Here is a 57,671-nt window from a genome sequence, read left to right on the forward strand (position 1 = left end):
TCCGCGCGTAGGCCGACGTCTCGATGTGCTGATCGCGCACGAGTTGCTCGCCCTGCAGCTCGGCCAGCGTGACCGTGATGCCGCGCTCGGTCTCGCAGTCGGTCTCGCGAACGATGACGTCCTGGCTCACGTCGACCAGGCGACGGGTCAGGTAACCCGAGTCGGCGGTACGAAGCGCCGTGTCGGCCAGACCCTTACGGGCACCGTGGGTGTTGATGAAGTACTCCAGCACCGTCAGGCCCTCGCGGAACGAGGACTTGATCGGACGCGGGATGAACTCACCCTTCGGGTTGGTCACCAGACCCTTCATGCCGGCCAGCGTCCGCGTCTGCGTGAAGTTACCCGTCGCGCCCGAATCCACGATCGTGATGATCGGGTTGTCCTTCGGGTAGTGCGACCGCAACGCCTGACCGACCTCTTCGGTCGCGTCCTGCCAGATTTTCACCAACGCTTCGTTGCGCTCGTCGTGGTTGAGCTTGCCGCGCTGGTACTGCTTCTCGATGCCGTCGGCTTCCGCCTCGTAGCGCTCGAGGATCTCGGTCTTCTCCGGCGGCACCAGAACGTCGGCCATGGACACCGTGACACCCGAACGGGTGGCCCAGTGGAAGCCGGCGTCCTTGAGCTTGTCGACGGTCTGCGCGACGACGATCATCGGGTAGCGCTCGGCCAGATCGTTGATGATCGCGGCCTGCACCTTCTTGTGCATCTGCTTGTTGACGAACGGATAGCCCCGCGGCAGCAGCTCGTTGAAGAGCACACGGCCCAGGGTGGTCTCCGCCGTCCACGCATCACCCATCGACCAGCCGTCCGGGAATAGCTCCGCCTCGACCTCGGCAGACGGACGCAGCTGCGTCAGCCGCACCCGGATCTTGGCCCGGACGCTCAGCGCGCCGCGGTCCATCGCCATGATGGCCTCGGCCGGTGAGCTGTAGACACCCGACTCCGGCTGATCCTTGGACGCAGGCGTGTACTCGCCGGTGTCGCCCTCGATCTCGGTGGTCAGGTAGTACAGCCCGGTCACCATGTCCAGACGGGGCATGGCCAGCGGGCGGCCCGACGCGGGCGACAGGATGTTGTTCGAGGACAGCATCAGGATGCGGGCCTCGGCCTGCGCCTCCGCCGACAGCGGAAGATGCACGGCCATCTGGTCGCCGTCGAAGTCGGCGTTGAACGCCTCACAGACCAGCGGGTGCAGCTGGATGGCCTTGCCCTCCACCAGCTGCGGCTCGAAGGCCTGAATACCGAGGCGGTGCAGCGTCGGTGCCCGGTTGAGCAGCACCGGATGCTCGGCGATGACCTCTTCGAGGACATCCCACACCTGGGGACGCTGACGCTCCACCATGCGCTTGGCGCTCTTGATGTTCTGCGCATGGTTCAGGTCGACCAGACGCTTCATCACGAACGGCTTGAACAGCTCCAGGGCCATCAGCTTCGGCAGACCACACTGGTGCAGCTTGAGCTGCGGGCCGACCACAATGACCGAACGGCCCGAGTAATCCACGCGCTTACCGAGCAGGTTCTGACGGAACCGGCCCTGCTTGCCCTTGAGCAGATCGGACAGCGACTTCAGCGGACGGTTGCCCGGCCCGGTGACGGGACGGCCGCGGCGGCCGTTGTCGAACAGCGCGTCCACCGACTCCTGAAGCATGCGCTTCTCGTTGTTGACGATGATCTCGGGCGCACCCAGATCGATCAGTCGCTTGAGCCGGTTGTTGCGGTTGATGACGCGGCGGTACAGATCGTTGAGGTCAGAGGTCGCGAAGCGGCCGCCGTCGAGCTGAACCATCGGGCGCAGCTCCGGCGGGATCACCGGGACGGCGTCGAGCACCATGCCCATCGGCGAGTTCGACGACTGCTGGAACGCCGCGACGACCTTCAGCCGCTTGAGCGCGCGCAGCTTCTTCTGGCCCTTGCCGTTCTTGATGGTGTCGCGCAGCGACTCCGCCTCGGCGTCGATGTCGAAGTTCTCGATGAGCTTCTTGATCGACTCGGCACCCATGGCGCCCTCGAAGTACTCGCCGTAGCGGTCCTGCAGCTCGCGGTAGAGCAGCTCGTCGACGATCAGCTGCTTGGGAGCCAGCTTGGTGAACGTCGTCCAGATCTCCTCGAGCCGGTCCAGCTCACGCTGGGCCCGGTCGCGCAGCTGGCGCATCTCGCGCTCGCCGCCGTCGCGCACCTTGCGGCGCACGTCGGACTTGGCGCCCTCCTCCTCGAGCTCCTTCATGTCGGCTTCGAGCTTCTGAGCCCGCGCCTCCAGGTCGGCGTCGCGCTGATCCTCGATCGCCTTGCGCTCGACGGCCATCTCGGCCTCGAGGGTGGACAGCTCGTTGTGACGCATCTCGTCATCGACGGCGGTGATCACGTAGGCCGCGAAGTAGATGATCTTCTCGAGATCCTTCGGAGCCAGGTCGAGCAGGTAGCCCAGCCGCGACGGGACGCCCTTGAAGTACCAGATGTGCGTGACGGGTGCGGCCAGTTCGATGTGGCCCATCCGCTCACGGCGCACCTTGGCGCGGGTCACCTCGACGCCGCAGCGCTCACAGATGATGCCCTTGAACCGGACGCGCTTGTACTTGCCGCAGTAGCACTCCCAGTCGCGAGTCGGTCCGAAGATCTTCTCGCAGAACAGGCCGTCCTTTTCCGGCTTGAGCGTGCGGTAGTTGATGGTCTCCGGCTTCTTGACCTCGCCGAAGGACCAATTGCGGATGTCGTCCGCGGTCGCCAGACCGATACGGAGTTCATCGAAGAAGTTGACGTCGAGCACGTAACTCCCTTTCCCCTTGCGGGTGTTGAAACTTTGATGAAGGACGAGGTCTAAGCAAGATCCTCAACGGATGCGGATTCGTTGCGGGACAGGTTGATACCGAGGTTGGCCGCAGCGCGCTCCAGGTCCTCGTCGTCACCGTCACGCATCTCGATCGCCGCGCCGTCCGAGGACAGCACCTCGACATTCAGGCAGAGCGACTGCAGCTCCTTGAGAAGCACCTTGAACGACTCCGGGATGCCCGGTTCGGGGATGTTCTCGCCCTTGACGATGGCCTCGTACACCTTGACGCGCCCGACGGTGTCGTCGGACTTGATCGTCAGCAGCTCCTGCAGCGTGTAGGCCGCGCCGTAGGCCTGCATGGCCCAGCACTCCATCTCGCCGAAACGCTGACCACCGAACTGCGCCTTACCACCCAGCGGCTGCTGCGTGATCATCGAGTACGGACCCGTCGAACGCGCGTGGATCTTGTCGTCGACGAGGTGGTGCAGCTTCAGGATGTACATGTAGCCGACCGTCACCGGGTACGGGAACGGCTCACCACTGCGTCCGTCGAACAGCACCGCCTTGCCGTCGGCGTTGACCATCGTCTCGCCGTCACGGTTCGGCAGCGTCGCACCGAGCAGACCCTGCAGTTCGCCTTCCTGGGCACCGTCGAACACCGGGGTCGCGACGATGCTGTCGGGCGGAGCCGAGAGCATCTGCTCGGGCAGTTTCGCCGCCCATTCCGGTGTCGCAGCCACGTCGATGTTCCAACCGGCCTTGGCGACCCACCCGAGGTGGGTTTCCAGGATCTGGCCGATGTTCATACGACGCGGCACGCCGTGGGTGTTCAGGATGATGTCCACCGGGGTGCCGTCCGGAAGGAACGGCATGTCCTCGACGGGCAGGATCTTGCCGATGACGCCCTTGTTGCCGTGGCGTCCGGCGAGCTTGTCGCCGTCGGAGATCTTGCGCTTCTGGGCCACGTAGACGCGGACCAGCTCGTTGACGCCGGCGGGCAGCTCGTCGTCGTCCTCGCGGGAGAAGACGCGGATGCCGATGACCTTGCCGGACTCGCCGTGGGGCACCTTGAGCGACGTGTCGCGGACCTCGCGGGCCTTCTCGCCGAAGATGGCACGCAGCAGGCGCTCCTCGGGGGTCAGCTCGGTCTCGCCCTTGGGAGTGACCTTGCCGACCAGGATGTCGCCGTCGCGGACCTCGGCGCCGATGCGGATGATTCCGCGCTCGTCGAGATCGGCAAGCACCTCGTCGGAGACGTTCGGGATGTCCCGGGTGATCTCCTCGGCGCCCAGCTTGGTGTCGCGGGCATCGATCTCGTGCTCTTCGATGTGGATCGAGGTGAGCACGTCCTCTTCGACCAGACGGTTGGAGAGGATGATCGCGTCCTCGTAGTTGTGGCCCTCCCACGGCATGATCGCCACGAGCAGGTTCTTGCCCAGGGCCATCTCGCCGTTCTCGGTGCACGGACCGTCGGCGAGGACCTGACCGACCTCGACACGCTGCCCGGCGTCCACGATCGGGCGCTGGTTGGCGCACGTGCCGTGGTTCGAGCGGGCGAACTTGCGCATCCGGTAGGTGTGCCGGGTGCCGTCGTCGGCCATCACGGTGATGTAGTCGGCGGAGACCTCCTCGACCACACCGGCCTTGTCGGTGACGACAACGTCGCCGGCGTCGATTGCGGCGCGCAGCTCCATGCCGGTACCGACCAGCGGGGCCTCGCTACGCACCAGCGGAACGGCCTGGCGCTGCATGTTGGCACCCATCAGGGCACGGTTGGCGTCGTCGTGCTCGAGGAACGGGATCATGGCCGTCGCGACCGACACCATCTGGCGCGGCGAGACGTCCATGTAGTCGACCTCGGTCGCGGAGACGAACTCCACCTCGCCGCCCTTACGACGGACCAGGACGCGCTCCTCGGCGAAGCGGCCCTCGGCGTCGAGCGGCGAGTTGGCCTGCGCCACGACGTGGCGGTCCTCCTCGTCGGCGGTCAGGTAGTCGATCTGGTCGCTGACCTTGCCGTCGATGACCTTGCGGTACGGCGTCTCGATGAAGCCGAACGGGTTGACCCTCGCGTACACCGACAGCGACCCGATCAGACCGATGTTCGGACCCTCAGGGGTCTCGATCGGGCACATGCGGCCGTAGTGCGACGAGTGCACGTCGCGGACCTCGAGGCCGGCGCGCTCACGGGACAGACCGCCGGGGCCCAGCGCCGACAGGCGGCGCTTGTGGGTCAGACCCGAGAGCGGGTTGTTCTGGTCCATGAACTGCGACAGCTGCGACGTTCCGAAGAACTCCTTGATCGCCGCCACGACGGGACGGATGTTGATCAGGGTCTGCGGGGTGATCGCCTCGACGTCCTGGGTGGTCATGCGCTCACGCACGACGCGCTCCATGCGGGACAGGCCGACCCGGATCTGATTCTGGATCAGCTCGCCGACGGTGCGCAGGCGACGGTTGCCGAAGTGGTCGATGTCGTCCACCTCGACGGGCACCTCGGAGCCGCCGGGCGCCGTCATCGTCTGGTCGCCCTGGTGCAGGCGCACCAGGTACTCGATGGTCGCGACGACGTCCTCTTCGGTCAGCGTCGAGCTGGTGATCGGCTGGCCGACGTTGAGCCCGAGCTTCTTGTTGACCTTGTAGCGGCCGACGCGGGCCAGGTCGTAGCGCTTCTCCTTGAAGAACAGGTTCTCCAGCAGGGTCTGCGCGGACTCCTTGGTGGGCGGCTCGCCCGGGCGCAGCTTGCGGTAGATATCCAGCAGCGCCTCGTCGGTGCCTGCGGTGTTGTCCTTCTCCAGCGTGCTCATCATGATCTCGGAGAAGCCGAAGCGCTCGGTGATCTGCTCGTTGGTCCAACCGAGCGCCTTGAGCAGCACGGTGACGGGCTGACGACGCTTGCGGTCGATGCGCACACCGACGGTGTCGCGCTTGTCGACGTCGAACTCCAGCCACGCACCGCGACCGGGGATCACCTTGACGCTGTGCAGCGTCTTCTCGGTGGACTTGTCGATGCTCTCGTCGAAGTACACACCCGGCGAACGGACGAGCTGGCTCACGACGACGCGCTCGGTGCCGTTGATGATGAAGGTGCCCTTTTCGGTCATCATCGGGAAGTCGCCCATGAAGACCGTCTGGCTCTTGATCTCACCGGTGTTGTTGTTGATGAACTCGGCCGTGACGAACAGCGGGGCCGCGTACGTCATGTCCTTGTCTTTGCACTCGTCGACCGGCGCCTTGACTTCGTCGAAGCGCGGGTCCGAGAAGCTCAGCGACATGGAGCCGGAGAAGTCCTCGATCGGGGAGAGCTCCTCGAGGACTTCCTGCAGACCACCCTTGGGGTCGACGTCACCGCGGTCGACGGCACGCTGGAACCAATCCTCGGCGCCGATCAGCCATTCGAATGACTCGGTCTGCACGTCGAGAAGCCCCGGAACCTCGAGAGGCTCGCGGAGCTTTGCGAAAGAAATTCTGTTTGGTGCTCCGGGAACGGAGTTATTAGTGGTTGACTCGATCTGGCGGGACCCTGCCAAGATGCATCCTTCCAGCACCTCACGCGGCTGTTGGAGACCCGGGGAGCCGGTTCCGCATGCCGCTTATCTGCGTCGGTTTGGCCGGCTTCACCAGCCTCCCGAACGCACGGCACGCGTCTAGATCGCTGAGCAGGGCTCAGGCTAGAACTACGGCGTCAAGTGCGAGTGAAGGGTGGGCAGGATGCAGCCAGCGCAACGTCCAACGATAGCGCAGGACGGCCTATTCCTCAACCCTCGAGGCAGCACCGTGTGCAACGGAACTCTGGGCGCTGGCTGGCAGCCCTAACCCGTGCAAACATGCTGGCCAATAGATTGGCCCGCTTTCGCCCTTCCGTCAAGAGATAACGCGGTGTTTGGCGCAACCATTTCTTCGGTGACTTCGTCGGGGTCGGCCGCACATGTGGCGAAGTCGATGCCGAACAGGATCTGCGCGCCGAACGAGAAGAGGTAGTCGATCAGCGTCAACGTGTCCGTGCGCCCGGGCAAAACATCGGCGGTCGCGGTGCCGCTGGTCGTCTCGATCTCGATGGTCTGGTTGGGGGTGCCGTAGTAACCCGAGTCTTTGGTTCCCGCGAACATGTCGTTCAACCATCCCGCGCTGATCATCTCAGCGGCTTTGACGTTGGCGGGCTTCGGCCATCCGGTGACCAGGTTCATCGCGACCTGGACGAACAGGTTGCCGCCGGTCATCGCGTCGCCGTGGGAGCTGCGGGTGAGCTTGACGCCGTTGAACTCGCCGGGCCGCCAGGTCTCCATCGCGGTGTTGGTGACCCCGGACAGGTTCCAGAAGTAGGCGCGTGCGGCAAGGTTGTAGATCGGAAAGTCGTGCGGGAGCTTGGCCAGCGCTTCGGGGGTCACGTCGCCGAAGCCCACCCCGTCGAGCATCACGACGCCGGCGAGCTTGTCGAGCGTGCCGTTGCCCGCCATGTAACCGGCCGCTCCCGCGGACAGTCCACCGCCTGCCGAATGCCCGATCAGCGCGACTTTTTCGACGCCGGTCAGCAGGGTGGCGCCGTAGCCCGCAGCCAGTGCGCTCTCCGCGAGCGCGGTGTTTCCGTCGACGAAGAGATCAGCGACCGCTTTGTGCATCGGGGAGCCACCGACCCAGCAGCCGTCGCAGGAGAGAAAGTTCGACGTCAGCGAGGTGGCGACGACGATGCTGTGGGTTGCCTCGGCGAGTCGGGCGGCGGTGTAGCTGTAGAACGGGCCGGCCGCCATGAAGCCGTGCTGGAAATAGATGAGCCGGGTGGGTGTGACACCTTCGGGGACGTACCAGTCGGCGGGCACCTCGTAACCGTCCCCGCAGTCGATCAGCAGCTTCGAACTCTTCACCGTGACGGTGCTGTTGGGCGGCAGGATCGGCGGGCCGCCGAGAACACGGATCGCGACCGAATAGATGTTGAAGATGACCGTGCCGATGAGGCTGAGCAACGTCTGATGTGGCGGTGTGGCCGCCGCTTCCGACGCTGTGTCGAGCGCGCGCAAGCTCGCCACCGGTTGAGTAATCCGCGACGGTTCGGTCGCCTCCGTCGCCTGGGCCGGCTCAGACGGGGCGTCGGCCTCGGACTCCGGTGCTGCGACGTCGACCGTCACGGGGATTACGGCGTCGCGCACTTCTTCGACGGGAACGTCCTCGATGACCTCGTCGACGACCATCGGCACTTCGACGGGCGTCTCATCGGCGAGCGGCTCGTCATCGACGGGCACCTGGCCGCTCCCGTCGTCGCCCTCCACGACGTCGTCGTCGGCGTCGGCATCGTCGGACGGTTCCGCTGCGTCGGGGACATCAGGTTCCTCGGCGGTCTCATCGGGGTCGACGTCCTCGGTCGTCTCTGCACGGTGCTCACCTTTGGTGGTGTGCTCGTGCCGATCCGCTTCGGCGTCAGCGGATTCCGCGGGCTCCGACGACTGTGCGGTCGTCGTTCCGGCGCCACTTGCTGTCGAGTCCGGCGAAGCGACAGCCACCCCGGCGCCCGCCAGCATCGCTGCCGACACTCCGGCGGTGATCGCTGCCGCCCCAACGAGAACCGATAGCCGGTCGACCATTCACATCCCTCTGTTCGGAAACTGGCAAACCGTACCGCGGGGGCCGAAGACACGGGGCCATTTGCCGAAATTAGACTCCGGAGGCATTTCAGCGTGCCATTTTTCGCTCGGGAGGAGACGGGCAGACCGAGGTGAACGGCTCATCCACGCAAACGCCACCCGACCCGTAGGAGCCGGAGCTTGCTGGGACGGACCGGACTCGGGACAACAGTCCTGCGGCGATCTGAGTGACCGACCCCGACGACGCGTAAAGCCTCGGCGTGTAGGTGCCGCTGAGCATGTCGCCGATCCAGCCCGACGCCAGCGCCTGGTTGATCGCGATGTGCCAGGGCGTCGAGAAGCCGGTGGCGAAGTATGCGGCCATCTGAACCAGCGGGCTGCTGCTCTGCATGGCATCCGAGTGTCGACCGCCGTCGATGACGATGCCGTTGAATGTGTCCGGCCGCGCCCCGTGGAGGCGACGGGAAGCGTCCCCGTAGTTGTTCCAGGTGTCGGGGTCTGCGGCAAGGTTGTAAACCGGAATGGATTCCGGGATCTTGGCCAGATCGACGCTCAGTCTTCCCCCGAAACCGGCGCCGTCGAGCATCAGGACGCCGGCCAGGTTTCCACCTGATCCTCGTTCGACCATGTACCGGGCGGTCCCGGCGACCAGCCCGCCTCCCGCGGAGTGGCCTACCAGCACGACCTTGGTGGGAAGATCCTTGTTGTAGCCGGCGCGCTGCGCACTCTCGGTCAGCGCCGCCCGGTCCCCGGCGAAGAGCTCCGCAATCGCCCGGTGGGTGTGCGACAGCATCAGTGGATAGCCGGCAGCGTCAAAGATGTTCCACGTCAGCGTTGGCACCACGACGATGCTGTGGGTTTTCTCCGCCAGGTGCGCCGCGGTGGCACTGTAGAACGCCGACGTCGCCAACATGCCGTGCTGGAGGTAGACGAGGCCTTTGGGCTCGACGCGCCCCGGCGGGAAATACCAGTCAGCGGGCACGACCACCCCGCTACCAATCGTCAGCGAGGAGGTCTCCACTCGGACCCGGCTGCCGAAGGGCGCGCGCGCCGGGCCCGCAAGGAACTGCATCGTGCCGGTGTACAAGTTGTAGAACGCGGTGCCGATGTTGTCGAGCGCTTCGAAAAGGTTCAGCAGACCGGTCACGATGCTGGGCGATTCGACCGCAGCGCGACGCATGACCGCGGCCCCTTCGGGCGACCCGAGATCGGTCTCGATGCCAGTTAGAAACACCGAAGGCACGCCCTCGGCGGCGTCGGGCTCTTCCCACATGTCCGCGGTGTCAACGTTGGTATCCGAGTCGATCTCGGCAGGAGAGTCGGAGGACCCGACGCCCGGCTCCGGAGCTGCCATATCGAGACTGCCGCGGTCTTGGCCGTTTCCGTCGCCGTTAGACGGCCCGGGGTCGGCGACGGGTTCGACCTCGCCAAAGGTGTCTGGCGGATCATTCCCATCGACTTCGTCGGCCTCCGTCTCGTCGGCCTCCGTCTCGTCGGCCTCCGTCTCGTCGGCCTCCGTCTCGTCGGCCTCCGTCTCGTCGGCCTCCTTGTCGTCGGCCTTCGTGTCGTCGGCCTTCGTGTCGTCGGCCTTCGTGTCGTCGGCCTTCGTTTGGTTGACTTTCGCTTCGTCATCGGACCCCGATGACGCACGCGTGTCGGCCGTCGACGGCGCCGTGTCGTCGGCAGACGCCACGCCGGCCCCCGTCAACACAGCCGCCGACATTCCCCCCGCTAGTACGCCTGCCCCCAGCCAGGCTCGATAGCGGTCGATCATGCTTCTCCTGTTCTGCCGCGGAAAGAACTCGCACAGGATTACCGCCCGAGGCTTTCCGCGCGCGCGAGGGATCGATTCTGGCAAACTGTATAGCTAGGCAGAGCGAAGTTCAACAGCGCCACGGACAAAATTGACACTTACGTTGACAAAGGATGAATTAACTGCTCGCAGCGATGTAGCGACCGAACCAAAAGGGTGTTGCGTCGACAGCGCGTAAGTGCATGGCGAACTTCCGTACACGATCAAGCACAGTTAGCAACGCCAGTCACTTCGACCTCAGGCATCACCCGTGGCGCGTTGACCGTGCACGATGTGTGGGTGTCTCCATAAACGACAACACCGCCCGGCAGATGCCGGGCGGTGTCAGGACGTACGGGAGGAACGTCAGCGCTCCTCGGCAACCGGGATGCGGCCGGTGGGCGCGTCGTCCTCGTGGTGGCGCACCCCGCCCTGTCCGGGCTCATGGCTCGAATACTTGTTGGTGCCTTCGAGGTCCTCGCGGATGGCTTCCTGGGCGGCCGGCGGCAGCGTGTGCATGATCTCGCGCACGCGGGCCTGGCGACGGGCCACAGCCTTGCGCTCGGGCATGCCCGGAGTCGCCGACACCTGCGGTGGCACGCCCTCGATCTCCTCGACACCACCGTCGTGGTGGCCGGCGTCGATGAGGGCCTGCTCCTCGGCCATCGTCGACTCGTCCTTCTCCTCCGACATACCGATGGGGCCGATGCGGCGGCCGTTGAGGAACTGCTTGACCACTGGCTCGTCGCTGGTGAGCAGCACTTCGCGCGGTCCGAACATCACCAGGTGCTTGCGGAACAGCATGCCCATGTTGTCGGGCACCGTGCGGGCGATGTTGATGTTGTGCGTGACGATCAGGATCGTGCAGTCGATCTGAGCGTTGATGTCGATGAGCAGCTGCGACAGGTAGGCCGTACGCACCGGATCCAGACCGGAGTCGGGCTCGTCGCAGAGGATGATCTGGGGATCGAGGACCAGGGAGCGGGCAAGGCCGGCACGCTTGCGCATACCGCCGGAGATCTCGCCGGGGAACTTGTTCTCGTCGCCGCCGAGGCCGACGAGGTCCAGCTTCTCCATCACGATCTGACGGATCTCGGATTCCTTCTTCTTCGTGTGCTCACGAAGCGGGAACGCGGTGTTGTCGTAGAGGCTCATCGAGCCGAACAGCGCGCCGTCCTGGAACATGACGCCGAACAGCGTGCGGATCTCGTAGAGCTCCTTGGCCGAGCACTCGATGATGTTGGTGCCGTCGACGATGATCTTGCCGCGCTCGGGGCGCAGCAGACCGATCAGGGACTTCAGGAAGACCGACTTGCCGGTACCCGACGGGCCCAGGAGAACGCTGACTTCACCAGCGGGAAGATCGAAGGTCACGTCTTCCCAGATTCGCTGGGAACCGAAGGACTTCGTCAGCCCCTCAACCTGAATTCCGATGCCCACGCGAAGTCCTCTCGCCAGTACCAAACGTGCACGCCACAGGCTCCTCGCCTGTGGCTTGAGTCACTGTAACCTACCCGCCCACGCCGCCACACACGGTCTGCAAACACTCGCTCGCACACGTGAGCAGAAATGACTGTGGGGCCGGCCTGTTTGCCAGGCCGGCCCCACAGCTGACGTCGCGTGTCACGCCGACGTCAATATGCCGGCACGACGGGTGACGTGATTCTTGTTACTTGACGGACACCGAAGCGCCGGCGGCCTCGAGCTTGGCCTTGGCGTCGTCGGCGGCTTCCTTGTTGACCTTCTCCAGCAGCGGCTTGGGGGCGCTGTCGACGAGGTCCTTGGCTTCCTTGAGGCCCAGGCCGGAGACGATCTCGCGGACGACCTTGATGACGCCGATCTTCTTGTCGCCGGCGGCCTCGAGGATGACGTCGAACTCGCTCTGCTCTTCGGCGGCCTCGGCGGGGGCACCACCGGCGGCGGGGCCGGCAGCGGCGACCGCGACCGGAGCGGCGGCGGTGACGTCGAAGGTCTCCTCGAACTGCTTCACGAACTCGGAGAGCTCCAGCAGGGTCATTTCCTTGAACGCGTCGAGCAGTTCATCGGTGGACAGCTTGGCCATGTGAATGGTCCTTTCCTAATTACTTCTTTGGGGTGGTTTGTCAGCGGCCTCTACGCAGCGTCTTCGCTGCCGGCCTTCTTTTCTTGCAGAGCTGCGGCCAGACGGGCGATCTGGGACGCGGGCGCCACGAACAGCGCCGCGGCCTGGGATTGCTTCGCCTTCATCGCGCCGGCCAGCTTCGACAGCAGCACCTCGCGCGATTCGAGGTCGGCGATCTTTTCGACCTCGGCGACGGACAGCGCTTTGCCGTCCATGTAGCCGCCCTTGACGACCAGCGCCTTGTTGTCCTTGGCGAACTTCTTCAGCGCCTTGGCGGCGTCGACCGGCTCACCCTCTATGAACGCGATGGCGGTCGGACCGGCGAAAAGCTCGTCGAGCCCCTCGATGCCCGCTTCCGCCGCGGCGCGCTTCACCAGGGTGTTCTTGGCGACGGTGTAGGTCGTGGTCGATCCCAGCGACCTACGCAGCTCGGCAAGGTTGGACACCGTCAGGCCGCGGTACTCGGTGACGACGGTGGCCGTCGCCTCCTTGAACTTCTCGGCGATGTCGGCGACCGCCGTGGCCTTGTCAGCCTTGGCCATGCTTGCCTCCTCGTGTTGGTTGGACGTCCACCAACCGACGGAACGAGGGGCCGGAAATCACAAACGCCCCGACGCAGACAGGTCGGGGCGCACTTGAAAAGTAAGTGCAGCACGTGCAACACGTGCCAGCCTCGTCCTCCTGCGTGGGCCGCCGGGAAATCCCGGACCTTCAACCAATCACTTGGTGACCGACGGTCTTCGGTGGAACCGAGCCAGGATAGCGTGCCGCCCCCCGATCAGCCAAAACGCAAAGCGTCCCGACCGTCAGCAGATCCGCGGAAGCTGTTCGCCCAGTTCGCGCTCGACGACGCGGGTGGTGCCGAACGCCGTCCTACCGACGACCATCCCCGGGTGACTGTCGACGACGCGGCCGATCCGGACCGCGGCGGCGCCTTCGGGCCGGGTGCGCATCGCCTCGAGTACCGCGTCGGCATGCGCGGGGTCGACAAACGCCACCAGCTTGCCCTCGTTGGCCACCTGCAGCGGGTCGAGTCCGAGAAACGAGCACGCCGAAGCGACCGCATCGGGAACCGGGATCGCGGCCTCGTCGAGTTCGACGCCGACCGCAGCTGTCCGCGCGATCTCGACGACAGCGGCCACCAGCCCGCCTCGCGTCGGATCCCGCAGCGCATGGACGGCGGGCCCGGCCGTAAACAGCATCGTGGCAACCAGTTCGTGCAGCGGCGCGGAGTCCGTCGTGACGCGGGTGCCGAAGTCGATGCCCTCGCGCACGCTCATGATCGCGACGCCGTGCTCACCAATCGTGCCGGACACCAGAACGTGGTCACCGGGTCGCACGCGTTCGGGGCCGACGTCGACGCCGGCCGGGATCACCCCGACGCCCGAGGTATTGACGAAGAGCTGGTCGGCTCCGCCCTTCTGCACCACCTTGGTGTCTCCGGTGACGATGCGGACGCCGGCGTCGGCTGCGGCCCTGCCCATCGTGTGGGCCACGGTGCCGAGCACCTCGATCTCCAACCCCTCCTCGAGGATGAAGCCTGCAGTCAGCGCCAGCGGCATGGCCCCGCTGCACGCCAGATCGTTGACCGTCCCATTGACCGCGAGGTCGCCGATGTTGCCGCCCGGGAAGAACAGCGGCTGCACGACGTAGGAGTCGGTGCTGATCGCCAGCCGGCCGGTCTGGGACGACAGCACCGCGGAGTCGCGGCCCGCGCTCGAGCCGAACGCCGGGACGAAGAGGTTCTCGATGAGCTCCTCCGACAGCACCCCTCCGCCGCCGTGCCCCAGCACGATCCGTTTGGTCTCCCGCAGCGGCAGCGGACACACCCAGTCGGATGGATCGACGGTCGTGTGTGAATCAGACACCGGCGGGGGTGCCGAGTCGACGGAACTGGTAGTAGGCGGCGCAGGCGCCCTCACTGGAGACCATCGTTGCGCCGAGCGGTGACCGCGGGGTGCACGACGTTCCGAAGGCTGGGCATTCGTTCGGTTTCAGCAGGCCCTGCAACACCTCGCCGCTGTGGCACTCCCGGGACTCCTCGACCGCCACGTGGCCCACGCCGAAGCGGATCTCCGCGTCGAAGTCGGCGTAGCGCGGTGAGAGCGCCCATCCCGACTTCGGAATCATCCCGACACCACGCCACTGCCGGTCGGTGACCGTGAACACGTCGGCCAACGTCTGCTGCGCGACGATGTTGCCTTCGGCGGTGACGGCCCGCGGATAGGCGTTGCGCAGTTCGGCCGTCCCGGACTCCAGCAGTTCGACCAGCTGGCGCACCCCTTCGAGGAGGTCCAGCGGCTCGAAGCCGGTCACCACTATCGGGACACCGAACTCTTCAACGAGGGGGCCGTACTCCCTCGTGCCCATCACCGAGCAGACATGCCCGGCGGCCAGGAACCCCTCGACTCGATTGGTCGGCGAGCTCAGGATCGCCGTCATCGCCGGCGGGACCAGGACATGCGAAACGAGTAACGAGAAGTTTTTCAGGCCGAGTCGTTTCGCGTGCACCACGGCCATCGCGTTGGCCGGAGCCGTCGTCTCGAAACCGACCCCGAAGAACACCACCTCTTTGTCCGGGTTGTCGGCGGCGACCCGGGTGGCGTCAAGCGGCGAGTAGACGATGCGCACGTCTCCCCCACGGGCGCGCACCCCGAACAGGTCCTGTCTGCTGCCGGGCACCCGCAACATGTCGCCGAACGAGCAGAAGATGACGTCGTCGCGGGCCGCGATCTCCAGCGCGCGGTCGATCATCTCCAGAGGTGTGACGCACACCGGGCAGCCGGGCCCGTGGATGAACTCGACCGCGCCCGCGAGCAGCTGGTCGAGACCGTTGCGGATAATCGAATGCGTCTGTCCGCCACAGACTTCCATGATGGTCCACTGGCGTGAAGCGCTGCGCCTGATCGCCTCCACCAGCGTGCGGGCGGCCACCGGATCGCGGAACTCGTCGAGATATTTCATCGCGGCCCTCTCCTGTCCTGGCCCTCCGTACCGGCCAGTTCCTCGTCGAGTACGCCGAGGTCGGCGAACATCCGTAGCGTTTCGTTAGCCGAGGCCTCATCCAGCCGGGTGATCGCGAAGCCGGCGTGCACGATCGTGTACTCGCCCACCTGCATGTCCGGAAGATAGGCCAGGCAAACGGTTTTCGTGGTGCCGCTGAAGTCGACAGTGCACATGCGCGTGCCCGTGTCCTCCCAGATTTCGATGACCCTGCCGGGGATCCCTAGGCACATTCGCCGCTCCCTTCGTGTGCCAGCCGTGCGGCCGCGATCACCGCCTGACCCAACGCCAGTCCGCCGTCGTTGCACGGCACCAGCCGGTGGGTGAGTACGTCATAGCCTCTGTCCGACAGCCTGTTTCGGATGCCGTCGAGAAGCAGGCGGTTGGCGAACACCCCACCCGTGAGACCGATGGTCCCGATGCCTGCCGCACGTGCCGCCGCGTCGGCCGCGACAACGGTCGCCTCGATCACCGCGTGATGGAACGACGCAGCCAGGTCGGCGACCGATACGCTTTCCCGCACACCGTCGACCAGCCCACGGATCACCGGGAGCGGATCCATCACGCCGTCGCGCACCGTGAATCGCAGTTCGCCCGGCCGCCCGTCACGTGCGATCGCCTCCAGCTCGACGGCGGCCTGCCCTTCGTAGGTGACCTCCTGGCACACGCCCAGCAGCGCGGCCACCGCATCGAACAGCCGCCCCATGCTGGTGGTCGGGACGCACCCAACCCCGCGGGGAATCTGCTGCGCGAGGATGTGCAGACCTCGGTCGCCGACCGCTGCGAGCGGTGCCGGCGCGAATTCCCATGGCACAGCGGCCCGATGCAGCAGGTCGAGTGCGATCCGTGCCGGTTGCCGGGCGGCGCCGTCGCCACCCGGCAGTGCGAACACAGCAAGGTGACCCACTCTGCTGAATCGGTCGGGTGAGGGCACTGCAAGCAGCTCGCCACCCCAGATGCTTCCGTCGGTGCCGTAGCCGGTCCCGTCGTAGGCGATGACGAGCGCCGCGGTATCGAGCCGGTCGTGTTCTGTCAGCAGAGCGACGGCGTGCGCGTGGTGGTGCTGGATTCGCATCGTGCGGGCGATCCCATTGCGCGCCACCCACGCGGTGGTCGCGTAGCCGGGGTGCGCATCGCAGGCCACGACGGCCGGGCGGCGACCGGTCATGAACGCGAGATGGTCGAGCGCCGCGGTGAACGTTGTCTGGGTGCGTACATCGGCCATGTCACCCATGTGTGACGACATGTGCGCGCGCCCATCGGATCCCATCAACGCGAACGTCGTCTTCAGGTCTCCCCCGGTGGCAAGGATCACCGGGCCCACCCCGGTGCGGGGCACGTCCACAGGCAGCGGGGCGTAGCCGCGGGAGCGCCGAACCGGCACTGCACCGGATTCGCCGATGCTGACAACAGAGTCCTCGCACGGCACGTGGATCGGCCGGTCGTGGCCCAGCACGCCGTCGGCGATCCCGTCGATCCAGGACAGGTCCGCGTCGCGGTAGACGATGGGCGATCCGCTGACGTTGGCTGACGTCATCACCAGCGGCACCGGGCCCAGACGGTCGAACAGCAGGTGGTGCACCGGCGAGTAGGCCAGCATGACGCCCAGATCTCGCAGCCGCGGCGCGACACCGTCGACGACACCGCGGCCGGTGCGGGGGGCGAGCACGATCGGCGCGGCAGCCGAGGCGAGCGCGGCACCGACGCCTCCGGTCATCTCGACGACACCGCAAGCCGTGTCGAAGTCGGCAACCATCACCGCAAAGGGCTTGGCAGGTCTGCCCTTCCGGCTACGCAGCGTCGCCACGGCGGTAGGGTCGTCGGCTCGGCACGCCAGGTGGTATCCGCCGATTCCTTTCAGCGCGACGATCATTCCGTCGCGCAGTGCCCGCACGGCGGCCTCGAGCGGATCGGGTGCTTCTGCGGGCCCACGCCACCACAGTCGCGGTCCGCAGTTCAGACACGCGATCGTCTGGGCGTGGTAGCGCCGGTCCGCGGGGTCGGCGTACTCGGCGGCGCACGATGCACACATCGGAAACCCGGCCATGGTGGTCACCGGCCGGTCGTAGGGCAGATCCGTGACGACGGTGAAACGCGGCCCGCAGTTGGTGCAGGTGATGAACGGATGCCCGAACCTGCGGTTCGACGGGTCGCGCATCTCGCGCAGGCAGTCGACGCACACCGCGATGTCGGGCGGGACCAGCGTGCGCGCGTCGTCGCCCGCGCGGCTGCCGATTATTCGGAAACCGACGAAGTCCTCCCGCGGCCTGACACCGGTAATACGGATGTCGTCGATGCGCGCCATCGGCGGTCCGTCGCGGCGGATCTCCTCGACGACCGCGTCGACGGCGGCCTGCGTGCCCTGCAGTTCGCAGTGCACCGAACCGGAATCGTTATACACGTTCCCGACGACACCGTGCCGGGCGGCGATCCGCGCGAGAGCCGGGCGGAATCCGACCCCTTGGACCACGCCGGTGATGTCGACTCGCACGCGCACCACCTCGGGCGCGCTCGGACTGCCCTTCATACACCTCCTGGCCAGAGGACCTCTCCCGAGCCACATGGACAGGTGGCGGCGGTCGAGTACAACTAGGTTAGTGCGAGCCCACGGCGTCGACAATCGAGATACGGCACAGAAATTCTGCGTATTTCCGCAGGGATTCCCATGCGGCGAGACCTCATGGCGCGTCAGCATGGAGAGGTGCACGAGTTGTCGCTGTGCCGCGCGATCGCGGGCGTGGTGCAACCGCACGCCGCGGGGCGTCGCGTCGACGTGGTGCATGTGCGGGTCGGGGCGCTGCGCCAGGTCGTCCCGGAATCGCTGGAATTCTGTTGGTCGATGGTCCGAGACCACATGGACATGCCGACGGCACGGTTGGACCTGGAACTCGTTCCCGCCGAGGTGCATTGCGGGGTCTGCGGGCGCCGCAGTGAGATCACGTCCCGCTGGTCGGTGTGCTGTCCGCACTGCCACAGCGGAGACGTCGAGGTGATGTGCGGCAACGAGTTCCTGGTGACGTCAGTGGACATCACCTGAAGAGAGGAATTCCGATGGGCAGGTTCCACCGCCACGAGGACGGCACGCCCGGCCACGACCACGACCACGACCACGAGCACGAGCACGAGCACGGCGGGTACCGCACGGGGCCGGAAAGGGTTCAGGTCCTCGAATCGATCTTCGCCGAGAACGACGCGCGTGCGGCACACAACAGAAATACTTTCGACAGCAACGGTGTTCGCGCCGTCAACCTGATGAGCTCCCCCGGTTCGGGCAAGACCACCATCCTTGCCGCCACCCTGGACGAACTTGCCGACGAGTTCGCGGTCGGCGTCATCGAAGGCGACATCGCCACAGATCTCGACGCCGCCAAACTCGCCGGCCGCGGCGCGCAGGTCTCACTGCTCAACACCAGCAACGGATTCGGCGGCGAATGTCACCTCGATGCGCCGATGGTCACCCGTGCGTTGCAGGATCTCGATCTCGGCGCGCTGGACCTCGTGATCATCGAGAACGTCGGAAACCTGGTGTGTCCCGCCGAGTTCGATGTGGGCGAGCACGCCAAGGTCATGGTCTACTCCGTCACCGAGGGTGAGGACAAACCGTTGAAGTACCCGGTGATGTTCCGATCGGTGGAGGTGGTGCTGCTCAACAAGATCGACCTCGTGCCGTATCTCGACGTCGACGTCGCCCGCTATGAGGCCCACGTCCGCGAGGTCAACCCCACCGCACAGATCATGGCGGTGAGCGCGCGCACCGGCGAAGGCATGGCCGCCTGGTACTCGTGGCTGCGCACCTTTCGGAGCTCAGACGCACCGCGCTCACAGCGAACGCATACCTGACCGCTCTCACGTACCGCAGATGCCCACGAGCCCGGGGTCGAAGGCGGCGCGCGCAGTCACCGACGCGGCAGCCGCGGCGACGAGGACCGTCGCGTCGTCTTCATGGCCCTTGGGAAAGACGATCTCGGCGCTGTCCGGACCGTCGCGATGAGCCATCAACCAGTCGTACATCAACCAGTCCAGTGCACAAGCCACACCGGCGGGCTCGGCGTCCGCCCCCTGCGACGCGTCGACCACGCGCTGCAGCGCATCGATGTGCTCTCTGCGCGCCGCCTGCTTGTTCACGCCCGAGCTGTCGAACATCAGCATCTGGAGGGTCAGCGGAAACCGTTGTCCCCGTTCGGTTCGCACCACCCATCGTCCACCGAGCCACGGCTTGTCCGGATCGACTTCACACATCTCACCGAATCCGCCGACCACGCCGAGCGTCGGCTCGTCGAGTGCACCGTCCAGCGGGGCCGGCCCGAGCAGGCCGAGTGGTTGTCTGGCCAGGATCGAGAAGAGCACGGCGGTCCCGATGATCTTGCCTGCACGCAGATCCGGCTTGGAACCCGTGAGATCGACTGCTGCCGCGTACTCGAAGCAGCAGCGATCCAGCGTGCGATGCAACTCCGCAAGATCGTCCCGCTCGTCCGCCCCTTCGGGTCGCCGCCCACCGCCGAGGATGTCCCCGAACCGCGCCGCGGCGATGATCAAGGCATCGTCGAGCGCCTCGAGGTGGGTGGCGATCAGCCGGTCGGGTTCGTCGTCACCGCAGACCAACGCCTGCAGTGACGTCGATGCGCCGTCGGGCGCCGCCCAGTACACCCCATTCTGTGCGTCCGCCTGGACGATGCGGGGCCTCATGACAGGTGCCGCCAGATCACGACGCGATTGTTGCCCGAGTCCGCGACCGCCAACCGGTCGCCCCGCATCGACAAACCGTACGGCCAGCACAGTGTGTCGTGTTCCACCGCACTCCAGCGATTCTCACCGTTGGCGGCGAACGTCGGTTGGGCCAGCACGTGGTCGGCACCACGACCGTCGGCGGGCACGTTGTCCCACAGAAGGATTCGATTGTTGGCCGTGTCGGCGATCGCCACCAGGCCCTCGTCCATCGCGATGGCGTACGGAAACCGAAACCGGTCCGCCGTGTGTGGTCCGTAGGGCCACTCCTGCGTGCTGTGAAAGTCCGGCTGCCCCAGCAGGATTTCGGCGGATACGTCTTGCTCCGGTTGAGGTGACCAGCCCAGCACGCGGTGATCGCCGGCGTCGGCGACCAGCAGCAGATCCTTGTTGCCGGCGAGCCCGTGCGGCCACCGGAAGCTCGCCGGTCCCGCGGGTCCGCCGCGGTTCTCCTCGCGGTGTGTGGCGTCGGGCTGGCCGAGCACGACATCAGCAGGCTGTCCGGGCTCGGGGATCCCGCTGCGCCAACCGAGGACTCGGCGATTTCCTGTGTCGGCGACCCAGAACGTCGAGCCGACGACGGCGATACCGAAGGGCCAGTACAGCGACGCGGCATGGCAGTCGGATCCGCCGTTGGGTTCGGTCGTCGACGTGTTCGCTTGCCCGAGGACGATGTCGGGGGCGACGTCGCTGTCCGTGGGCACCGAGTTCCAGACCAGGATTCGGTGATGCCACGCGTCTGCGACGATCAGCCGACCGTCGTGGATCATCACGCCGGTCGGCAGATTCATCCCACGCTCGGGTCCGCGGCCCCCGGCGGCGCGGCCCTCGGTGGTGCCGTCCGGTTGTCCGAGGACGACATCGGCGGGCTGCTCGTCGCGGTCAGGAACGCCGTGCCACAACAGCACTCGGTGGTTGCCCGAGTCGGCGACGACGAGATGGCTGTCATCGAGGAAGACGCCGCGCGGGGAGTACATCCACGCCATGGTGGGCGCGGCGGTCGGCAACGCCAGACCTCCCGGCGCGGGTGCGCCGATCCAGACCTCGGGCGACCATCCGCCGGTCAGGTCACCGGCCACCGCCGGGGCCGGGTCGCGCTCGCGCGAAAGCAATGCGCCTCCGGTGTGGTGTCGGACGGTGTAGCGGCTCATGTCTACCCGCGCACCCATAGGTCACCGCGGTCGACTCGCAGCGGCAGTTGTTCCAACTGGGCGCCGGGGGCGCTCAGGCATTCGCCCGAGGTGGCGTCGTAAGAGAATCCGTGCCACGGACACGTCAGCGTGCCGGCATCGACGTCGAGGATCGCATTGTCCAATGGCAGGCCCTGATGCGCGCATTCATTGCGATACGCCGCCAACCGGTGGTCGATGCTGACGATGATCACGTCCGCCGAACCCTGCGGCGTAGTCAGTTGTGCCCGCGTCAAACCGCCGTCGGCGACCTCTGCGGCCGGCCCGACCCGCGCCCAGCCGTCGGCGCTGGGATCCCGTCCGACGCGCCCGGTCATGAGCGACCCGACCGGAATCAGCGTGGGTGTCGGCTCATTCGGCAACACCTCGACGGCGGTGATCGACGGCACCCCCTCGATGAGGGCGCCCTCGACCATGTTTCGCAAGGTGACCGAGGACATCGAGCAGCCGTTGCAGGCACCCTCCAGCCGAACGTAGGCCGTTCCGTCGTCGACGCGCACCAACGTGACATCACCGCCGTGGCTGTGCAATTGCGGGCGCACCGCCGCGAGAACCCGGTTCGCGTGCGTGACCGGGTCCGGCCGGACGATTCCGTGGATCGAAAGAAGTAGATGCACCACGGGTTCGTCGACGAGTTCGTACAGCACGGCGCGAGTCGCGGGATCCTCTCGAAGACGCCGAACGATGGTCACCAGTCCGGCCCGGTGCACAGCTTCGACCGCGGCTTTGACCTCTTCGGCGACCGCCCGCGACGTCGGGTCCAGCCCCGCGAGCGCGGTGACCGCCTCGTCGACTCGACGAGCCAGCTCGTCGAAATCCCCACCGGTGTCGACCGATTCCGGTACGACGGCGGTCATGACTGCGGACCGTCCTCGCCGGTGCGCAACAGCGTCACCTGGCGGGCGATCTCGTCGAGCACATCTCGAACCGCGCGCATCGAGTCGTGGTCGTGCTGCTCCTCGAACAGGTAGCGCGCCTCGTACAGCTTCGCCTTCGCCTGGTCGAACATCCCGAGGTGCGCCAGCGCGTTGCCCTGATTGGCCAGCACCCGCGCGCGGCCCAGCGGGTCGGCCGCCCGGTCACGGGTCTCCAGGACGGCCTCGTAGAGCTCGACGGCTTCGAGAAGGTTGTCGGCCTGATGGCTGGACGGGGTGTAAACCAGCGAGTTCGCGAGATTCAGTTGCACGCTGGCCCACTGCTGCGGGAACTGCTCGCGGGTGTAGACCTTGAGGGCCGATCGCAGGGACTGCGCCGCGACGCCGAGCCGCAACTGCCCGGAGGCCTCCGCCATCGGCATCGTCAGATAGGCGGCCGCCAGGTTGGCGTGCGCGGCCGCCCACAGCAACGGCGCCTCGTCGCGCAGAACGAGCGCAAGCGCCGAGTGATAGTGCGGCACAGACTTGTTCAACATCTGCGGCTGGGCATCGGCACGCTCGTGCAGCAGCCCGGCCAGGTTCAGGTGCAGTTCGGCGCGGGCAATTCGCAAGCCGTCGGCATTCTCGAGCAGGGTCAGGGCCGCCTCGAAGCGCTGCTCTGCCGACGGGTCGCCGCAGTCCCGGCAGACGGAGGCGGCCGCCCCGGTCAGGACGCCCCGCAGTGCCGGCGATTCGTCGCCTGCCTCACGCGCACCTCGATCCAGCAGGGTGATCGCGGCGCCCGGATTCCCCTCGGCCAATGCGTGGCTGGCCTGCAGCGCCAGCACCGTCGCCGCCAGCTCGCCGTCGGACGTGCCCAGGTCCGGCGGGGCGTCGGTGCGGCCGACCACGAAGAGCACCACGTCGACGAGCACGCCGAACTCACCGAGCACGTGCCGCAGGTCGTCGGCGTCGTCGCCGTCGGGGTCCAGTACGAACCGGTTGTACCGCGTCACCGGGTCACTGCCGGTGAGCTCGGCCAGGGCGGAGTCCCGGTCACCGGCAAGGGCGTACGCATGCGCCAACAGTGCGGGCGGCCACTGCGCCGGAGCCCTTCCCGCGAGCAGGGCCGAGCGGACCTCCTCGGTGTGGTCGCCGGCCGGGATCAACAGGTAACCCATCGGCAGCGGGAAGGCACCCAGCGGCTGCGGCCGAACGGCGAGGCTCACCTCGGTGTCGGTGTTCAGGGCGGTCATGCGCTCATCCGTTCCGTGGCGCGCGCAGCTCGCGTTCGGCGGCGCGTTTGATCAGCCGGGCAGACAGTTCGGCCCGCGCTCGGGTGGCATGGGTGTCGATTCGCTTGCGGACCACCCCGTCGGCGAACACGACGACGATGTCGACCGCCCATCGGCCGCGTTCGGGCACCACGAAGGTCTCCACGCCCAGGGCCTCGTCGGCGCAGCTGTCCTTGCTGACGGCGGTCTTGGGTCGTGGGGTGCGGGGCCTCGGCTCCTCTGTCATCAGCATCACCGCTCGACTGCCAGGGGTATCCGCAACGCGGCCTGCGCGTCATCCCAGAACGCCGCGTACCGGCCGCGCAGGGGGCGGTCGGCGAGAATTTCGCGGACCAACAGTGACCGATCACCGGCCGGGTTGCGTTGTTTGAGCAGCAGCCCGCCGCTTCGGGGGCCCTGTAACGGGATCAGCCACAGCTCGTCGCCGCGCACCGCCGCCACCAGCGCATCGGAGGGAAACCTTCCGGCCGCGAGGTCCGCGTCGAGGCGCAGGTACCCGTCGTCAGTGATTTCGACGACGGCGTCGTCGGCGGGACGCGGCCGCAACGGCTGCAGGTATTCCGACTCGACATGGCCGATCACCTCTTCCATCGCGGTGCGCACCGGTTCGGAAAGCTCGGCCCCGAGCTCGACGTCGAGCGCTTCGACCAGGAATACGGTGATGTCGGACGGACACTCCTCGCCGAGCGCCCATCGGGCGAACGCGATCGCGTTGTCCCAGCGGAACGAGTGGCTGTGCAGGCCGTCAAGGGGAGGCAGCTCGGCCAACTCCTCGCCGGGCACCTTGAAGATCGTGCCCGGCCGGGAACCGGTGGCCGCAGCGTCGATGATCACCACGCGCCGCGCGCCGCGCATCTGGAAGGCGACGTCCATCCCGGCGGTGCCGCCGTCGACGAGACGGGCTCCGTCAGGGACGCCGCGCTCCCAGAGGTGGCGTACCAGTACCGGGCCGACACCGTCGTCGCCCCGGAGCAGATTGCCGCAGCCCACCACCAGCACCTCGCAGCCGGTCGGTCCGAGGTCGAGCGGTTGCGGGGCACGACTGACACCCAAGGTCACACCATTCCGTTGATCACGAACTGCGACAGCTGTTTTCCACTCTTGCCGTCATAGGCGTGCACTGTGCAGACCAGACACGAGTCGAAGCTGCGCGCGACGTGGCCGAGCTCCACCGGATCCTCGGGATCGACGATGGGTGAACCGACGAGCGCCCGCTCGATCGGGCCGAGAACGTCCTCGCCGTCACGCGGTCCGATGTTCCATGCCGTCGGGGTCACGACCTGATAGTTCTTGATCTTGTTGTCCTCGATGACAATCCAGTCGGCCAGCGCACCGCGGGCCGCCTCGGTGGCACCGAATCCTCTACCTTCTGCGTACTCGGTGGGTTTGGTGTAGAAGCTCTCCTTCAGGTCGAGCTGGTCGAGCCACGTGCGCGCCCACCGGTAGTACTTGGGGGCTTCGTGCATTCGGGCCAGCTGGCGCACCAGCACACTGGGCCCGATATTGGCCATGATGTCGGCGAACAGCGGGTCGTTGTCCTGATGCGGCGCGGCGTTCGGCCCGGCCGCAGCTATCCGGCGCGCCAACGGGCCGGCCTCCAAAGGAAGATGGCCCAGATCCCCTACCGCGTAGCGCGGAGATTTCGCCCAGCTGTACTTGCCCTGCTTCCTGCCGGCCTCGGGGTCGATCGGGATGGTCTCCCCCTCGAAGGGGTGCAGCGGGCGGGAGCCCTCGTAGAACGAATGGGTGGTGTCCTCCCGCACATTCGCCTGGTCGAACTCGTACCACTGTCCCTTCGCGTACACGCCGGACCGGCCGATGAGCGCAGCGTTACGGCCCTCGATGGTCGGGTTCTCGTACAGCGCGGGATCGAAATAGGTTCCCGTGGCGATGTAGTTGCCGACGCCCTGCCCGTACTTGTCCAGCCCCACGTCGAGGCAGTAGCGGATGAAAAAGCCGCAATCGCTGTTGTATTGCGACTCGTTCTCGTCGATCCACTCCAGGACGTCGTCCCAGGTCTTGTTCTCCAGCCAGCGCTCGACACTGCCACCCAGCCACTGCTTTTCGAGCCAGTTGTCCTTCCAGTGCTCCAGGATGGCGGTCGCCCGGGTGACGTCGGACAGCGTGGGGGCGCTCATCACTCCGCCGGGCACCATGAAGCTGGAATGGGGCCACTGACCGCCGAAGATCGCATAAACCTCGACCGGCTTGGCCGAAAGTACTACACCCGGTTGATAACTCGTTCCCACGTACGGCGCAAATCGGCGCACGGCCTCGTCGTAGAGCGCGGACTTCGCGTAGTTCTTGTTGGTAAGATCGATCGCGAACAGGGCGTAGAAGTAGCGGGGAATGGACTGCAGGGTCTCTGCGGCCTGACAGATGTTGCGGATCAACGTGGCATTGGGCGGCATATGGGTACGCCAGGCGGTGTCGAGGGCGTACGCCGACTTGTACAGATGGCTACCGCCGCAGATTCCGCAGATGCGAGGGCAGACTATGAGACCGGCCTGCGGGTCCTTGCCACGAAGGATGATCTCGAAGCCGCGGAACATCGCCGCCTCGGTCCAGGCCGAGGTGACGACGCCGTCATCGATGGTGACGCGGACGTCGAGGTCACCCTCGACGCGGCCCAGCGGGCTGACGTAGAGGTCTAGCGCGGTCATGAATGGTCCTCTCGGAGATGCGGATTGACGGTGCTGACGGGACTCACCCGCTAGACCACGAACATGTCTTCCTTGGACCACTGCGGTGCGGCAATCCGCGCCGCAGCGGCGTGCGCCATGTATGTCAGGTGGTCGGTACCTTCGGGCACTTCCTTCGGGATCATCCCGCTGACCTTCTGGGTCTTGAAGACGGTGCCGGGCGCCAGGTCGAAGTGCGGGAATTCCGGTTCGGTGCACCCCAGGCATGGCATGCCCGCGCGGGTCTTCGACGACTGCCTGTTCCACAGAATCCTGTTGCACGGCGAGTGCGTCATCGGTCCGCGGCAACCGAACTCGTAGAACAGGCAGCCGGTGCGCGTGCCCTCACCGAACGACATCGTGGATTGCTTGTACTCGAAGAATTGCACTCGGGTACAACCGGTTTGGGTGAATGTCTTGAAGAACGTCTCGGGTCGGTGCAGATCGTCGAGGGTGATGTCACCGGCCCTTCCCGTGGCCAGCGCCACCAGGATCTGGGTTATCCAGTCAGGGTGTGCGGGGCAGCCGGGGATGTTGATGACCGGCAGCCCCATTTTGGACCGGAAGTCCGGCCCGAGGTATCCGCCCCTGTCACGCTTGTGGAATTGCAGGCCGGTGGATCCCGACGGGTTGGGTTCCATCGCCGGGATTCCGCCGAAGCAGGCGCAGTCGCCGATCGCCACCACGATCTGGGCGGCGGCGGCCAGATCATCGACCCAGTCCTTCATCGGACGGTCGGCGAAGATGTCCATGCGCCCGGTGCCGTTGGGGGCTTCGATGACGGTGCCCTCGAACACGAAGATGTCCAGGGGGCGTTCACCACTCACGCAGTCCCAGAACAGCTTCTGGGCATTCTTGCCGAGCTCGAGACCGAGCGACGGATGCCAGAGCAGATCGAGTCCGAAGTCGACGATCAGGTCGACGACGTTCGGTTCGTCTGCGTTGAGGAAAGACATGGTGTTCCCGCTGCACGCACCGCCCTGGAACCAGAGAACGGAAGCCATCGGAACTCCTCTCGCATGCGACGAATGCCGTGTGGCGGTCGCGTATTTGTTTGTGGTGGGCTGCTTGTGAAGCGTTTCGAGCTAGTCGGGTAGTTGGCGTCCGAATGCGCGCGCGACGTGGATGAGGAATCCGAGCCCGCGATTGATGTCTTTGTCCTTGCTGACCCGCCACAGTCCGAACAGGCCCTTCGGCCGCCCGGGATCGGATTGCGCGGCGAGTTCCCCTTCCACGAGCGCGGCGCCGATGTCGGCGAGTACCTCGGCGGCCCGGGGGTCGGCCAGTGGGGAATGCAGAAGTTTGTTCAGCACCGGCATCGTGTCGACGAGGGCCCTGGTCAGGCCTGCCAGGCTCACCACGAGCGACGCCACATCGACCGACCCGAACTCGGCCCTGGCCCTGTCCAGACCGGGTAGCGACGTCGCGGGTCCACGCAGCTCGCCCACCGCCGAGGCCAGGGTTTCGCTGATCTCGTCGCCGCGCCGGACCATCCCGTCGAGTCCGGCGAGCAGCACCGCGAGCAGATCTGCGTGATCGAGCAGGGAGTTCAACGACGCGGCTACCGCGGGATCGTCGAGGCGCTCGCGAAGAAGGTCTGCCGGCGATGCCTCGACCACATGACCGTTTGCCACCAGGCGACCTCCTGCGCTGAACCGGATGCGGTGCACCCGGGACGGCCCGAGCTTCCGAAGGGCTGGCGGAAACTGTGGCCGCAATCACAAGCTAGCGACCAGGTCGCGACATGCCTATCGCTTTCGCGCAACAGCTGTCAGGATTGCGAAGACTTCAGCGCGCTGGTGCGCGCACAGGTGTCAGGAGGCTTGCGTGTTCGCCGCGAACGACTCGGGTCAGGCTTCGTCGCCACCCCGGACGTGTGCGGCCAGTCTGATCAGCTCGAACCGATGTCACGGCTGACTCGCCTGGGCTACATCGACGTCCGCCGCACCACAAAACCAGTCCGGCGGAAGGTGCGGTCGCGCGGTGTGCCGCCTGCTCTGGCGGACCACGAGATCTTCTACTCCGAGAACCCGGCGGAAGCAGCGCGTCTCATGGGCAAGGCGCTGGCCCCGCTGAGCCTGACAGTGGAACCATTGGGGGCGGCCAAGTTTGCTGCGACCATGCACGGCGTTCGGCTGCGCAACGTCAGCATGCTATACCTCGATGCGCACGTAGCAGTAACCGTCGACATTCCGGCACTCGGTCAGTACTTCGCGGTACACATGCCGATGAACGGACGCGCCATCGTCGAGCACCGCGGACGGACGTTCGAGGCCAACACCTTGCACGCGCTGGTGACCACGCCCGGGGTTCCGCTGCGCATCACGCTCGACGACGACTCGCCCCAGTTGCTGATCCGCATCGAGGAGCGCGCGATGGCAGCACACCTGACCAGGCTGCTCGGGCGCAGGCTCAACCGGCCACTGGCCTTCGAACCGGAATTCGATCTGGCGACCGAAGCTGCCATGCGGTGGCACACCGCGGTGCAGTTGATTCACACCGAGGTCTTCCATCCGGGCTCCTTGATACAACGCGGGCAGGGCATCGGCGCCGTTGAGGAACTGGTGATGAGCAGTCTGCTTCAGCTTCAGCCGTCGAATTATCACGAGGAGCTGCTGCCGCCACCGCGGCCTGACCAACGGCGCGCAGTGGTTCAGAACGCGATGAACTACGTCGACGACCATCTCGCCGAGCGCCTCACGATGGAGGCGATCGCCAGGGCGGTGCACATGAGCGTGCGGTCGATCCAGCAGGGCTTCCGCGAGGAACTCGGCATCACCCCGATGACATACGTCCGGGAGCGCAGGCTCGAACGCGTCCACGAGGAATTGACCGACGCCATCCCGTCCGACGGCGTCACGGTGACCGCGGTCGCCGAGCGGTGGGGCTTCCACCATCTGGGCAGTTTCGCCGTCGAGTACCGCAAGCGATGGGGCGAGGCACCGTCGGAGACGCTACGGAGGTAGTGCGTCGCCGGAGTCGGCTTCCCCGTCGGCGGGGGTCGCCACCAACGCGGCGGCACCCACCAGACCGGCATCGCCGCCGAGTTCGGCAGGCTTGACCTGAAGGCCGCGAATGAAGTCGAGCCCCAGATACGTTGTGAGTGCGTCGCGCAGCGGATCGAACAGCAGCGCACCCGCTTTCGCGACCCCACCTCCGACGACGACGAGATCGAGGTCGCACACCGCGGCCACCGACGCGATCATCCGCGCGATCGCGTCAGCGCCCCGAACGAACGCCCGCACCGCCAACTCGTCACCGCGTACGGCGGCCTCGGCGAGCTCTTTGGCGTCCGCCCCGGGCGGCGCGGCCCAGCCGTGCGCGCGGGCCCACTGCGCCAAATGCGGCCCCGACGCGACGGTCTCGACGCATCCCCGCCCGCCGCAGGTGCAGTGCGCACCATCCGGTTCGACGACGACGTGACCGACGTGACCCGCATTGCCGGTGCGGCCGTGGAACGGCCTACCGTCGAGAACCAGGCCGCCCCCGATACCCGTCGACACCACCATCCCGAGCATGAAGCGGGCACCGCGGCCCGCACCCCGCCAACGCTCCCCGAGCGCCATGCACAGCCCGTCGCCGCCAAGGCGCACCGGCAGCCCGGTGGCGTCGGCCACCCGTTCGACGATCGGGAAGTGCATCCACTCGGTGATGTTGATCGGGCTGACGGTCCCGTTCGGGACGTCGATGGGGCCGGCCGAGGCGATGCCGACTGCTGCGACCGGCCGGTCTGCCGCGGCCATCGTGTCGGACAGCAGCGCCGCTGCCACGCCCCAGACCGTCTCGGCGTCACCGTCGGGCGTGGGCTGCTGGGAGCGGTGTACGAGGGTGCCGCCGGCGTCGACGAGTCCCGCGGCGATCTTGGTGCCGCCGACGTCGAGCGCCAGGATCAGCGCGCTCATCAGTACTTTCGCTTCTTCGCGCAAGCGCTCATCAGTGCCCTCGCTTCTTCGCGCAAGCGCTCATCAGTGCCCTCGCTTCTTCGCGCAAGCGCTCATCAGTGCCTGTGGGTGTTGTCGGGCTGGCGCGGATCGCCCGGATGCTCGAAACCGTCGGCCAGCGTGACGAGTTCGGCGCAGCGGGCGTCGAGCCATCGGCGGTACTGCCGGCGCCGGGCCGCGGCCAGCAGGTGCGCGGCGATATCGGCGCGCACGTCCTCGAGATCGGGGGAGGTCGCGGCGCGCCGCCAGCCTCCTGCGACCGCTTGGGCCCGCGCGAATCTGTCCGGGTTCCGTGCGTGAAAGGCGGTCACCTCGTCGTCACTGATCCCGACGTCCGCCGTGACCGCCGCGAACACTGCCCGGCCGTGCGGATCGGCCAGCGTGGCCGCCGCGACGCTGCCCATCTCCATGCGCGCGACGGCGTCCGGCAGCAGCTCGGCTTCCGTCGGCACGGCACCGTCGGCGCCGTCGCTGGCGGCGACCACCCGCTCGGTCACCAGAACCTGTGTAAGCCAACGGCGTAGCTGCCTGGCTTCGCTCGTGCCGGGCCGAGGAAGCGCGTGCTCCCGACCCCCGGCGCGAAGCTCGCGCTCGCGGGCATCGACCTCGGCGACCGTGACGACGTCGGTGCCGACGTAGGCTGCCACGCCGCTCATGGCTGCACCACCGCGACCGTGACCGCCTGCGAGTACACCAGCTCCCCGGCGCAGGCCACCCGGATCAGTGCCCACCACTGCCCCGGCTCCGTCCACTCGGGCGGAGCCACGTCGAAGGTCAGCTCAACCGTGCCTCGCGCGGGGACGATCGCTCCGGAGATGTTGGGGCTCAGCCACTCCCACGTCCCCCACGGCGAGATCAGGTGCGCTTCGACGGTGAGGTCGGCATAGGCGTCCGTGGCCACTTCGACGCCGAGCTGCGCGGTCTCCCCGGCGGCGACCTCGACCGCGACCGGCTCCCGCACGAGTCTGAGCAGGCGGTCGTCGTGGTCGCCCACCGAGATGACCGCAACGTCCTCGACCGTCTGATGCCACGACGCCGGAATGGCGCCTCCGGTGGCGGCCAACTCGGCGAGCACCGGATACAACCCCGGTGAAGTCGATGCGGGAACGCCCACGTCGACCGTCGATTCCAGGTAGTCGCCAGGCGGGAGGACGAACGGCAGTTCGGTCACACCGAGATCCCAGCCCGCGGGCGCAACGATCCGCACCCTGCCGTGCAACGCGGTGTCGGTGGCATCACTGGCGGCGGTGAGCCGCAACGTGACCACCTCGTCGCCCCTGCTCTCCAGCCGATGCGGATGCAGATGCGCCACCGCGGGCAGGCCGCCCAGTGGGGCGTGGCCCCGGTTGTGCAGCCAGTACCTCGCATAGAGCGGCTGCACAGGCTCGGCCTCCGGACCGAGCGCGACCTGTTCCGCATCGAGCACTCGCGGGAGATTGAGTTCCGCTCGCAGCGTGGCTATCTCGTAGCCGCCCAGGCTCGTGTGCGGCGAGTCCGCATCGCGTGGATTCTCGACCAGATCAAGCCGCCGCGGCGCGGAGATGTGCCGCAGACCCGACTGCACCGAGACGTCCGTGGCGCGGCCCAGTGTTTCCACGACGCGGACGGTGACACCGCCTGCGGGACCCGCGTGCCCCGCGCTGCCCCGCGCGGTCGGATTGCCGAAGGCTTTGAGCGCCCCCACCCGCACGGCCCGTTCCGGCTGCACCTCCAGCAGCGATCCCCACCGTGGCAGCCCGCCGCGCCCCGGATCGTGGTGTGCGGCGACAGCGACCAGGGGCTGGTTGAATTCCGCACTGCGCGAGGGTATCTGGGCATCTCGCCAATCGCCGGGCGCGGACACGACGGCGTAATCGAAGCTGTGGGTCCAGTGCTGCAACTGGAAATTGGATCCGTCGGGATGGGTGCGTCGCGGCGGATCGATCCAGGTGCCGGACGGCCATCCAGTACACGACTGCATCAGCGAGGCGTGCAGCGTGCCGTCGGCTTCGACGGCGAATCCGGGCACGCCGCGATTGATCACCGCCACCGTGCGTGATTCAAAGGGCGCGTCGGAATCCTGGTCGACGTAGATCTCCGCGTCGGCGAGGTCATGGATCAACGAAGCGACAGCTTCCGAGCCGACGACGAGCACCGGCAGAGCCGACGGATCGCGAAGGTCGGCCCCCGGGCGCCACACCTCCTGCAACGGCCGCGCTGCGGGGACCCATGCCCGTGCCTGCGGATCGACAGCACCGAATACCGTTTCTGCAAACGCATTGTCGCCCAAGCTGATCCGTACGTCCGGGAGGTTCGAGTCGACGGACAGGTCACCGTAGCGAGGTGCGTGCGCCGCGGAACAGGTGGCCGTGACACCCACCCGTGCCAGTGCGGCGACGAGTTCGCGGACCGCAGGTTCCGCCCCGGTCGGCGAGATCACCTCGGCGACCGAGATGGCGCGTGCGGCACCGCAGCGGAAGCGCACCCGCAGCGCCGATGACAGGCCGAACCAGCCGTACGCGGGGTTGTCCAGGGTGTAGGGAAAGACCGCTGTGTCAACGGATTCGGGTGAGTCGGGTTGATGCAGCAGCGCGAAGCCCCGTCCGATCACCGCGTCGCCGACCTCGCTGACGGGCATCGCACCGGGCACCGGACACGGCCACCGCAGGCGCAACAACCGGTCGGCTCCGGTGAAGTCGTCGACGGTGGTGCGGCAGTCCACCCGGTCGACGCCCCGCCACAGCGTGAGCGTCTGCGTGTATCGCAGCACGCCCGGGATCGAGCCGGTGACGACGATGCGTTCCCCGAGTTCGCTGCGGTATGCGCGCACCGCCGTCGCCGGATTCTGCGAGGAGGTGACGACGGGCCCCTTCGGCAGCAGGTGCCAGGGCCCTTCTCCCGCCGTGGGGTGGGCGGGGTATTCCTCGTAGACGGCGAGCTCGTTACCGATCCGCCCCTCGGCGATCAGTTCGCGCCCGCCCGCCGACAGCGAGCTCACCCCGCCGCCGCTGGCCGCGTCGACACGTAGTCGGTAGTGCTCGTTGGCGATCTCGTCGCCGTCCACCGGCTCCCAGGTCGGCGCCGAACCGTCCGGGATCAGCCGGTAGGACTGCCATCCCAGCGACGGCACGTCAGCGGCCAGCCAGGTCAGCGAACGTCCGCCGTGCTCGGCAACGAGCGCAACCTCGTTGCCGTCGGGGTCGAGCACCCGGCCGCTGAACGGCTTGTCCAGATGCACTGTGACGACGTCGGAACGACGGTGCGACAACGGGTTCCACACCACGACCGAGGCGTCCACCGCGCTCGACAGCAGTGTCAGGGCACGATCGCGGGTCTGATGACCCAGCTGCCAGGAGTCGCGCCATCCGGTGAGCAGATCGAGGTAGACCTGGTCTGACTCCGATCCGGTGATTGCGTCGTGGTGGGCGCCGTAGGCCAGCTGCACCCACGATTTGGCCAGCGCGGCCTCCGGATAGGTGGCCCCGGTGAGCAGGCTTGCGAACACCGCGAACTGCTCGGCCTCCAGAGTCAGGTTCTCCGCTGCGCGGTTGGCCTGTTTGGTGTCGATGTAGGAGACATCCTTACCGGTGTAGATCGGGTTCATGTCCCGGGTCTGCGGCGACGCGGAACCGCCGCGATCGTCGAGCTCGGCGCGCACCGCTGCGAAGAATTCGCGCGGCAGCGCACAGATGAAGCGTGGCCACGTGTAGCGGGCGTTCCAGTCGCGGTGGATGTCGGTGACCCACTTGTTCGGCGGCGTGTAGTCGGTGCCGACGGGCAGCAGCACGTTGCGGGTCAGCGCAACCTTCTTCAAGTTGGTGAACAGCTCGTAGGTCTGCTGCTCGGCCTCCTCCAGGGAGGCTGAGGAATCCATCCACCAGCCCGGCGCGTAGTGGGCGGGCATGTAGTGCGTCAGCAGTCCGCGCCCGGACGGCGCCATCCACTCGAATTCACTGGCGAACTGCATGCGCTCGGGGTCGCCGGGCCGCCCGTTCTCCGACGCCATCGGCCCCCACTGATGATGCGGCCCGCGCGCCCACGAGCTCGACGTCAGCCCGGCATCGGCGGCCATCCCGGGGAACTGTGGGTCGTGCCCGAAGACGTCGAGCTGCCACGCGGTGGCCGGGTCGGCGCCCATGACGTCACGCTGAAACCCGATGCCGTGCACGAAGTTCCGGATCGCAGTCTCGGGTCCCGTCAGGTTCGTGTTGGGCTCGTTGTAGGTGCCGCCCATGATCTCCACGCGGCCCTCAGCGATCAGCCTGCGCAGATCGGCCCGCTCCCACGGGTGGGTGTCCCAGAACGGTTTGAGATAGTCCACCTCGGCCAGCACGAACTTGTATTCGGGTTCCCTCCTTGCCATTTCGAGGTGGGCCCGCACGAGCTCGAACCCGTTGGTCTGGCGGCAGCGGCCCTGCGGTGCCTCGGTCCACAGACTGGTGTAGGCCGCCTGGGTGTTCCACCACACCGGGTCGTAGTGAAAGTGGCTGATCATGAACATCGTCCACCCGGGTTCGGCGTCGACGAAGCCGAACTCCGCCGAGCCCTCACCCGCCACGGCGACAGCCGCGCGCCGCTGTCCCGGAATCGGATCGGTGACGCCGACCGCGACTTCGACGGCGCCGTCGCCCGGTGCAGCGAGGTGCTCACCCGCGGTGTGCAGGCCCGGCCCGTCGACGCGCACCACCGTCGAAGCCGAACAGCCGCGGTAACCCACCCGAACCACCTGCGTCAACGCATCCGGTGGCCCGATGAAGAGCTCCGTCGACTCGGCGGAGGTGATGAACACCTCCGCACCCTACGGCCTCAGCCGGCCACCGCGCGGGCGATCCGGCCGGCGACAGTACGCACGGCGGCGACGACCTCGGGCGGTTCGAGCACCTCGAAGTCGCACCCCGGCATGGCCAGCCACGGCACCATCCGCTCGGGATCGTCTGCGCCCGTGGTGACGATGCAGGTATCGGGCCCGTCGGCTTCGATGTGCACCGAAGCGGTCGGAAACACCTGCGCGACAACGTCGGACGGCGCAAAGTACCGGACCCGCGCCACATAGGGATACGGTGAGGACGAGATCGCTCTGCGCACATACGACGCCGCGTCGGGCGCCTCGCGCGGCGTGAACGTCGTTCCGGCCACCCGGACCTGCGCCATCCGGTCCAGCCGGAGGCTGCGCCAGTCGTCGCGGTCTCGGTCGAAACACATCAGATACCACCGTCGGCCGGTCGTCACCAACTGGTAGGGCTCCAGCCGGCGCTGCGTCACGGTGCCGCGGATGTCGGTGTAGGTGGCGCTCACGTGCTCGTGGTCCCGGCTGGCCCTCGCCAGCGTCATCAGCACATCGGGTTCGACCGGGGTGTCCGTCGCGGCGCCCAGCGTCACCGTCGCGTCGTGCAGCGCCGTCACCTGCGACCGCAGCCGTGCGGGCATGACCTGATCGAGCTTGCTCAGCGCGCGCAGCGCCGACTCCCCGACGCCCGCCACGCTGCCGCCGGCAGCCACCCGCAGGCAGACCGCCATCGCGACGGCCTCGTCGGGATCGAGCAGCAGCGGTGGCAGCGCCGCGCCGGCTCCGAGCTGGTATCCGCCGCCGTGACCGGTGCTCGCGTGCACCGGATAGCCGAGTTCACGCAACCGGTCGACGTCCCGGCGAACACTTCGGGTGGTAACGCCGAGCCGATCGGCCAGCTCCTCGCCGCTCCAAACGCGGCGAGACTGCAGCAGACCGAGAAGTTGCAGCACCCGGCCGGTGGTTTCCGACATGTTCAACAGTCTGCCGCAGTTTTAGGACAGAAACTGTCCTCAATGGGTGGAAGAGTGGTCGGCATGAGCAACCCACTGACCACTGAGCTGGCGGAGCAGCTCGACTGGCACTGGAGCAACCAGCTGCGGCCGAGACTGGAGGGGCTCACCGACGACGAGTACTTCTGGGAACCGGTGCCCGGATGCTGGACCGTTCACCGCGACGGCAGGATCGACTTCGCCGTCCCGGCGCCGCAGCCAGAACCGGTGACCACCATCGCCTGGCGCCTCGCGCACGTCATCGTGGGCGTCCTCGCGATGCGCACGCACTCGCACTTCGGCGGGCCGCCCGCGGACTATCAGTCATGGCCGTATGCCACGGACGCCGGCAGCGCACTCGCGCAGCTCGACGAGGCGTACGACGGATGGCTGACCGGTGTCCGCAGCCTCGACAACGACGAACTCGCACAACCGTGCGGGCCGGCAGAAGGGCCGTACGCCGACAAACCGATGAGCACGTTGGTACTGCACATCAGTCGAGAGGTGATCCACCACGGGGCCGAAATCGCCTTGCTCCGTGATCTTTACGCCCACTCCACCAATCCTGCGAAAGGAATCTGAAACCATGGCCGCAATGCCTCCGCCGATTGTCGACGAGCGCGCCGGACTCAAGGAATACGTGAAGGCGCAGCAGTACGCATTCCACGCGATCGCGTTCGGACTCACCGACGAGCAGGCGCGGTCCGCGCCCTCGGTCAGCACACTGTCGATCGGTGGCCTGATCAAGCACGTCACACACTGTCAGCGGGGCTGGATGGAGAGGGTCGCCGCGGCACCCCACCTGCCTCAGGCTGACCCGCGTCCGATGGACGACCAGGCGGCCGAATACGAAGACCAGTTCGTGATGCGCGAGGACGAGACGCTCGCCGACGTGCTCGCCGCGTTCGACCGCCAGAACGCGGAAACGCTGCAATTGGTGGACACGGCCGATCTCGGTGCGGCCGTACCGATTCCACAGGATGTGCCGTGGTTTCCCAAAGACGTTCCCGCATGGTCGGTGCGCTGGGTGTTCTTCCACATGATCGAAGAGCTCGCCCGCCACGCCGGCCAGGGCGACATCATCCGCGAGACCATCGACGGAGCAACACTCTACGAACTGCTCGCCGGGCTGGAGGGATGGCCCGAGACGGAGTGGCTCAAGCCGTTCACCGCGGCCAACACCTGAGAAATGCCTCAGCGCAACACAAGTCGCAGGGCGTAGTCGACGACGGCGTCGAGATCGTCGCCGAGGCTGCCCGTCAGCCACTGCTGGGCCAGCTCGGCCATCGCACCGGTGTACATCGCGGCGCCCACGAGGGCGGCGACGGGATCCGAGCCGGGCTGCAGCCGCCACCCCTCGGTGAGGACCGCTTCTCTGAGCAGGTCCTGGGTGGCGGCGCGGCGCGCGATCAGGACGGGGTTGGATCGCGCGTCGGTGAACAGCACGCGGCCTCGGCGGGGATCGACGGAGCTGAAGTGCAGCACTGCGGCCATGCCGGCGCGCGTCCGGGCGCGCAGGGAGTCCTCGGCCCGCGCCATGGCGGCTTCGACGGCCTCCGCGAGCTCCGCGCTGACCCGGTCGTACACCGCGCCAAGCAGCTGATCGGTGTCGGAGAAGCTTTCGTAGAAGTAGCGGGTGTTGAGTCCGCATTCCCGCGATACCGAACGCACCGACAGCGCGGCTTCACCGCCGTCTCCGAAGAGTCGATAGGCGGCGTCGATCAGAAGCGCGCGGCGTTCGGCACGTCGGTCGGTCAGCGGGACACCCGCCCATCTGGTCGGACTCGACGTCGCACCGGACATCGCTACAGCGTAGGCAATTGCTGTTCAGATCTGGCCACATCCGTAGCCAAAGGCTATTCTGGTAACACCCGTGACCAGTTTGGAGGCGCCATGTTTCTGCCGCATCAGATCGTCGGGAACGAATTGAACAGGCAGTTCGACGTCCGCGTGCGCAAGTACTTCTTCCGCGGCATGGACTTCGCAGGCCCGGTGGGCGACCCGGGGTGGTTCGGCCCGGGTAGCGCGGTGTGGCACGTGCACTCCCACGTTCACGCCCTGATCTTCGGGCTGCAGTGCGCGGCGTTCATCGAGCGGCTCGATCCGTCCATCTACTGGATGGGCGTCCACCACTCGCGCCTCGTCAAACCCGAGACGAAGAACAATCCCATGCCCGAGATCGACCCCGCGGGCTTCGGGGCGCGGCTCGGCCACTCCATGGCGTTCTTCATCGGCACCGCGTACGGCTCGACCGCCACCGCAGAACGGCTCGCGCTGGCGGTCCGCTCCATGCACCACACCATCAAGGGCACCCGGCCCCACGGCGCACGCTATGACGCCGACGACCCCGAATGGCTGCGCTGGAACTACGCCACCGTCGTGTGGGGTATCGACACCGCGCACGAGCTTTATCACCCGAACCCGTTGCGCGGCAAAAAGCTTGACCGGTACTACGGCGAGTTCGTCCGGGTCGGGCATGCACTGGGCGGCACCGACCTCCCCGCCACCAAGCAGGAGACTCTGGACTGCCTGAAGTCGTACCTGCCCAAGCTGGCCGTCACCTATGGCGCGGCGATGGCGACCGGCCCCGGCCTGCCCCTGCCGTTGGCGGCCCTGAACTGGGCGGTGCGCGATACGATGCCGGCCTGGGCCAAGGGAATGATCCAGCATCGTGATCCGAACGTCGTCGAGCGCACCGCACGGCGCGCCACGGTGTGGTCGGTGATCAACGGAATCCACACCGCATCAGGCCCGCTACCGGAATACGAGCAAGCCAGGGCGCGGGTCGCCGACGGTATCGACCCCGACCTCGCACCGCACACCGTGCCGACCTATCAACCCGGCACGGACCCGGCGCTGACCCGCAGCGAGTTGGAGAATGCCTTCTGACAGCGAAGTAGCTGGTGGAGTTGTAGCGAATAACGCGAGCTCTCCCACTGAGGAGAGATCGCTGATAACTGACCGCAAATACTCACCTAATGAGGCGCCTCTAGCCCGCGGGTACGCAAAAAGGCACCACGCCCGGCGCGGCCGGCCGCCTACCCGGATGACTACTATGGTGCTTGATCTCACCGGCCACCCATCAGCCCCGAGAGGTACTTGGCATGACTGCATCGACGGCTGCGAATTCCGCAAAGAGCGCTGACCTCGCCGTAATGCCGCTCGTACTGATGTACCACTCGGTCGCCCCCTACGACGAGGATCCCCACGAGGTCACTCTCACGCCACACCGGTTCGAGCAACACATGCACTGGCTGCACCGCCGCAAGCTGCGCGGGGTCTCGATGACCGAGCTACTGCGAGCGAAGGCGCAAGGGCAGGGCCGCGGACTTGTGGGCCTGACTTTCGATGATGGTTATCAGGACTTTCTTACCTACGCGATCCCAACTCTTCAGAAGTTCGGTTTCACCGCGACGACCTTTGTTCTTGCCGGACGTCTCGGCGGCGAGGATGAGTGGAATCGCCCGGCACCCGTCAAGACGTTGATGACGAAAGACGAGGTACGCCGTGTAGCGGCAGCCGGAATGGAGATCGGCTCGCATGGGCTGGCCCATGTCAAGCTGACCGAAGTCGATGACGAGACACTGAAGGCTGAGGCGGTCCACAGTCGAGCGATTCTCAGCGAGTTGGTTGGTAGCGAAGTGACGGGCTTCTGCTACCCATTCGGCAAGATCGAGCCGCGCGTCGTGAATGCGATCAAGTCCGCTGGGTACGAATACGCATGCGCCATCTGGCCCTCTCGCACGATCGGACGCCATGCCATTCCACGCACGTATGTGCATGACCGCGACACTTCCTGGCGCCTCGACGCCAAACGTTTAGTTGCCGGAGCCAGAGTCGGCAATCGCTTCGCAGTGCGCCGCCACCGCGGCGCCTCGTAAACCGAGTCTCGGAGGAAAATTGCGGACGCCTGCGGCAAACCATCGAAAATGGACCGAGATGGGCATGTTTGGACGGGCGCGGTTGGTTGCGGCTCTTCTCGCCACAGCGGTGACACTCGCGCTGGTCGAACCCGCAAATACCGGCTCGGCCAGTCCGACCGGCAACTCTGATATCCAGCGTGGATTCGCGCTTATCTGGGATAACACCTACAACGGTCCACAAATCGCCGATTCATTGCGCGAGATGAAGGCGGCAGGAGCGACGTGGGTGCAACTAGGCGCCGCCTGGGGGCAGCCTACGAAAAACGCGAGCGCAATTTCGCGCCTGCCCACCACGATCTCGGACGAGGATCTGGCACGAGCGATAACGGTGGCTCACCAACTCGGCCTGAAGGTCCTTCTCACGCCGCACCTATATCTGCCGGCACCCCAGAGCCGTAGCACGATCAGCCCGGACGATCGGCCTGCGTGGTTTGCCGCCTACACACAATTTGTTACCCACTACGCGGCAATGGCCCAGCGATTGGGCGTAGAACAGTTCTCCGTTGGCAGTGAGCTGGCGTCTATCAGCGATGATCGCCCCGGTTGGCTTGGTGTCATCTCGGCTGTGCGCGCCGAATACAGCGGCACCCTCCTCTACGGCGCTGAACCGCTTGAGTATCCGCGTATCCCCTTCTGGGACGCACTCGATCTGATCGGCATCGACGCCTACTGGCCGTTATCCCCGGTGCCCACGACCGACGCGGCAGCGTTGCGTCAAGCCTGGCAACCAATCGTTGGGGAGATGGCGGCCTTCTCGGCCCGCACGGGCCGCGACATCGTGTTCACCGAAGCGGGATTCACAAGTCAGCGAGGCACTACTACGCATCCCGCCGACTGGATGATCAGCACGACTCCCGATCAGGCCGAGCAAGCCGCCGCGTATCAATCGTTGCTGGCATCTTTCAGCGATCAACCATGGTGGAAGGGCGTGTATTGGTGGGTGTGGAACGCACTTCCTGACGACGGCAGCGATCACGCGACCAATTACTCCCCGCGTGGCAAACAAGCGGAGGCTGTGCTGAGGCAATGGTGGCTTTGAGTGGAAGTACTGGAATTCGAGCCTGACCAGCAATGGTAGCTTGAGCACCATGGTGAATGCGCCCACTCGACTGAAAGACGCCATCAAGCGCGTCCCGGGAGTGCAAACTCTGTATTTCAGACTGTCCGGAATGCGGCTGCCACGTTCCACCGAGGCTGCCTTTCGCGAAATAGTCTCGGAGAACAAGTGGGGCGTCAACGAATCGCTCTCTGGGGGTGGTTCAGACCTTCATCAAACGCGCATCGTCCGGGAGCGTCTGCCCGCACTGTGGGCAGAGTTGAGCGTGACGACAGTCCTCGACATACCTTGTGGCGACTTCTTCTGGATGAAGCACGTCCCCAAAGATGGAATTCACTACCTCGGCGCTGACATCCTTCCCGAGCTCATCGAGAGCAACAACAAGCTCTACCGCCAGTCGGATGTGAACTTCCAGACGCTGAATCTCCTGGAGGGCGGCCTCCCAAAAGTTGATTTCATCCTCTGTCGAGATTGCCTTATGCATTTCTCCTACCGACATGCCATAACCGCGCTCCGCAACATCTGCGAAAGCGGCTCAACGTATGTATTGACAACGACATTTACTGATCGGCGTCGCAATCACGACATAGCCACCGGGCAATTCCGTCCGTTGAATTTGCAAGCGCGACCGATCGCCCTGCCGCCACCCATGCTTCTCATCAATGAAGGATGTACTGAGTACGAAGGCGCCTATCCAGACAAATCCCTAGGCTTGTGGCGTACCGCCGATATTCGAGCGCACCTCGAGCGTCGTCATTGAGGCCCGCCTTCGCGACAACTAATCGACGTCGTGAATCCCATCACGACTGCCCAAGAAGACGTTCACGCCGTTCCCCGTAACGGCATTTCCGGTGATGACGTAATCCGTCACGCGATGATCAGTCCATATCCCGAATTTGGTGTTGTCCCGGACATAGTTTTCTTTCACGGTGGCGCGCTTGACGTCGTACAGCACAATCCCATTTCCGTTACGGCTCACATCATTTCCGGTGATGGTTAGGTTCTCCAGCGGAGCCAGGTCTGCCTGGATGCCGCTGACAGAATTCCCGACAAAGATGTTGTCTTCGATGTAGGTGAAGTCGCTGTTGTTGGTGATCCGCAGACCGTAGTCGCAATTCGACACTTCATTGTGGTGGATCCAGTTGTGGGGACCCGTGTTGTCGTGCATCGACGTGGTACCGGCGATCCCGCTGTACTCGCCGACTTCGATGCCTCCGCCGTTCGGGCTGACCGCTGTGCCATTGCGCACACAGTCTGTGATTTTGTTGTATCTGATCTCATTGCTGTACTCGTCCTCGCCGTGGAGGTCGAGGGCTCCAGAGACGGCACCGGTGATCTGGTTGTGCTCGATGAGATTGTGATGCGCCGAGAATTGCACAAGAATCCCGTGGCGGATAACCGGCCCTATCATATTTTCCCGGACCCAGTTGTTGTGAGATCCGCTCTGATCGATCAGGATTCCGTACCCGGAGCCGCCACCGCCCAACGAACTGGCATTCCTGATGACGTTGCCCTCGAGCAGCACGTGTGTGGCGTTTTGCAGTTGCAATCCGAATCGCTTATGCCTCTCGACTCTGAGATCTCTGACGGCGATTCGCGACACCGGGATGTTTCCGACATCTCCCAAACGCACACCGGCGGCATATTCCTTCCCGGCCGCGTAGGTAATGGTGAAACTCGACAGACTCAGGTTGGTGACACCGGGAGCGGCAAACATGACCGCATGGGGGGCCGAAAGAAAGAAGACCACCGAGCAGAAGTTGCCGGCAATTACCGTCGAATCGCGCGATTGTCCCCTCACTGAGACCCCGGACTTCAGATTAATCGTGGACTCGACGTGATAGACGCCGTTCGGGATATAGACGACATCTCCAGGAGCGGCGGCCGATATAGCTTGCTGTATTGCCACCGCATCATCGTCTGAGGCGTTGTGGGGCGTGGCTCCATAGTCCAAAACGCTGTGCACCCGTCCGGCTGAGGGGGACCCGTTTGGTGGTCCAGTCGTTATGCGACTTTCGGTTGGTGGGTCGCCGACCACTGTAGGGCAAACTCGGCGGGGGTGAGTTCGCCGTGGGCGGTGTGGGGCCGGTTGGCGTTGTAGTCGCGGCGCCAGTCCTCGATGATGACCCTGGCTTCCAGCAGGGAGTCGAAACGCCACGAGTTAAGTAGTTCGTCACGCAGTCGGCCGTTGAACGATTCGACGAAGGCGTTCTGCCATGGTGAGCCGGGATCAATGAAAAGTGAACCGGCACCGTTGAATCGACACCAATCACTGACCGCATGCGCTACGAATTCGGGGCCGTTGTCGAAGCGCATGTAGTGCGGGGCGCCGTGGGTGAGTGCGAGGCGGTCCAGCACGGCGACGACCCCGTCAGCATCGATGGATCGGTCGACCTCGATCGCCAGGGCTTCCCGGGTGAACTCATCGATCACGTTCAACAACTTCAGCGTGCGGGCGTCGGCGGTGGTGTCGAACTGAAAATCCATCGCCCAGATGGCATTCGGACGAATCGGCGACATCGCGCCCACGGTGACCCCGATGCCGGTCAACCGCTTCTTACGGCGCCGCTGCGGCACCCGCAGACCCTCCTCGCGCCACAACCGGCGGATGCGCTTGTTGTTGACCTGCCAGCCCGCCCGGCGAGCCATCTTCGCTGCTCTGCGCCATCCCCAGCGAGGCCGGTCTGTGGAGAAACGGCGCAGCCAGGCCCGCAACTCGGCCTCCTCAGCAGTGACCGGTGATGGCGTCAGCCTCATAGTGGAGCGGTGGATGCCCACCACGGTGCAGGCGCGGCGTTCAGACACCCCGAACCGCTCACGCAGCATGGTCGCTGCGCGGCGCTTGCGGTTCGGGGTCAGAAGTTTCCCGACCCGATCTCCTTGAGCATGTCGATGTCGAGGGCCTGATTGGCGACCAGCTTCTTGAGCCGGGCGTTCTCGGCCTCGAGCTCCTTGAGGCGCTTAGCGTCGTTGGCTTTCATCCCGCCGTACTGCGCCAGCCAACGATGCCACGTCGATTCCGCGATCTGCAGATGCCGGCACACCTCGGCCAACTCCTGGCCGGTCCCGAGCAGCTTGTTGCCCTCGGCCAGCTTGCGGATGATCTGATCCGGCGTATGCCGCCGGCGCTTGTTCGATGCCATGTCGTTAGTGATTCTTCCTGCCCGACCGCTCGGGCACAGAGTCCCACAACGACTGGACCACTACAGGGGGCTCACCTCACGGCGGCGGGATCAGGAGCCTCGAATGGGACTGACAGCCCCGAATCGTAGGCCGTCGGCGGATCCGCGTGTGCTGGCGTAGCGATTGGGGTCATCGCCGCAAGCAGAGTGATTACCGCTGCCGATAAGTATCTCACCGAGATCCAATCCAGAACGCGAGCTAATAGATTTACACCGCAATACTTCCTGCCGAGCTCAGCAGTTTGTAGACACTTTTGGCCATCAATCAGGTCACAGTCGTAGATCGGGCCAGGGCACGCCCTTAGCCGCGCAGCGACAGCGGGCTTCCTGCTTCAACAGCAGGACAGAAAGGCGACGACCCCAACCCGCGTCTTTTGCTTGTTGCGCACACCGTTGGCGGGTCCTTGCGGTGCCGATTTGTGGATTCCATTATTTTTGAGACAGAATCTGCAGCGACGTCTTTGTTCACTGCACTTATCTTGGGCCTGCTACATGTCCGCGAATACTTGTGTCGAGGCCCGCCAGCCCGCAGACACCTCGTGTGGACGCAGAGAGCGCGCAGCGAACGCGCAGGTCATCAGCCCAAGCGTTTCGACCATCCGGAAACTTCGCACCTCGATGACATACGGTATCGCTGCCTTATTTGCAGCTAACAACGTAACAAGTTGAGATACTCGCACCTCAGCGCTGAGCAATTGGTCTACTAAAGAGTCTTCTAGCAGGGGTTGCAGGCGTGATGACGGGATGCTAGCGTCGGGTGTCCGTGGAGGTGAATCTACCGATCACTCCAAAACAGCTAATCAAGTGGCCTTTACTGGATCACATCGCTTCTGAGCAGGGGGGGGTCGGAATGGCTGAGCAGGCATCCGCACATAACTACGAATCGGTCGCGCCTTCGACACACTTGGCGCAGCGCGGAGTGCACGTCGCCGACACTGCACAGATCCACCAGAATTCGCTTAGCCGGGAACGGCGGTCCAAAGCGGGACAGATGACCGTGAGCCTGGTCATCCCGGTTAAGAACGAGGCCCGGAACATCGCGTGGGTTCTTGAGCAGATCGGTGACAACATCAGCGAGGTCATCCTCGTCGATGGCAATTCGACCGACGCGACGGTCATCACCGCGCGAAGCTGCCGCCCGGACATCAAGGTGGTCGCGCAAGAGGGTGTCGGCAAGGGCAGCGCCCTGCGAACCGGATTCCTGGCCGCCAGCGGCGACATGATCGTGATGATGGACGCCGACGGCAGTATGGCTCCAGCCGAAATCCCTCATTATCTGCACTTTCTGTCCAACGGATACGACTTCGTCAAGGGCTCCCGGTTCATCCCCGGCGGCGGATCATTGGATATCACCCCGTTCCGCCGCTTGGGCAACCGTTTCCTGCTGGGTGTATTCAACAGCCTGTACAAGTCCGACCTGACTGACCTGTGCTACGGGTTCTGCGCCTTCCACCGTCGCTACCTCGACCTTCTCGCGCTGTCCGCAACGGGTTTCGAGATCGAGGCCGAAATGGTTGTCCGCGCCATGCAGTCCGGTCTGCGTATCGCCGAAGTCCCGAGTCTTGAACTCCCACGGCGGGCAGGCAAGTCCAACCTGAACTCGATTCGCGATGGCATCCGGGTACTGCGAACCGTGCTGCGCAGTCACAGATCGGGACTCAGCGGGCGCGTCGTCCAGTCGGTCCGGAAGCAGGTGCACTCGGCTGATCGCCAGCGGAGCACTGCATGAGCGACGGGCATGCTCAGGAGACAGACCGTCTCCCGGCCGGGCCTGATTCAGGAGTAAACGCGGCCCACTGCAGTCTGGCTGCGGTAGAGATAGCAGGATTGCGGGGGTAGCTGAATGAAGGCCTCCGCCTTGCGGATCGGCCTTGTCGTCCCTCGCTTCGCGCCATTTCATGGCGGCGTCGAGACTTACACGATGCAGGCTGCCGCTGCCTTGGCCACCCGCGACGTCGATGTGACCGTCGTCACGCAAGTTCCGCGTGCCAGTGAGCTACCCCGGGTCGAACATCGTGGGGGCTACGGTGTCGAGAGGCACGTCCTGCCGCTGGGCGACATTTTCGACGCGCCGTCGCCCGGAGCAATTCGGGCAGCTTCGCGGCGAGGCCGCTTCGACGTAGTGTGGGTCCACAGCTACCACACTCCGCTGGCCTGGCTGGTGGCTGAGGTGGTGAAAGTGCCAGTCATCTTCACACCTCACTATCACGGCACGGGGCATAGCAGGATCCGCAGCGCACTCCACCGTGCCTACCGTCCCGCCGGGGGTCGGCTGATGGCTACGAGCGACAAGATCATCGTAGACACGGAAGCGGAGGCCAACCTCGTCCTGCGTGACTTCTCCGACGTCGTCTCCGAAGACAAAATTGTCATCATTCCACCCGCAGTGGCCGATCCGGCTGCGGGACAGCCGTATCCGAGCGAGCAGCCCATCGTGCTGACCGTCGCCCGGCAGGAGCGATACAAACGGACCGACCTCCTTATCCGTGCGATTTTCGACGTGCACAACCGCGGGGTGCCCGCGCGACTGGTCGTCGTTGGGCACGGTACTGCCGTCGATGCCTACCGAGAACTCGCAGCTCGGCTGGGTGCCAGCGACATCGTGACGTTCACCGGCCCAGTCGATCAGGAAACGCTGGGCCGCTGGTGGACTTCAGCATCCGTCTACGCAACAGCTAGCGAGCAGGAGGCATGGGGCATCGGGCTCGCCGAAGCGCTTGCATCGGGGCTGCCGGTCGCTGCGAGCGCTATCCCGGCGCACCGCGAGGTCATCCGCGGTGCGGGCTCGGATGCGGAATTCCGCTTATGCGAAGCAGGGACGTCTGACGCTGAGGCAAGCACTCGATATGCCGACGCGATCATCGATTTGCTGCGCTTTGGCCAAGCACGTCCTCAACGCGCATCACTGTGCGATCTCCCGAACACGGCTGAGGTCGGGGATCGACTTTACGACCAGTTCGCCGAGACGGCCCGGATTGCGAACCGCCGGTGACCGACACACTGGATGCCGCTGCCGCGCCGCTCGATCGGACCAGCGCCGAACCTGAGGCACCGCCGTTTTCCCAGCGTGCCTCAGACCGCTCCTACCGGGTGATCGTGGCGCTGGCCATGATTCTCCCTCCCCTCGGTTGCGTGCTAGTCGTGTTGGGCCATCACCACGCTGCCGGACTGAGCGAGCCTGACAATCTCCAATTCGCCCTCCACTGGGCAGGCCTGCTCAGTGTCTTCCTCCCGCTCGCCGGGCTCGCCTGCGCCCGCAAAACCGGCGGCGTGACACGGGCGCTGACGATCGCCGGAATCGGGCTGTTCGGCATGTTCGGCAGATTCCTCAACAACCGTCCGGTGGGCGTAGACGAGTACATCCACTTGCGTCAATCAATCGAGGCGCTCTCCAACGGCGAAGTCGGCCACCCCGTATCCGTTCTTCCGATCACCGAGGAATTCTTCGGCCTGCACCAGGTCGCGAGCGCGTTCGCCCGGCTGGCGGATCTACCGCTGTGGACCGCTGGCGTCACGGTGATCACGCTGGCTCATACTCTGTCGGTGCTGGCTGTGTATCAGCTAATCCGGATGGTCGGAGCCCCCGCCCCGGGAGCGGCAGCCGGCGCTGTTCTTTACACACTCAATCCGTCCTGGTTGTACTTCAACGTCGCCTTTTCCTACGAGAGCCTGGCGCTACCGCTGGTGTTGTGGACACTGGCAGCTTCCGTCGCAGCGGGACGGGCAACGGGGAGGCCTTCGTTCCGAGCGCTGGCTGCAGCGATGGTCGCCACCGCGGCACTACCTGCCATCCACCACCTGAGCACGATCATGCTGCTGCTAATCCTGACCCTGCTCATCCTCGCCCGGCTGATGGCCTGGTTGCCGCGAGTGGCGGTGGCCGGTCTGCGGGCGTCACACCCAGATCGGTTATGGCCGCTTGTGACGATCTGGTACTGGCTAGCCCTATCAATCCAGTTCTGGTGGTCAGAGAACTATGGGTGGCTGGCGAACTACCTGGGTCCGGCCTTGAGCGAGGGATTCAGTCAGCTGTCCCACATCGTTCAAAAGATTGTCGACGGCGTCAGCCAACCCGCTTCCGGTCAACGCCGGCTGTTCGCCAATGCTGCCAATCCGATCTACGAGATCATTGCCGGCTACCTCTTCCCATTCGTGGTCTTGGCCGTTTTTCTGTGGGCCACGAATGTCATGTGGCGCAACCGGCATCGATTCGGCTCCGCTCCTTGGGCATTCGCAGTTGTTGGCTTCATGTTCTTTGCCAGCATGCCCATGCTGTTGACCACGGGTGGCGGCGAAGGCGCGCACCGTTCGTGGGGCTATAGCTTTGTCGGGATCGCCGTGGTCTGCGGGGTGGCCTGGTCTTTGGCGCCGCAGTCTGCCGGTGTCGTCGCAAATCGCTTACCAGCCGTCTCGAAGGCGGTTCGCCGACCGGCCGTCCGGATATTTGTCGCGTTGTGCACTTTCACCGTCCTCGCTTTCGGCAGCGCAGCACTGGGCATCAACGTTCCGCACCGTTTCCCAGGTACGGCGAACGTCGGCGACGATGCACGCTCGATGTCGTACGAGGCCAGAGCGGTAGCCGAGTATCTCGCCGCGCACGCGCCACCTGACACCCCGGTCCTCGCGGATCGCTACGTCACCTCGGAACTGCTCTCGGTGGGCAGGATGTCACCGCTGTCCCCGAGCGAAGAGTTTCCCATCTATGAGCTTTACATGAGCGATGCGCCAATACGCCCGCAAGTGCTCAAGCAGATCTGGGATTCTGAAATTGAGTATTTCGTGGTCGATTCCAGGATGGCCACGACCCGTCCGCGGATGGGGTACTGGTTCGTTCGCAACGAGCCGGGAGTCGGCGGCACCGACCTGTCTCCGCAGCTGGCTCTCGATCGGTTCGATTGCCTTCCGTGGCTGCAGGCTGTCTATGGGGCAGGTCCACTGACCCTGTACAAAGTCGATCGCGATACCTTGGCCGGCACTCGTGCAATGAGCTGCGTGGAAGCAACGCCATGAACGACCAGCAGCAGGCGGGCGGGGGCGTCGCGGTGGGCGAGTTCTCGGCGGACACGCCACGCCCTGAGCGTTCGAGAACGCTGAGGATAGCTCCGAGTCGGCGCCGGCGTTCCAAGCACCGACGGCGACGAAGCGTGCGCTCCCTCGTGCCATCATCTCTGATGTCGACGGTGTCGGCATCAGAGCGAAGCACCCCGGTTCGGTTGCGGCTATTGATCTGGTCCGCATTGGGGGTGGCGTGTTTGGGTTCGGCCCATGCACTGCTCCCGGAGCGGCATGCGTTGTACGGTCTGCCATCCAATGGACTGGGGTGGGCCGTGTTGTTTCTCGGCGTCGCTGGGATCTGGCTTGTCCCGGGATTATGGTTGTCCGCGGTCGTGGCGCGCACCGGCGCCGGCCTGGCGGCATGGCTCGGAACTCGGATAGCCACCACACTCATCTGGTATGCGCTCGCTGGCCCCATCATTCACAGGCTGGGCGACAACGCTCGGGTCACGACGAACGGAATTCTCATCGCCACGGTGGCGGCGACGTCGGCAGTTGGCCTTGGGGTCGCTCTCGGGATGTGCCCGAGGCCCTCGCGTCGTTGGCAGCGATTCGTCGCCGCATTAGTGGTCGGCGCCGTCGCGGCGCAGAGCGCGATCTGGGTATCGGCACGAGTCTGGGACCAACAACTGGACTTCTCTCACATCTGGCGCCTGAACTGGCAGATCGTTGGAGCATGTGCGCTGTTGACGGCCTTCGGTGCGATGAACCGCCCGAACCTTCCGCCCGCTCCGACGGCTCGCCGGCTACGCCCGTTCTTCATCGCGTTCGGTGTGCTAGCGGCCGCAGTCGCATTGTTCGTAGGAACCAGCATCAAATGGTCGCCAGCTCAACGAATGCCCTCTGCGGTAGGCATCGTGCAAGTACCGGCTCCCCCCAGCTCAGATGCCGCATTCGGATTGACTCCGATGGGCCCGGATGGCGCCTCCATACTCCAGCGCGTCGACTTCAGCGTCACCGATGACACCGGTCGCGCGCTCCCCGCCACCACGTTTCTGCAGCGCGCGGAGGGGGAGGACTATCAGACGGTACTGGTCGTATCGCTGCAGCCGGAGAGCCGCCAGCTACTCTGCAAGACGAGCGGCGTCGGTCGGGCAATGGTAGACACTGCCAACGCAAACGTGCACCTACCGGTCAAGATCAACGTGCGAGACCGTACGACCGGGCTGCACACTCAAGGTGTGCTTACAGGCGATTGGTGCACCCGATGACGGCGATTCGGACCCAGATCAGCCGAAGCATGTTCGGCAACAGCATCGCTTTGCTGGCAACAGCACAGATCACGGCAGGCCTTGGCTACGTCTTCTGGATGGTGTGTGCGCAGAAGTTTCCCGCCGCCGTCATTGGTGTCAGCAATACAGTGATAGCGGCGATGACACTGGTCGCCATGCTGACCGTGTCCGGGTTCGTTCCGATGCTGACCAGAAAATTGCCGGGTGCAGATATAGAAGAACGCAGCGGGCTGTGCAGCACAGCATTCGTGCTCACGGTCACGCTGTCGGGCGCGGCCGGCGCCGCGTCTGCACTGTTCCTTCCGGACCGTATGCACGCAGCTATCGGCACTGGTTGGCTGGTGTTGCTGATCAGCACCGGCACCATGGCCTCCAGTATGGTGCTCGTGGTCGGTGCCGCGTTGCTGGGAATCCGCCGAGCGGAACTGTCGTTGTTCTCCGACGTTGCCGGAAGCATCTCACGACTATGTGCATTGGCCACGGTAGTGGCTGCAGGGCTGGTCGCGGTTGGAATGGTCGATGCGGGTGCCCGGACGATTCTTGGCATCTGGGTCGGCTCCCTCATGCTGTCGGCCGGAGTCGCGGTGTCTCTACTCGTCCGCGCGCAGCCCGGTTTCCGATTCCGTCCGCACTTGAAGTGGCTGCACCGTGTGCGCCGCTCCGTCGGATGGGACCACCTTGCAATGCTGGCGGTCCGAACCCCGCCGTTTCTGATTCCGATTCTCGCCTCGGCCGTGTTCCACGCCGAAGAGCTCGGCTATCTGGCAATGACGACAATGATCGCCAGCGCTTTCTTCGCCGTGGGTTCGGCTGTTTCGAACGCGCTTCTTGCCGACTGCGCCGGCGATCCGCGCCGGCTGCAGATCCAGGTTCGCAGGGCGTTCCGCCTGATCAGCATGCTGTTGCTGCCGCCAGTAGTGATCACCTGCATATTTGCCAGGGAAGTGCTGAGCTTCTTCGGGCCGGGCTACGCCCAACACAGTCCGCTGCTCATCCTGCTGCTACTGGCAACCTTGCCGGACGCATTGACCAATGTCGCTGTCGCCATCTTGCGCGTACGACGCCGTCTGCCAATCGTCGCCGCCATCACCGTCACCGGCTCTGTATTGATCATCGGTGGCGCTTGGGTGGCGATGCAACGATTCGGTGTCCTCGGTGCCGGTTTGGCCGTACTTGTGGCCCATACTCTGATCGCCATCGCGTTTTCTGTGGTGGGGCTGCGCAGTTTCATTAAGCAGGGACGCACCGTCGAAGGTTCACCGCTCCACAGCAGCCCGCAAATCACACCTAGTGCACCCTCAGCAGTGGACACGCCGGGTGACTCTGATGCAGGGGTTGCACGATGACATCAGCTTCGGATCCCAGGCTCTCGGTACCACACGGTCATGAAGACGATCGCCAACAGGGCCTGCGTATCGTGCACGCTACGGATAGCTTCCTCCCGAACGTCGGCGGTCTGGAACTCTCTATCGCCGCGCTCACTCAAGCCCAGGTAAAACGGGGACGCGTCGTCGCGGTCGCAACCGCAAGGCATCCGGACGCTCCGAATCTCGAAGATTTCGGCGGGGTCGACGTGCACCGTCTACCGATGGCGATGGCGCACGTGCCGGGCGCATACATCTCAAACACACACCTCTTTTTCCCACCGGTGCCGGATCCGATTTTCGTGCGAGCCTTCGCTCGGCTTCTCCGCCGTTTCCGCCCGGACATCATCCACGCGTCGGGTTGGATCCTCTACAGCGTGCTGGGTCCCGCCAAACGTGCCGGCGTACCGGTGATCGCGAGCGCTCACGACCACAGTCAGGTCTGCGCCACCAAGGTCATGCTCTACCACGGTAAGACGCTCTGCTCGGCTCCCGGTCTGGGCAAGTGCGTCAGCTGCGCTCGCTCCCAGTACGGGCTCAAGGGAATACCGTTGGCCGCCGGTCTGCATCAACTCGGGTCGCGCAGACACCGAGATGTCGCTCAGTGGACAGCCGCGTCGACGGCGCTCGCCGCCCGCGGTTCTGCGCCCCGTCCCGCCGATCGCACACCGGTAACAGTGGTTCCCACGTTTATCGACGAAGATCTGCTTGCTCTCGCCGGCGATGAACGCACCGCACTGCGCCCCGGTTTCGTGCCGGCAGCGGGACCCTATTTGTTTTACGCAGGAGCCCTCGGCACTCACAAAGGTGTCGACGTGCTGTTGCGCGCACACGCTCGCCTGCGCTCAACGGGCTTGGATGTGCCGCTGGTCCTTGCTGGTCTGCCGCGAGAGGGCTTCGAAGTGGGCGATCACCCCGGAGTGACCGTGGCAACAAATGTTCCGATGGATCAGGTGGTGGCCGCATGGCGCCACGCCACTGTCGGTGTCGTCCCCAGCGTCGTCCCGGAAGGCTTCGGGCGCGTCGCAGTGGAGTGTTTGGCGGGAGGCACACCGTGCGTGGTGTCGGCGCTCGGCGGCTTACTTGACATTGTCACCGACGGCGTGGAGGGCCTGCATGTGACCCCGGGGAACGCCGAGGAATTGGCCGACGCGATCCGGCGTCTCTTGGATGACGAGGAACTGCGCTCTCGCTTGGGTGCAGCAGGACCCGCTAAGGCGGCCCAATTCACGCTCTCACAGGTCGCGCCCAAGATCGATGCGGTGTACCAGCAGGTTCTCGATAGCCCATCCGCCATTACGAGTCGTCGCGCACGCGGGTTGCGGAGGGTCCGGCCGTGACCGCGTCCCGTGCAACAAACCCCGCCAACAACGCGGACCTGACCGCGGTACCAATGGTCTGGATGTACCACTCCATCGCGACGTACGACGAGGATCCGTTCGAGGTCACCATGACGCCCGCACGATTCGAACGTCAGCTCCGCTGGTTGCGTGACCAGCGACTGCAGGGTGTTTCGATGGCAGAACTTCTCGCCTCATCGGCCCGGGACCGTTCGAAGCGGCTGGTAGGGCTTACTTTCGATGACGGTTATCGGGATTTCGCCACCACTGCGCTCCCAATACTGCAACGGTACGGGTTCACAGCCACCGTATTCGTACTCGCCGGACGGCTCGGCGGCCAAAACGAGTGGAGTAGGCCGGGCCCAAGCAAGGCCCTACTGACCGCCGATGAGATCCGCCAAGTCGCCTCCGCTGGGATGGAAATCGGATCCCATGGACTGATGCACGTTCGGCTGCCGGGCGTCGACCAATCCGCGCTCGCGGCGGAGACGAGACACAGCAGAACCATCCTCAGCGAGTTGATCCAGCGCGACGTGACTGGGTTCTGCTACCCGTGGGGCGAGGTCGACGCGGAAGTGGTTAAGTCCGTTCGCGCCGCGGGATATGACTACGCGTGCGCTGTCAAGCCAGGCTCCGACATTGGGCAATACGCAATTCCGCGGACACTGGTTCACGAGGGTGACAGCGCATGGCGATTGCACGCCAAACGAGCCGTCTCGACGCTGACCGTGGGCAATCGATGGGGTGTTAGGCATTACCGAGGCGGTGAACGATGCGCGTTGTAGTCGTCGGACAGGGCTATGTCGGGCTGCCGCTCTCCGTGCGAGCCGCCCAAGCTGGCCACGACGTCAAGGCCTTCGACACCGATGAATCACGGGTGAAGCGACTGATCGCCGGTGAGTCGTACATCGACGACATCGAGAGCGAAACCCTCGCCGCCGTCAATGCCATGGGTACCTTCCATCCATCGTCGGACCCCGCTGTGTGCGCGGGCTTCGACGTCGCGGTCATCGCGGTGCCGACACCGCTTCGCGATGGAGCTCCCGATCTTCGGCACATCGAGCAGGCCGCGCAGACGCTGGGCACCTACCTGAGCCTCGGCGCCACGGTGATCGTGGAGTCGACGACATACCCCGGAACAACCCAGGAGCTGGTGGCCCCAATTCTGGAGACTGCGTCAGGATTGACCGCTGGTACGGACTTTCACTTGGGTTACAGCCCAGAGCGTATAGACCCGGGCAACACAACTTGGACGCTCGTCAACACCCCAAAGATCATCTCAGGAATCACGACGGCCTCGCTGGAAGCGATCAAAGCTTTCTACGGAACGATCGTGGACACGACGATCCCGGTCGCGTCGCCCCGAGAAGCTGAGCTTGCCAAGCTCATAGAGAACACCTTTCGGCACGTCAACATCGCGCTAGTGAATGAGATCGCCATCTTCGCCCACGAACTCGGTATAGATGTCTGGGACGCGATTGACGCCGCCTCGACGAAGCCGTTCGGGTTCATGCGCTTCACTCCCGGGCCGGGTGTCGGGGGGCACTGCCTTCCGATCGACCCCTCCTACCTGTCGTGGTGCGTGGAGCGAGCGCTCGGGCATAGCTTCCGTTTCATCGAGTTGGCCAACGACATTAACGCCCACATGCCAGACCATGTAGTCCGTCGAATCGCGACGGGCCTCAACGACCGGCGCCTTGCGGTGAACGGTTCGCGCATTCTGCTCATGGGCTTGTCGTACAAACGGAATACGGGCGATGCTCGTGAGTCGCCGGCCGTTCGTGTCGCCCAGCTGCTCGCGTCGATGGGTGGACAGGTCTTTGGCGCCGACCCCCACATCGTCGAGGCGGGCCCCCTCGACGGCTTGCTGACGCGGGTTGATGCGTCGCCGAAACAACTGGCGGCTGCTGACATCGTGGTCCTGCTGACCGATCACGACGAGTTCGATTTCGGCGCGATCGTCGAGAACGCCGGCTACGTCCTTGACTGCCGTCACCGCATGCGGGGGGCCAATGTCGAATACTTGTAAGGACGAACGAACACGGAGAGGCCGCCGATTACCCGTCCTCACGCGAGAGGGGCCTCAACAGTAATGGCAAGCGCTGAATCCTCGTTCGGGCCGGAAGCCGGTCGGGCAGCACAGAGGCGCGCCCGTTCCCAGGTCGCCCCGATTTCCGACACTGACGTGGCATCTGTGGCGGCGTTCATGCAAGCAGAGATGGGATCGGGCGTCAGCCAAGCCGACTGGATGCGTGTGATGAATCCACCGTGGAAGACCGAGCAACCGAACCACGGCTTCTTCCTTCACCAGAACGGACGCGTCGTCGGCGCTTACCTCGCGATGTATTCGGAGCGGATTGTCGACGGCAAGCGGCGCCAGATCTGCAACCTCGGCGCGTGGTGTGTTGCTGAGGCCTATCGGGCCGACGGACTCCGGATGATTCGATCGTTGCTGAGGCAAAAGGGTTACCTCTTCACGGATCTCACACCAAACCCCACGGTGGTGGCGCTCGACGGTCGACTCGGATTCACCGCGCTAGACACCACCACGTACGCCGTACCCAACTTCCCATGGCCATTCCGGTCGGGGGGCGTGCGTGTCGTGGATTCTGCGGAGCAGATCGAAGGTCTCTTAACTGGTCGAGATTACGAGATCTACCAAGATCACGCAGCAACCACAGTGCGGCATGCGGTGCTTAGCAAGGACGGGGCGACCTGCTACGTCATGTACCGACGCGAATGGTATAAACACCTGCCAATGTTTGCTACATTGCTTCGCATCAGCAACCCCGAACTTTTTCAGAAGTGCCAAGCCCACTTCTATCGGTATTTGCTGCTACGGCAACGCATCCCGGCGACCCTAATCGAACTAAGAGTTGCGGGACACCGCCCAACGAGGTCTATCTCTGTTCCCGGCCGCACGCGAATGTTCCTCGGTGAGAATGTGGATCCTGCGCACATCGACTACCTATACAGCGAGCTGACGTGTCTGAAGGACTGACGCACCGTCCTGCGGCGGAAAGGACGACCGCGGTATGAGGACTAACCTCCACCACCTCATCCAGGAGCATGCCCGATCCAACCCCGGTTCACCAGCGCTGACTTACAAGCGGGACACGCTCACCTACGACGAGTTGTGGGCACGGACCAGAAGTTTTGCGAACGGCCTGGGAGAACTCGGCATCGCACAAGAAGATCGGGTGGCTGTTTTTCTCGACAAGCGAGTTGAGACAGTAGCCGCCATCTTCGGTACGTCTGCGGCAGGAGCCGCCTTCGTGCCAGTGAATCCGCTGCTTAGGGCGGCTCAGGTCGGCCACATTCTGAGAGATTGTGACGTCCGGGTTCTCGTCACCTCCCCCGAGCGGCTGACACTGTTGCGCGGGGAGCTGCTGTCGTGCTCGGCGCTCGAACATGTCGTCCTCGTCGGGTCGCCGGCGACCAAGGACGAGACAGACACGCACTACCTGGTGCACGACTGGGAGAAGCACACGAATTCGACCAGCACCGCGCTTAATTCGGCCGCCATAGACCTCGACATCGCCGCGATTCTGTACACGTCGGGAAGCACGGGCCGCCCGAAGGGCGTAGTACTCAGTCACCGGAACTTGATCGTCGGCGCCGAAAGCGTATCCACCTACCTCGGCAACACTGCCGACGACGTGATTCTCGCAGCGTTGCCGCTGAGCTTCGATGCCGGGTTGAGCCAATTGACGACAGCTTTTGCAGTCGGTGCTCATGTGATCCTTATGAACTACCTTCTGCCAAGCGACGTCCCGCGATTGTGCGCCAAGCACGGCGTCACTGGTCTCACCTGCGTGCCCCCGCTGTGGGTACAGATCGTCGAGCAAAAGTGGTCGCCGGAGGCGAAAGCGTCGCTGCGATATTTTGCGACCACCGGCGGCAAGATGCCGAAGCCGGTCCTGGATCGCCTGCGCCAGATGTTCCCAACTGCCCAGCCGTTTCTCATGTACGGCCTCACCGAGGCCTTCCGGTCGACGTATCTCGATCCGGCAGAGATCGACCGCCGGCCCGGTTCCATCGGCAAGGCAATCCCGAATGCCGAGATTCTCGTCCTACGCGCGGACGGGACGCCTTGCGATCCAGGCGAGGAGGGCGAGCTCGTCCATCGCGGTCCACAGGTGGCACTGGGCTACTGGAACGACCCAGAGCGAACCGCGCAGCGCTTCCGGCCCCTGCCGCGTTCCGGCGCGCCATGGCGGACGCCAGAGCTCGCGGTGTGGTCCGGCGACACAGTCATCACCGACCCCGAGGGTTTCATTTACTTCGTCGGCCGCAGAGACGAGATGATCAAGACGTCGGGATACCGGGTAAGCCCTACGGAAATCGAAGATGCTGCATACGCAACGAATCTGGTACGCGACGCCGTGGCGCTCGGCGTGGAGGACGATGTGCTCGGACAGCATGTCGTGTTGGCGGTGGCGCCTGCGGTCGAAAACTTCGACGCCGACGCAATGCTCGCGCAAATGAAATCCACGCTGCCCCCGTACATGATGCCCCGATCGGTCGTGGTCCGCGATGCGATTCCTCGGTCGCCCAACGGGAAACTCGACCGGAACTTGCTTCGTGAGGAGTTGGCCACGTGACGCTGCGTACGATGATCGCGGCGTTCGGCAGCGTCGACGGCCAGCTCGCCGTCGGTGGTCTGCCGCTGGGCCGACTCACGGCGCGGATCGGATCCACGCCGTACTTTGCGTATGACCGCCGCCTCCTCACTGAGCGCGTCGAACTGCTACGGGCCACATTGCCGCCCGCCGTTCACCTCAGCTACGCGGTCAAGGCCAATCCGATGCCGGCGGTCGTGCAACACCTCGCCGG

The 57,671-nt window shown here is 65.3% G+C and carries 47 protein-coding genes (2 of these 47 cut by a window edge); 20 read left to right on the forward strand and 27 right to left on the reverse strand.

The window, feature by feature from the left end; translation table 11 throughout:
* From AWC12_RS06210 to hypF, 11 genes are all read right to left on the reverse strand, one after another.
* Positions 1–2,764, reverse strand: partial view of a DNA-directed RNA polymerase subunit beta' gene (locus tag AWC12_RS06210; RefSeq protein ID WP_085172988.1) — the 5' portion only. It extends 1,187 nt beyond the left edge of the window; only the first 2,764 of its 3,951 coding nucleotides appear in the window; its start codon is at positions 2,762–2,764; its stop codon lies beyond the left edge, outside the window.
* A 50-nt stretch (positions 2,765–2,814) separates the two neighbouring features.
* Complete coding sequence (gene rpoB / locus AWC12_RS06215) at positions 2,815–6,315, reverse strand: DNA-directed RNA polymerase subunit beta (protein ID WP_024444680.1); 3,501 nt, start codon at positions 6,313–6,315, stop codon at positions 2,815–2,817.
* A 264-nt stretch (positions 6,316–6,579) separates the two neighbouring features.
* The gene (locus tag AWC12_RS06220) at positions 6,580–8,343 is read right to left on the reverse strand and encodes an alpha/beta fold hydrolase (RefSeq protein ID WP_085172990.1); all 1,764 of its coding nucleotides are present in this window, start codon (positions 8,341–8,343) and stop codon (positions 6,580–6,582) included.
* Between the two features lie 88 nt (positions 8,344–8,431).
* Positions 8,432–10,117 carry an alpha/beta fold hydrolase gene (locus AWC12_RS06225; RefSeq protein WP_165762767.1) on the reverse strand — a complete coding sequence of 562 codons (1,686 nt, stop codon included), beginning with the start codon at positions 10,115–10,117 and terminating at the stop codon, positions 8,432–8,434.
* Between the two features lie 384 nt (positions 10,118–10,501).
* Positions 10,502–11,575 (reverse strand): ABC transporter ATP-binding protein, encoded by a 1,074-nt coding sequence (locus AWC12_RS06230; RefSeq protein WP_085172993.1) that lies wholly within the window; start codon positions 11,573–11,575, stop codon positions 10,502–10,504.
* A 229-nt stretch (positions 11,576–11,804) separates the two neighbouring features.
* Positions 11,805–12,197 carry a 50S ribosomal protein L7/L12 gene (gene rplL / locus AWC12_RS06235; protein ID WP_024444677.1) on the reverse strand — a complete coding sequence of 131 codons (393 nt, stop codon included), beginning with the start codon at positions 12,195–12,197 and terminating at the stop codon, positions 11,805–11,807.
* 50 nt (positions 12,198–12,247) lie between these two features.
* Positions 12,248–12,778, reverse strand: a complete 531-nt coding sequence (rplJ, locus tag AWC12_RS06240) for a 50S ribosomal protein L10 (RefSeq protein ID WP_085172995.1) — start codon at positions 12,776–12,778, stop codon at positions 12,248–12,250.
* 264 nt (positions 12,779–13,042) lie between these two features.
* Complete coding sequence (hypE, locus tag AWC12_RS06245) at positions 13,043–14,104, reverse strand: hydrogenase expression/formation protein HypE (RefSeq protein ID WP_085172997.1); 1,062 nt, start codon at positions 14,102–14,104, stop codon at positions 13,043–13,045.
* The gene (gene hypD / locus AWC12_RS06250) at positions 14,097–15,200 is read right to left on the reverse strand and encodes a hydrogenase formation protein HypD (RefSeq protein ID WP_085172999.1); all 1,104 of its coding nucleotides are present in this window, start codon (positions 15,198–15,200) and stop codon (positions 14,097–14,099) included. Before hypD ends, hypE begins: the two co-directional genes overlap by 8 nt.
* On the reverse strand, positions 15,197–15,472 hold the full coding sequence (locus tag AWC12_RS06255; protein WP_024444673.1) for a HypC/HybG/HupF family hydrogenase formation chaperone: 276 nt from the start codon (positions 15,470–15,472) through the stop codon (positions 15,197–15,199). The genes hypD and AWC12_RS06255 overlap by 4 nt, the downstream gene beginning before the upstream one ends.
* Positions 15,463–17,766 (reverse strand): carbamoyltransferase HypF, encoded by a 2,304-nt coding sequence (gene hypF, locus AWC12_RS06260; protein ID WP_110808570.1) that lies wholly within the window; start codon positions 17,764–17,766, stop codon positions 15,463–15,465. Before hypF ends, AWC12_RS06255 begins: the two co-directional genes overlap by 10 nt.
* Positions 17,767–17,940: 174 nt before the next feature.
* Here hypF and AWC12_RS06265 point away from each other — a divergent pair, with 174 nt between their 5' ends.
* Both AWC12_RS06265 and hypB read left to right on the forward strand, forming a co-directional pair.
* Complete coding sequence (locus AWC12_RS06265; RefSeq protein ID WP_024444671.1) at positions 17,941–18,276, forward strand: hydrogenase maturation nickel metallochaperone HypA; 336 nt, start codon at positions 17,941–17,943, stop codon at positions 18,274–18,276.
* A 14-nt stretch (positions 18,277–18,290) separates the two neighbouring features.
* Positions 18,291–19,079 (forward strand): hydrogenase nickel incorporation protein HypB, encoded by a 789-nt coding sequence (gene hypB / locus AWC12_RS06270; protein ID WP_085173004.1) that lies wholly within the window; start codon positions 18,291–18,293, stop codon positions 19,077–19,079.
* A gap of 6 nt (positions 19,080–19,085) precedes the next feature.
* Here hypB and AWC12_RS06275 read toward each other — a convergent pair whose 3' ends face one another.
* The 9 genes from AWC12_RS06275 to AWC12_RS06315 form a co-directional block, all read right to left on the reverse strand.
* Positions 19,086–19,925, reverse strand: coding sequence for a hypothetical protein (locus AWC12_RS06275; protein WP_085173006.1), 840 nt, complete (start codon positions 19,923–19,925; stop codon positions 19,086–19,088).
* Complete coding sequence (locus tag AWC12_RS06280) at positions 19,922–21,115, reverse strand: NHL repeat-containing protein (protein WP_085173008.1); 1,194 nt, start codon at positions 21,113–21,115, stop codon at positions 19,922–19,924. The genes AWC12_RS06275 and AWC12_RS06280 overlap by 4 nt, the downstream gene beginning before the upstream one ends.
* 2 nt (positions 21,116–21,117) lie before the next feature.
* A complete protein-coding gene (locus AWC12_RS06285; protein ID WP_085173010.1) occupies positions 21,118–22,011 on the reverse strand; it encodes a NifU family protein in 894 nt (297 codons plus the stop codon).
* A complete protein-coding gene (locus tag AWC12_RS06290) occupies positions 22,008–23,264 on the reverse strand; it encodes a tetratricopeptide repeat protein (RefSeq protein WP_085173012.1) in 1,257 nt (418 codons plus the stop codon). The genes AWC12_RS06285 and AWC12_RS06290 overlap by 4 nt, the downstream gene beginning before the upstream one ends.
* A 4-nt stretch (positions 23,265–23,268) precedes the next feature.
* Entirely contained in the window at positions 23,269–23,529 is a 261-nt protein-coding gene (locus tag AWC12_RS06295) for a hypothetical protein (protein WP_110808581.1), read from the reverse strand.
* A gap of 5 nt (positions 23,530–23,534) precedes the next feature.
* Positions 23,535–24,296 carry a hydrogenase maturation protease gene (locus AWC12_RS06300; protein WP_085173131.1) on the reverse strand — a complete coding sequence of 254 codons (762 nt, stop codon included), beginning with the start codon at positions 24,294–24,296 and terminating at the stop codon, positions 23,535–23,537.
* Between the two features lie 62 nt (positions 24,297–24,358).
* Positions 24,359–25,966: a nickel-dependent hydrogenase large subunit gene (locus AWC12_RS06305; protein WP_085173013.1), complete on the reverse strand. Its 1,608-nt coding sequence runs from the start codon at positions 25,964–25,966 to the stop codon at positions 24,359–24,361.
* A gap of 50 nt (positions 25,967–26,016) precedes the next feature.
* Entirely contained in the window at positions 26,017–26,988 is a 972-nt protein-coding gene (locus tag AWC12_RS06310) for an NADH-quinone oxidoreductase subunit B family protein (RefSeq protein ID WP_024444662.1), read from the reverse strand.
* An 81-nt stretch (positions 26,989–27,069) separates the two neighbouring features.
* Complete coding sequence (locus AWC12_RS06315; RefSeq protein WP_234813844.1) at positions 27,070–27,618, reverse strand: DUF1641 domain-containing protein; 549 nt, start codon at positions 27,616–27,618, stop codon at positions 27,070–27,072.
* 270 nt (positions 27,619–27,888) lie between these two features.
* On the opposite strand from AWC12_RS06315, the gene AWC12_RS06320 reads away from it, so the two are divergent.
* Positions 27,889–28,950, forward strand: coding sequence for an AraC family transcriptional regulator (locus tag AWC12_RS06320; RefSeq protein WP_085173132.1), 1,062 nt, complete (start codon positions 27,889–27,891; stop codon positions 28,948–28,950).
* Here AWC12_RS06320 and AWC12_RS06325 read toward each other — a convergent pair.
* The 4 genes from AWC12_RS06325 to AWC12_RS06340 form a co-directional block, all read right to left on the reverse strand.
* Positions 28,939–29,886 carry an ROK family protein gene (locus tag AWC12_RS06325; protein WP_085173015.1) on the reverse strand — a complete coding sequence of 316 codons (948 nt, stop codon included), beginning with the start codon at positions 29,884–29,886 and terminating at the stop codon, positions 28,939–28,941. The genes AWC12_RS06320 and AWC12_RS06325 overlap by 12 nt on opposite strands.
* A gap of 95 nt (positions 29,887–29,981) precedes the next feature.
* The gene (locus AWC12_RS06330; RefSeq protein ID WP_024444658.1) at positions 29,982–30,581 is read right to left on the reverse strand and encodes a DUF7158 domain-containing protein; all 600 of its coding nucleotides are present in this window, start codon (positions 30,579–30,581) and stop codon (positions 29,982–29,984) included.
* On the reverse strand, positions 30,578–34,693 hold the full coding sequence (locus AWC12_RS06335; protein WP_085173017.1) for a glycoside hydrolase family 38 N-terminal domain-containing protein: 4,116 nt from the start codon (positions 34,691–34,693) through the stop codon (positions 30,578–30,580). Before AWC12_RS06335 ends, AWC12_RS06330 begins: the two co-directional genes overlap by 4 nt.
* Positions 34,694–34,710: 17 nt before the next feature.
* Entirely contained in the window at positions 34,711–35,664 is a 954-nt protein-coding gene (locus AWC12_RS06340) for a helix-turn-helix transcriptional regulator (protein WP_024444656.1), read from the reverse strand.
* A 63-nt stretch (positions 35,665–35,727) separates the two neighbouring features.
* On the opposite strand from AWC12_RS06340, the gene AWC12_RS06345 reads away from it, so the two are divergent.
* Together AWC12_RS06345 and AWC12_RS06350 are read left to right on the forward strand one after the other, a co-directional pair.
* Positions 35,728–36,264, forward strand: coding sequence for a DinB family protein (locus tag AWC12_RS06345; protein WP_024444655.1), 537 nt, complete (start codon positions 35,728–35,730; stop codon positions 36,262–36,264).
* Positions 36,265–36,268: 4 nt separating this feature from the next.
* Positions 36,269–36,868, forward strand: coding sequence for a DinB family protein (locus AWC12_RS06350; RefSeq protein WP_085173019.1), 600 nt, complete (start codon positions 36,269–36,271; stop codon positions 36,866–36,868).
* Positions 36,869–36,876: 8 nt separating this feature from the next.
* Here AWC12_RS06350 and AWC12_RS06355 read toward each other — a convergent pair whose 3' ends face one another.
* A complete protein-coding gene (locus AWC12_RS06355; RefSeq protein WP_085173020.1) occupies positions 36,877–37,485 on the reverse strand; it encodes a TetR/AcrR family transcriptional regulator in 609 nt (202 codons plus the stop codon).
* Between the two features lie 90 nt (positions 37,486–37,575).
* On the opposite strand from AWC12_RS06355, the gene AWC12_RS06360 reads away from it, so the two are divergent.
* From AWC12_RS06360 to AWC12_RS30815, 4 genes are all read left to right on the forward strand, one after another.
* Entirely contained in the window at positions 37,576–38,571 is a 996-nt protein-coding gene (locus AWC12_RS06360) for an oxygenase MpaB family protein (protein ID WP_085173022.1), read from the forward strand.
* A 215-nt stretch (positions 38,572–38,786) separates the two neighbouring features.
* Positions 38,787–39,563 (forward strand): polysaccharide deacetylase family protein, encoded by a 777-nt coding sequence (locus tag AWC12_RS06365; protein WP_207576384.1) that lies wholly within the window; start codon positions 38,787–38,789, stop codon positions 39,561–39,563.
* Between the two features lie 109 nt (positions 39,564–39,672).
* Positions 39,673–40,644: a glycoside hydrolase family 113 gene (locus tag AWC12_RS06370; RefSeq protein ID WP_165762768.1), complete on the forward strand. Its 972-nt coding sequence runs from the start codon at positions 39,673–39,675 to the stop codon at positions 40,642–40,644.
* A gap of 49 nt (positions 40,645–40,693) precedes the next feature.
* Entirely contained in the window at positions 40,694–41,422 is a 729-nt protein-coding gene (locus tag AWC12_RS30815) for a class I SAM-dependent methyltransferase (protein ID WP_133057308.1), read from the forward strand.
* 18 nt (positions 41,423–41,440) lie between these two features.
* Here AWC12_RS30815 and AWC12_RS06380 read toward each other — a convergent pair whose 3' ends face one another.
* Complete coding sequence (locus tag AWC12_RS06380; RefSeq protein WP_110808571.1) at positions 41,441–42,700, reverse strand: NosD domain-containing protein; 1,260 nt, start codon at positions 42,698–42,700, stop codon at positions 41,441–41,443.
* Positions 42,667–43,805 (reverse strand): IS3 family transposase gene (locus AWC12_RS06385; protein ID WP_110808572.1). Its coding sequence is split into 2 segments (ribosomal slippage): positions 42,667–43,535 and positions 43,535–43,805, totalling 1,140 coding nucleotides; the frame shifts between segments, so codons are not numbered across the junction. Before AWC12_RS06385 ends, AWC12_RS06380 begins: the two co-directional genes overlap by 34 nt.
* Positions 43,806–44,694: 889 nt before the next feature.
* Here AWC12_RS06385 and AWC12_RS06390 point away from each other — a divergent pair.
* From AWC12_RS06390 to AWC12_RS06440, 11 genes are all read left to right on the forward strand, one after another.
* Complete coding sequence (locus AWC12_RS06390; RefSeq protein WP_412098610.1) at positions 44,695–45,573, forward strand: glycosyltransferase family 2 protein; 879 nt, start codon at positions 44,695–44,697, stop codon at positions 45,571–45,573.
* Positions 45,574–45,687: 114 nt separating this feature from the next.
* Positions 45,688–46,836 (forward strand): glycosyltransferase family 4 protein, encoded by a 1,149-nt coding sequence (locus AWC12_RS06395; protein WP_085173028.1) that lies wholly within the window; start codon positions 45,688–45,690, stop codon positions 46,834–46,836.
* A gap of 104 nt (positions 46,837–46,940) precedes the next feature.
* Positions 46,941–48,854 (forward strand): hypothetical protein, encoded by a 1,914-nt coding sequence (locus AWC12_RS06400; RefSeq protein WP_133057309.1) that lies wholly within the window; start codon positions 46,941–46,943, stop codon positions 48,852–48,854.
* A 146-nt stretch (positions 48,855–49,000) separates the two neighbouring features.
* Positions 49,001–50,110 carry a hypothetical protein gene (locus AWC12_RS06405; RefSeq protein ID WP_133057310.1) on the forward strand — a complete coding sequence of 370 codons (1,110 nt, stop codon included), beginning with the start codon at positions 49,001–49,003 and terminating at the stop codon, positions 50,108–50,110.
* 29 nt (positions 50,111–50,139) lie between these two features.
* Complete coding sequence (locus AWC12_RS06410; protein ID WP_133057311.1) at positions 50,140–51,477, forward strand: lipopolysaccharide biosynthesis protein; 1,338 nt, start codon at positions 50,140–50,142, stop codon at positions 51,475–51,477.
* On the forward strand, positions 51,474–52,835 hold the full coding sequence (locus tag AWC12_RS06415; RefSeq protein WP_085173033.1) for a glycosyltransferase family 4 protein: 1,362 nt from the start codon (positions 51,474–51,476) through the stop codon (positions 52,833–52,835). Before AWC12_RS06410 ends, AWC12_RS06415 begins: the two co-directional genes overlap by 4 nt.
* Positions 52,832–53,620: a polysaccharide deacetylase family protein gene (locus tag AWC12_RS06420; protein WP_234813846.1), complete on the forward strand. Its 789-nt coding sequence runs from the start codon at positions 52,832–52,834 to the stop codon at positions 53,618–53,620. Before AWC12_RS06415 ends, AWC12_RS06420 begins: the two co-directional genes overlap by 4 nt.
* Positions 53,608–54,864: a nucleotide sugar dehydrogenase gene (locus tag AWC12_RS06425; RefSeq protein WP_085173035.1), complete on the forward strand. Its 1,257-nt coding sequence runs from the start codon at positions 53,608–53,610 to the stop codon at positions 54,862–54,864. Before AWC12_RS06420 ends, AWC12_RS06425 begins: the two co-directional genes overlap by 13 nt.
* A gap of 165 nt (positions 54,865–55,029) precedes the next feature.
* Entirely contained in the window at positions 55,030–55,836 is an 807-nt protein-coding gene (locus AWC12_RS06430; protein WP_234813847.1) for a hypothetical protein, read from the forward strand.
* A 34-nt stretch (positions 55,837–55,870) separates the two neighbouring features.
* Positions 55,871–57,439, forward strand: a complete 1,569-nt coding sequence (locus tag AWC12_RS06435) for an acyl-CoA ligase (AMP-forming), exosortase A system-associated (protein ID WP_085173037.1) — start codon at positions 55,871–55,873, stop codon at positions 57,437–57,439.
* Positions 57,436–57,671: the 5' end (the start) of a pyridoxal-dependent decarboxylase, exosortase A system-associated gene (locus tag AWC12_RS06440; protein WP_234813848.1), read on the forward strand. The gene runs 991 nt beyond the window's last position; 236 of the gene's 1,227 nt are visible here — the first part of the coding sequence; the start codon lies at positions 57,436–57,438; its stop codon lies beyond the right edge, outside the window. The genes AWC12_RS06435 and AWC12_RS06440 overlap by 4 nt, the downstream gene beginning before the upstream one ends.

The organism is Mycolicibacterium iranicum, assembly GCF_002101705.1.
Classification (GTDB): domain Bacteria; phylum Actinomycetota; class Actinomycetes; order Mycobacteriales; family Mycobacteriaceae; genus Mycobacterium; species Mycobacterium iranicum.

Excerpts from the sequence above, each read along its gene's own strand:
- AWC12_RS06415 (WP_085173033.1), top strand. The coding sequence starts at position 51,474 with ATGACATCAGCTTCGGATCCCAGGCTCTCGGTACCACACGGTCATGAA.
- AWC12_RS06255 (WP_024444673.1), bottom strand. The coding sequence starts at position 15,472 with ATGTGCCTAGGGATCCCCGGCAGGGTCATCGAAATCTGGGAGGACACG.
- AWC12_RS06390 (WP_412098610.1), top strand. The coding sequence starts at position 44,695 with ATGGCTGAGCAGGCATCCGCACATAACTACGAATCGGTCGCGCCTTCG.
- AWC12_RS06290 (WP_085173012.1), bottom strand. The coding sequence starts at position 23,264 with ATGACCGCCCTGAACACCGACACCGAGGTGAGCCTCGCCGTTCGGCCG.
- rplJ (WP_085172995.1), bottom strand. The coding sequence starts at position 12,778 with ATGGCCAAGGCTGACAAGGCCACGGCGGTCGCCGACATCGCCGAGAAG.
- AWC12_RS06365 (WP_207576384.1), top strand. The coding sequence starts at position 38,787 with ATGACTGCATCGACGGCTGCGAATTCCGCAAAGAGCGCTGACCTCGCC.
- AWC12_RS06280 (WP_085173008.1), bottom strand. The coding sequence starts at position 21,115 with ATGAGCCGCTACACCGTCCGACACCACACCGGAGGCGCATTGCTTTCG.
- AWC12_RS06295 (WP_110808581.1), bottom strand. The coding sequence starts at position 23,529 with ATGACAGAGGAGCCGAGGCCCCGCACCCCACGACCCAAGACCGCCGTC.
- AWC12_RS06225 (WP_165762767.1), bottom strand. The coding sequence starts at position 10,117 with ATGATCGACCGCTATCGAGCCTGGCTGGGGGCAGGCGTACTAGCGGGG.
- AWC12_RS06330 (WP_024444658.1), bottom strand. The coding sequence starts at position 30,581 with ATGAGCGGCGTGGCAGCCTACGTCGGCACCGACGTCGTCACGGTCGCC.
- AWC12_RS30815 (WP_133057308.1), top strand. The coding sequence starts at position 40,694 with ATGGTGAATGCGCCCACTCGACTGAAAGACGCCATCAAGCGCGTCCCG.
- AWC12_RS06395 (WP_085173028.1), top strand. The coding sequence starts at position 45,688 with ATGAAGGCCTCCGCCTTGCGGATCGGCCTTGTCGTCCCTCGCTTCGCG.
- rplL (WP_024444677.1), bottom strand. The coding sequence starts at position 12,197 with ATGGCCAAGCTGTCCACCGATGAACTGCTCGACGCGTTCAAGGAAATG.
- AWC12_RS06310 (WP_024444662.1), bottom strand. The coding sequence starts at position 26,988 with ATGGCTTCCGTTCTCTGGTTCCAGGGCGGTGCGTGCAGCGGGAACACC.
- AWC12_RS06320 (WP_085173132.1), top strand. The coding sequence starts at position 27,889 with ATGTCACGGCTGACTCGCCTGGGCTACATCGACGTCCGCCGCACCACA.
- AWC12_RS06410 (WP_133057311.1), top strand. The coding sequence starts at position 50,140 with ATGTTCGGCAACAGCATCGCTTTGCTGGCAACAGCACAGATCACGGCA.
- AWC12_RS06435 (WP_085173037.1), top strand. The coding sequence starts at position 55,871 with ATGAGGACTAACCTCCACCACCTCATCCAGGAGCATGCCCGATCCAAC.
- hypB (WP_085173004.1), top strand. The coding sequence starts at position 18,291 with ATGGGCAGGTTCCACCGCCACGAGGACGGCACGCCCGGCCACGACCAC.
- AWC12_RS06305 (WP_085173013.1), bottom strand. The coding sequence starts at position 25,966 with ATGACCGCGCTAGACCTCTACGTCAGCCCGCTGGGCCGCGTCGAGGGT.
- AWC12_RS06350 (WP_085173019.1), top strand. The coding sequence starts at position 36,269 with ATGGCCGCAATGCCTCCGCCGATTGTCGACGAGCGCGCCGGACTCAAG.
- AWC12_RS06220 (WP_085172990.1), bottom strand. The coding sequence starts at position 8,343 with ATGGTCGACCGGCTATCGGTTCTCGTTGGGGCGGCAGCGATCACCGCC.
- AWC12_RS06425 (WP_085173035.1), top strand. The coding sequence starts at position 53,608 with ATGCGCGTTGTAGTCGTCGGACAGGGCTATGTCGGGCTGCCGCTCTCC.
- hypD (WP_085172999.1), bottom strand. The coding sequence starts at position 15,200 with ATGAAATATCTCGACGAGTTCCGCGATCCGGTGGCCGCCCGCACGCTG.
- hypF (WP_110808570.1), bottom strand. The coding sequence starts at position 17,766 with ATGAAGGGCAGTCCGAGCGCGCCCGAGGTGGTGCGCGTGCGAGTCGAC.
- AWC12_RS06275 (WP_085173006.1), bottom strand. The coding sequence starts at position 19,925 with ATGAGGCCCCGCATCGTCCAGGCGGACGCACAGAATGGGGTGTACTGG.
- AWC12_RS06355 (WP_085173020.1), bottom strand. The coding sequence starts at position 37,485 with ATGTCCGGTGCGACGTCGAGTCCGACCAGATGGGCGGGTGTCCCGCTG.
- AWC12_RS06360 (WP_085173022.1), top strand. The coding sequence starts at position 37,576 with ATGTTTCTGCCGCATCAGATCGTCGGGAACGAATTGAACAGGCAGTTC.
- AWC12_RS06325 (WP_085173015.1), bottom strand. The coding sequence starts at position 29,886 with ATGAGCGCGCTGATCCTGGCGCTCGACGTCGGCGGCACCAAGATCGCC.
- AWC12_RS06285 (WP_085173010.1), bottom strand. The coding sequence starts at position 22,011 with ATGACCGCCGTCGTACCGGAATCGGTCGACACCGGTGGGGATTTCGAC.
- AWC12_RS06345 (WP_024444655.1), top strand. The coding sequence starts at position 35,728 with ATGAGCAACCCACTGACCACTGAGCTGGCGGAGCAGCTCGACTGGCAC.
- AWC12_RS06340 (WP_024444656.1), bottom strand. The coding sequence starts at position 35,664 with ATGTCGGAAACCACCGGCCGGGTGCTGCAACTTCTCGGTCTGCTGCAG.